This is a genomic window from Bradyrhizobium sp. HKCCYLS3070, assembly GCF_051167575.1.
Taxonomy (GTDB): domain Bacteria; phylum Pseudomonadota; class Alphaproteobacteria; order Rhizobiales; family Xanthobacteraceae; genus Bradyrhizobium.
Genome location: NZ_JBNPTI010000004.1, coordinates 56863 through 114533 on the forward strand (window position 1 = coordinate 56863; position 57671 = coordinate 114533).

Consider the following 57671-nt stretch of genomic DNA (forward strand, 5'->3'; position numbering starts at 1 on the left):
GACAATCACCCCTCGGCCGCGATCGCGCTCGGCCTCAGCCTGCTCGGCTTCACCCTGCCGCTGGTCAGCGCCATCGCCCATTCCGCCAACGTGCTGGACTGCCTGGTCTGGGCGCTGGTCGCGCTGATCGTCCAGGTGATCGTCTATTACCTCGTCCGCATCCCGGTGCCGGATCTCGCCCAGCGCATCGTCGCCGGCGAGCTGGCTTCGGCGATCTGGCTCGGTCTCGCGTCGCTCTCGGCCGGCGCGCTGAACGCCGCCTCGATGATCATCTGACCATGGCCGAGCAACGCCGCGAATTCGGCAAGCGCCGGCCGATGCCGCCCCCGCCCGCGACGCCGCCGGTGAAGCGCTCCGGCCATGTCGCGCTGCTCTTGATGGGCACGCTCGCCGTCGGCAGCACTGCCTATGCGCTGATGCCGCGGCAGCAGAGCTGCCCGCAGCCAGGCGCCGAGACGCCGACCATGGCCGGCCAGCCGCAGACGGGCGAATGCACGACGCGCCGCTCGAGCGGCGGTGGCGGCGGCAGCGGCTCCGGCCGCTGGGGATTTTCCAGCGGCGACAGCGATTCCAGAAGCAGCGGATCGAGCCATGTCGCCGAGGCCTCCTCCGCACATGTCTCGCGCGGCGGCTTTGGCTCGTTCGGACACGGCTTCGGAGGCGGCGGCTGATTTTCGTCGCGCCGGCGCCGTGAAAACACCGCGTTCATGCTGTTATCTCGGATTCGGATCTTTGACACAGACTCAAAATCATAAAAAACTGGCCTACCTACTGATCGGAAGCGATCCGATGCAATGTCGGCACCTGATGGTGCCGGCGACGATGAGGGCTGCGGCGACCGCCGCCGCCTCGCAGCAATCTGCTGGCAGGCGATCGCGTGGTCGCCGGCGCGGGATGGCGCCGGGACCGCGCGGACGTGATCATGGCCGCATCATTGATGGCGGCCGCGGTCGTGCTGCGCCCTGTTGCCACGGGCACGGCTTGTTCGCTGCTGCCTTGGGCTGACGCCGATGCAGCGCATCCCCTGTCCCGAACGTGACGACTGGCGCGAGACCGCGGCACGATGCGGATTCGACTTCTACGAACTCGACGGCGAGCGCTATTGGGACGAGCGCGCCTACTACGCATTCACGATCGCCGAGATCGAGCTCGGCATCGAGGAGCCGACGGCCGAGCTCGAGCAGATGTGCCTCGCGCTGGTCGCGCGCGTCGTCGGTGACGAGGCGCTGCTGCGCCGGCTGAAGATCCCGCAAGCGGTCTGGCCGCTGCTGGCGGAGAGCTGGCGCCGGAGGGACGGCAGCCTCTATGGGCGGTTCGACCTCAGCTATCAGGGCGGCCGTACGCCAGCGAAGCTGCTCGAATACAACGCCGACACGCCGACGTCGATCTTCGAGGCCGCGGTCTTCCAATGGACGTGGCTCGAGCAGGCGATCGAGCGCCGCATTCTGCCGGGGCGCGCGGACCAGTACAACTCGATCCATGAGCGCCTGATCGAACGCTGGCGCGCCCTCGGCAAGCGGCGCCGCGTGCATCTGGCCGGGCTGACCGCCAACGCCGAGGACGCCACGACCCTGGCCTATCTGGCCGACACGGCTGCCCAAGCGGGCCTGTCGACAACCATCCTTGACGTCGCCGACATCGGCTGGCGCGAGAGCGGCGGCGGCTTCGTCGATCTCGAGGACGGCGACATCGCGCTCGCCTTCAAGTTGTATCCCTGGGAATGGATGTTTCGCGATGCGTTCGGCGTCAAGCTCGCGCAGGCGCCGACGCAATGGATCGAGCCGCCGTGGAAGGCCATCCTGTCCAACAAGGGCATCCTGCCGCTGCTCTGGCAGATGCACGAAGGCCATCCGAACCTGCTGCCGGCCTATTTCGAGGACGATCCGAAGGCCGCCGGCCTCGGCCCGAGCTTCGTGCGCAAGCCGATCTACTCGCGCGAGGGCGCCAATGTCAGCCTGGTGTCCGACGGCGTCGCCGTCTCTACGCAGGAGGGTCCCTACGGCGCCGAAGGCTTCATCCGCCAGGCGCCGGCGCCGCTGCCGGATTTCGGCGGTGTGTTCCCGGTGATCGGCAGCTGGCTCGTCGACCATCAGCCCTGCGGCCTGTCGATCCGCGAAGACACGAGCCCGATCACGGGCAACCGCTCGCGCTTTTTGCCGCACGCAATCCTGTAGGATATTAACGACCGCCGACGAAAACGCCTCGACACGCCGGTCGAGAGGATTAGATAGGACCGAGGGTGAACTCCCTGCGCGATGGGCGCGCATGACCGGGACATGACCGGGACGAGGCATGGCGACGGACAAACCCGAACTCGAAGGCTTGCGTATCCTGGTCGCCGAGGACGAGGGCCTGATCGCGCTCGAGCTGGAAACGGTGTTGCAGGGATTCGGCTGCGAGGTGGTTGGTCCCGTCTCGCGCGTCGGCGACGTGCTGCGCGAGGCCGAGCGCGGCGGCCTGGACGGCGCGCTGCTCGACGTCAACCTGCGCGGCGAGCAGATCTTCGCCGTCCTGCCGCAGCTGATCGCGCGCGAGCTCAAGATCGTCATCACCTCCGGCTATGACGATGCGACGCTGTTTCCGCCGGAGTTCCGCAGCCTGGCCCGGCTCGCCAAGCCGTTCGACGAGCGCGCGCTGCGCGCGATGTGCGAGGCCACGTTCGTTCGGCGTCAACGCAACTCATAACGCTTCGCTCACGCCCGGCGCATCGGGAGGCATCGCGTGTCCATCATCGAAGATACCGCGGCCTACGAGGCCTGGCTTCGCAGCCAATGCAAAGTGGTCGAGGACGACCTTCTCGCCAAGCACCAGCGGATGCGAAAGTCTCCGTTCGCCCTGCTGCGCGCCACCTGCTATCGCTGGGCGCGGCGCATCGAGGAGATCTGCCCGGAGCTGGCCGAGGCGCCGGTCGCGCTGTGCGTCGGCGACATTCATCTGGAGAATTTCGGCACGTGGCGTGATGCCGACGGGCGCTGGGTGTGGGGCGTCAACGATTTCGACGAGGCCGCGAGGATGCCCTACGCCTTCGATCTGGTCCGGCTCACGACCAGCATCGAGCTCGCGCCCGACATGGCAATCGACAGCCGCGACGCCGCAGACGCGATCCTCCAAGGCTATCGCGACGGTCTCAAACACCCGCGGCCGGCGCTGCTCGACGAACACGAGATCTGGATCAGGCCCTACGTCAAATGCTCGGATGATTGCCGCCGCGCGTTCTGGGAGGAGATCGACGGCCTCGCGGCCGCCGATGCGATTCCGTCCGCGGTGCGGAAGCTGCTCACCGCCAGCCTTCCGGAGCAGGCGAAGAATGCCGCATTCTTCCATCGCTTCGCCGGCGGCGGCAGCCGCGGACGTCCGCGCTACGTCGTCGTCGCGACATGGCGCGGCGGCCGCGTCGTCCGCGAGGCCAAGGCGCTGGTCCCGTCGGCCTGGACCTGGGCCAAGAACAGGACGAAGGGCAGGATGCAGCCAAAGCCGGCGCCGCCGCACCGATTCGTCGAGCTGTCGACCGGGACCTATCGCGCGCCCGATCCATTCCTGCACGTTCACCGAACCAATGACGGGGACTACGTGGTCCGACGCCTGTCCGCGGACTCGCGCAAGATCGATCTCGGCAAGGAAGCCGGCGCCGATCTCAAGCTGGAGCTTCTGCGCGGCATGGGCACCGACCTCGCCTCCATCCATGCCGCCGACCGCCGCGCCGGCGCCGGGATCGCGGCGGACCTGAAGCAGCGCGGTTCAGGCTGGCTGCGCCGAGCAGCGCGCGCCGCGCGTGAGGCGACGGAAAGGGACCACGACGTCTGGCGCCGCAAGGTGGCACGCTCCGTTCCGATCGCGCGCTGAGGCGTGCATCCGATCAGTCCGGCTGCACGGCCGATGCCGGCAGATGCTCGGGGGTCGTCTCCGCGGTCAGCGCAAAGGTCAGCGAGCAGCGAATGCCCGCGGGCTCGAAGTCGAGCAGGGCTTCGCCATCGAGATCGAAGCGGACGACGCGGTCGATCAGCGTGGTGCCGAAGCCGCGCCCGCCGCCGCCTTCGATCAGCGGTCCGCCGCGCTCGAGCCAGACCAGCTCCAGCCGGCGGCCATCGTCGCGCAGGCGCCAGGAGATCGTGACCTGGCCGTGGGAGGCGGACAACGCGCCATATTTGGAGGCGTTGGTCGCAAGCTCGTGCAGCACCATCGAAAGCGGCAGCACCAGCCGTGCCTCCAGCAGAACCGGCGGGCCGTCGATGGCGATCCGCCCTTCGCCGATGCCGTAGGGCGCCAGCACGGTGGTGAGCAGTTCGTTCAGTCCGATGCCGATCCAACGGGTCTGCGTCAGGATGTCATGCGCGATCGAGACCGCCTGGATGCGCCCGGAGAACGCCTTGTTGAAGGCCGGCAGCGACGGTGAGGTCCGCAAGGTCTGCCCCGCCACCGACTGCACGATCGCCAGGATGTTCTTCACCCGGTGATTGAGCTCGGCGACCAGCACGGTCTGCTGCTCTTCCGCGCGCTTGCGTTCGGTGATGTCGGTCAGGGTGACGATCGAGCCGACCGTCTCCTTGAGATCGTTCACCAGGGGCCCACCGGACAGCAGGAACGACCGCCCCGACGCCTGCGCGTTGCGCAAGGCGACCTCGACGCCATGGAAGGGCTTGGTCGCCAGCGCCTGATCAAGGCTCTCGCGCGAGAAGCGCGTCAACGTGCCTCGCTGGCTGGCGCTCTGCCCATCGAGCGGGAACGCCTCAGAAAACAACTGGCCGACCGGCGGTCGTTCCGCGAGCTGCTCGGCGACCCAGCTCGCATGGGTGATCCGGCCGTCGAGCGCCAGCACCACGACCGCATCGGTCGCCTGCTCCAGGATCGAGCGCGCAAAGCGCTCGGCATTGGCGACCTCCTCGGCGCGCCGCTGAATCGACATGTCGGTCAGCGTCACGAGCGTGGCCACCACGCCGCCCATCGCCATCTGGCGCATCCACACCGACACTGGCAGTTGGCCGCCGTCAGCGCGGCACAGTTGAGCGTCGGTTGCCGCATCGTCGGCGCGCTGCTCGGGCACCGCTCCCGCAAACAGCGAGGCAAAGCTGCGTCCCACCAATTGCTGTACGCCGAGGCCGGTCAGCGCGCACAGCCTGGAATTGACATAGACGATGCAGCCGTCGGCATCGAGCGTCAGCGCGCCGTCGCTCATGCGCTCGACCAGAACATGATAGGGCGCGTCCGCGCCCTGCAGCATGATGACCTGGGGTCCGGTCGGGCCCTGCACCACCACGGCATCGACGTTGCCGCGATGAATGGCCTCGACCGTCTCCTCCGCCTCGTTACGCGGCCGTCCCGCCTGCATCGCGTCTGTTGATGCCACGCGTCCTCCGTTCAGCTCGGTGCGATGTCCAGACCGACCAGCACCTTCTCCGCATTGGAGAGATCGCCGATGATTCGCTTGAGGGGCTCGGGCAGTTGACGGATCAAGGTCGGGATTGCGACGATCTGATCTCGTTGTGCGAGGGCCGGATCCTTCATCAGGTCGATCACCTCGATCGTGTAGCGGCCCGGCAGATGCGTCTCGCACAGCTTCTTGAGGTTGGCGAGCGCCGCCAGCGATTTCGGCGTCTGACCGGCGACATAGAGCCGGAGATTGTAGCCATCCTGTTCCATCGGAGCCGCCGTCACTTTCTGGATGTCAGCGGGTTGGCTGGGGAGCTCGGACGAGGCCTGGACGAGCGGCTCTCGATCTGCGCGAGGCGAGCGGCTGCGCGCTGATCCTCGCGGGCAGCGCCTTCCAGATTGATGAGCTCCATCTCGCTCTCCTCGTTGGCCAGCTGAGCCTTGAGCGTTTCGATCTGAGCCGCGAGGTCGCGGCGGCGACGTTCGATCTCGCGCGCGCGTCGTTCCGTATCCTGCGTGCGCAGCAGGCGCTCGACGCGATCTCTCGCCTCCTGCGCCACCCTGGCCGATCCCGTGAGCACGCCCTCCGGGCCGACATAGACCTCGCGCAGCGAGATGCCGTCGGCACTCATCAGGAATTCGCGGACCTGGTTGGAATGCGCCATGCCGCGCGACTTCAGCAGATAGAGCTGGCGGTTGTGCTCGCCGTTGCTCTCGCGATTGTAGAGCAGCAGCCAGGTGTCGGTGAGCGACGAGATCTGCATCTCCGTGGTCGCCGTCTCCGCGCTGCCGGCGCCGAGATTGGTGAACAGCGCCGTGACGCCGCGCGCCTTCAGGAAATCGATGAGGCGCAACGTCATCGAATGCACGTCGCCGGCAATGCCGGCGCCCATGAGCGCCGAGATGGGATCGACCACGACGGCGGCGGGATCGAACTCCTTGACCTCGCGATGCATGGCGGCGAGATGCGTTTCCAGTCCGTACAGATTGGGGCGCCGGGCCGAGAACCGCAGCAGGCCGCGATCAACCCATTGCTGCAGGTCGAGACCGACCGACTTCATGTTGCGGATGATCTGCTGCGGGGATTCCTCCAGCGCGAAATAGATGCAGCGTTGCCCGCTCTTGCAGATCGAATTGGCGAAGTGTGCCGACACCGTCGACTTGCCCGAGCCGGCCATCCCCGAGATCAGGATACTCGACCCTTTGTAGTAGCCCTGGCCTTCGAGCATGTCGTCGAGATCGGCAATGCCGGTGGAGACCCGCTCCGTCCACGCATCATGCGCGAGCCCCGACGAGGTGATCGGCATCACCGTGATGCCTTCCTGGTCGATGATGAAGGGGTATTCGTTGGTGCCATGCGCCGTGCCGCGATACTTCACGACGCGCAGCCGGCGGGTCGAGAGCTGATCGTGCACGCGGTTGTCGAGCAGGATGACGCAGTCGGCGACGTATTCCTCGAGGCCGTAGCGCGTCAGCGTACCATCACCGCGCTCGCCGGTGATGATGGCGGTGACGCCCTTGCTCTTCAGCCATTCGAACAGCCGGCGCAACTCGGAGCGCAGCACCGCCTGATTGTCGAGGCCGCCGAACAGGGTCTCGATCGTATCGATCACGACGCGCTTGGCGCCGATCGAATCGATCGCGAAGCCGATGCGGATGAACAGGCCGTCGAGATCGTAGTCGCCGGCCTCCTCGATCTCGTTGCGATCGAGATGGATGTGATCGACCACGATCTTCTTCTGCTCGATCAGCCTATCGATGTCGTAGCTGAGCGAGCCGACGTTTTTGATCAGGTCCTCGGGCTGCTCCTCGAACGCGATGAACACGCCCGGCTCGTCGTAGGCGACCGCGCCATTGTAGAGAAACGTCATCGCAAACAACGTCTTGCCGCAACCGGCCGCGCCGCACAGCAGCGTCGGCCGCCCTTGCGGCAGGCCACCGAAGGTGACCTCGTCGAGGCCGTCGATCCCGGTCGGCGATTTGGCGATGACAGGGAGATCCCGCGTCACGATTCGAGGACGCACACTCGTTTTCATCCAATCCCCCGCCACCAATTCAACACGCGTGAGTCCACACCAAGGCGTGAATAGACGCGTCAGGAACCGAAAAGTTCCATGGGTCGGCGAGATTTGCTTCGGAAGGAGGCCTGCGGGCGCAGAAAGGACCGGCCGCCCGCGCGGGACGGACGCACGCGGGACGGAACGGCCGACCGCCCGACCGGTCGAAGCGCCCCCCGGTCACAGACGGCTCCGGCCGGCGTCAGCGCGCCGCGACCACCTTGAGGCCGGGCAGCAGCGCCGCGCCGCCGCGCGGGCTGCGCACCGGATTGATCTGGTACAGACCCCGCCGCTCCTGGTTGGGCCGGAACGCGTCGGTGATGCCGACGACCGATTCGGCGGCTCCCAGCAACAGCGTGCCGTCCGGCTCCATCACCTTGGCCATTCGCTCGAAGATCGAGGCCTTGGTCTCCTGATCGAAATAGATCAGCACGTTGCGGCAGAAGATGATGTCGAACTTGCCGAGATGCGAGAAGTCCTGCAGCAGATTGAGCTGGCGATGCTGGACCATGCCGCGGATGTCGGCGCTGAGCTGCCAGAGCTCGCCGAGCTGCGTGAAATATTTCACCAGCAGCTGGATCGGCAATCCACGCTGCACCTCGAACTGGCTGTAGAGGCCGGCCTTCGATTTCTCCAGCACCTCCTGCGACAGGTCGGTGGCAACGATCTCGATGCGCCAGCCCGCCAGAGCGGGACCGAATTCGCGCAGGCACATCGCGATCGAATACGGCTCCTGTCCGGTCGAGCAGGCGGCCGACCAGATGCGCAGGGAACGACGATTGGCGCGCGACTGGATCAGCGCCGGCAGGATGCCCTCACGGAGATGATCGAACGGAATCTTGTCGCGGAAGAAGAACGTCTCGTTGGTGGTCATCGCCTCGACCACCTGCGTCGTGAGCTGCTCCGCGCCGCTCTTGATCTTCTGCACCAGCTCCGTGATGCCCGGCAGGTTGGAGCGGCGGGCCAGCGGCAGCAACCGGCTTTCGACCAGGTACTGCTTATCGGCCGACAGATCGAGGCCGGAGCGATCCTTCAGGACCTTACGCAAGAACTCATAGTCCAGGGGTGTCACGAACGGTCTCCAGCAAACAGACGAACCAGCTTCGGTCCAATCTGATTCAAGGGAAGGACGGCCGCGCAGATGCCGGCATTGGCTGCTGCGCCCGGCATGCCCCAGACCACGCTGGTCGCCTCGTCCTGCGCGATCACGCTGCCGCCGGCGGCGACGATGTCCTTGCCGCCGCGCATGCCGTCGGATCCCATGCCGGTCAGGATCACGGCCAGGGTCGAGCCCTGCCAGACCTCGATCGCCGACATGAACAAGGGATCGACGGCGGGCTTGCAGAAATTGACCGGAGGACCGTTGTCCAGCGCGATCACCACATCGGCGCCATGGCGCGCCACACGCATGTGGCGGCCGCCGGGGGCAAGGTAGATCTGACCCGGCTTCACCACTTCACCGTCGACGGCCTCATGGGCCGGCCTGCGGCTCGAGCGCGCCAGATGCTCGGCGAGGATGGTGGTGAAGGTCGGCGGCATATGCTGGGTGATCAGCACCGGAAAGCGGTCGATCACGGGACCGAGCTCGGTCACCAGCGACATCAGCGCCTGCGGGCCGCCGGTCGACGATCCGATCAGCAGCACCTTCGGCATCTGCGTGCTGAAGGAGCGGCGCGCCAGCTGGGTCGGCGCGGCGGGCGCCACGGGAGCGACCATCGGCCGCGCCGTTGACGCAGGCCGGAGCCCCTGGACTTGCGGGACGATCGGCGAGGCGGCCGGCGCATGCGGGGCGGGAGCGGCGCGGCGCGCCTTGGCGCCGAGATTGCGGATCTTCTGAATCAAATCGTAGTGGAAATTGTCGGCCGCCGAGGCCTCGCGCGTGCTCTCGGGTTTCGGAATGTAGTCGGCCGCGCCGAGCGACAGCGCCTTGAAGCTGATCTCCGCGTTGCGGCGGGTCAGCGTCGACGCCATGATGACGGCGAGGTTCTTCTTCTTGGCAAGCAGCTTCGGCAGGGCGGCGATGCCGTCGAGCTCGGGCATCTCGATGTCGAGCACGGCGACGTCGGGATTGACGCGATCGATCTGGTTCACGGCCTCGAGGCCCGTGCGCAGCGACGCCGCCACGACCATGTCGGGCTCAGACGCGATCCAGCGCGAGATCATGCCGCGAATGACCACGGAATCGTCCACGACCATCACGCGGAGAGGTTCCTGCCTGGTCGAACTTGGGATCGAAGAACTGGCCAACGCGACGCTCATAGTTCACCAACAGGACAGAGGCACGGGGTGACGGCAAGCCCGGACGACCACGGGACCGACGCACGCGACGGAGATCAGATCAGCCCGACTTCCTGAAACTTCGCCGTCACGATGTCCTTGTCGAAGGGCTTCATGATGTACTCGTTGGCGCCGGCGTGCAGCGCGCGCGCGATGTGCGCGACATCGTTCTCGGTCGTGCAGAACACCACCTTCGGCGCGTCGCCGCCGGGCATACGCCGGAGATTGCCGAGGAACTCGTAGCCGTCCATGACGGGCATGTTCCAGTCGAGCAGCACCGCATCCGGGAGGCCCCGCTTGCAGATCTCCAGCGCCTGCTCGCCGTCCTCCGCTTCCACGATCTGGAAATCCAGACCTTCCAGAATGCGTCGCGCCACCTTTCGAATGACGCTGGAATCGTCAACTACCAGACACGTTCTCATATCAGCCTCACGAGATCAGGATCCAATGCAACGACGCATGATGCGCCGCTGCCCGCACGTTGCAGTGTTCAGGCCGCCATCTTGTCGGCGGCGAGCTCGAGCACGCGATCGACGTCGAGAATGACCATCAGCTGGCCGTCGAGGCGGTGCACGCCGCCGGCAAGCTTCGCCATGCGCGGGTCGAGATTGACGGGGTTCTCCTCCCGGCCCTCCTCGGGCAGCCGCAGCACCTCGCCGATCTGGTCGATCAGGAGACCGTAGGACTCGCCGCGCAGATCGACGCCGACCGCCATCGGCGGCTTGCCGTCCTCGGCGCGGGCAAGGCCGAGCCGCGCCCGCATGTCGACGACGGTCACGATGCGGCCGCGCAGGTTCAGGACCCCGGCGATCTCCGCCGATGACAGCGGCACCCGCGTCACCCGCTCCGGCATGAACACGTCCTGCACCCGGGAGATCGGCAGGCCGAACAGCTGGCCGCCGATCATCGCAGTGACGTATTCGACGGCGGCGCCCTCGGTGGTTTCGATCTTGCTGCTCATCGCACGCTACTCCTGTCCGCTTGCTGTCACGCGGCCCGCCGGTTGGCTTCGGCGCGGGCCCGTTCCTCGATCTGTTCCTTCAGCGCCGCGATCAGGCCGGGCCGGTCGAACTTGGCGATGTAGTCGTAGAGACCCGCCTGGCGGCCGCGCTCGATCGCCGCCGGCGACACCAGCGACGACACCGCGATGACCGGCATCTGGCTCAGGTTCTGGTCGGCGCGGATCGCCTCGGTGAACTCGAAGCCGTTCATCTCCGGCATCTCGATGTCGGTGACGACGATGTCGAAGCTGTGCCCGGAGCGCAGCGTGGCCAGGCCCTCGATCGCCGAGGCCGCCGTGCGCACCTTGTAGCCGGCCGACTTCAACACCGGCGCCAGCATGTTGCGGAAGAACGGCGAGTCGTCGACCAGCAGCACCGACTGCGTCTGCGCGTCGGTGTGCATCTCCTTGCGGATGAACCAGTCGGCGAAGGCCATCGGCAGGAAGTGGCCGACGTCGATCACCTCGGTCGCCTGGCCCTTGATCACCGCCGAGCCGAGGATGCCATCCTTGGCGCCGGAGACCTGGATGTTGAGCCGCTCCTCGACGATGTCGATGATCTCGTCGACCACGAGGCCCATCGCGCGGGTCTCGTCGGCGAACACCAGGATCGGCTGCGAGCCCGACGTCTGCACCGACACGCCTTCCATCTGCACCAGGGGCATCAGCTGGTCGCGGTACTGCACCATGTAGCGGCCGTTGGAGATCTCGATCTTGTCGGCCGCGATCTCCTCCAGGCGCGTGACCAGCGCCAGCGGCACCGCCTTGGGCTGCGCCGTGCCGGCGCGGAACACCAGCAGCGAGGTGAGCTGCTCGCCGCCGATGGCGTGATGCGCGGCGTGCTCGTCCGACACCGCCTGCGAGGCCGAGCCGGCGGCGCCGAGCGCTTTCGCAATGCCGTTCGGATCGATGATCATGATCACGGCGCCGTCGCCCAGGATGGTGTTGCCCGAGAACATGTCGATGTGACGCAGCTTGGTCGACATCGGCTTGACCACGATTTCCTCGGTGTGGAACACGCAGTCGACCACGATGCCGAAGGTCTGGTTGCCGACCTGCGTCACCACGATGAAGCCATTCTCCGGATCGGTCGACGAGCCGTCGTCGATCTTCAGGAGCTTCTTCAGATGCATCAGCGGCAGCAGCTTGTTGCGCAAGCGCAGCACCGCGGTGTCCTTGATGCGCTCGATGCGGTGCTCGGAGTTGGCGCGCGCACGCACCAGCTCGACGACCGACAATTGCGGGATCGCGAAGCGGTCGCCGCCGGCTTCGACGATCAGCGCCGAGACGATCGCGAGCGTCAGCGGGATCTTGATGGTGACCGAGGTGCCCTCGCCGAGCACCGACTTGATGTCGATGGTGCCGCCGATCTGGTCGATGTTGGTGCGCACCACGTCCATGCCGACGCCGCGGCCCGAGACCGAGGTGACGGCGGCCGCGGTCGAGAAGCCCGGCTCGAAGATGAACTTGTGGATCTGCGCTTCCGTCATCTTCTCGAGCTCGGCCTCGGTGACGAGGCCGTTCGCCAAGGCCTTGGCCTTGATGCGCTCGGTGTTGAGGCCGCGGCCGTTGTCGGCGATGCAGATGATGATATGGCCGCCTTCGTGATAGGCGGACAGCCGGATGGTGCCCTGCTCGGCCTTGCCGGCCGCGGCGCGCTCGGCCATCGTCTCCAGGCCGTGATCGGCGGAGTTGCGCACCATGTGGGTGAGCGGGTCCTTGATCAGGTCGAGCACCTGGCGGTCGAGCTCGGTGTCGGCGCCGTGCATCTCGAGCTCGATCTGCTTGCCGAGTTCGGTGGCGAGGTCGCGGACGATGCGCGGCAGCTTCTGCCAGGCATTGCCGATCGGCTGCATGCGCGTCTTCATGACGCCCTCCTGCAGCTCGGCGGTGACGTTGGACAGCCGCTGCAGCGGCACCTTGAACTCGGTGTCCTCGTTGCGGCGGGCGATCTCCAGGAGCTGGTTGCGCGTCAGCACCAGCTCCGAGACCATCGTCATCAGATGTTCGAGCGTGTCGACGTTGACGCGGATCGACTGGTTGGCGACCTTGTCGTTCTCGTGCACCTCGCCGTCGGCATTGACCTTCGGCCGCGCCGCCTTCTTCGGCTCGGCCTTGGCCTCTGCTTCCGCCTTGGCAGGCCCGGCCTTGGCGACCGGCGCCGGGGCAGCGGCCTTGGGCTCAGGCGCCTTCTCATGCGCGGGCGGCAACTCGATCGCGGTCTCGCGGAAGGCCCGCTCGAGCTCGTCGAGCGACACTTCGCCCGGACGCAGCGGACGCTCCAGCGTCTGGTCGATCAGCGAGCCGTGCGTCACCGCGGGGGCGGGCGGCGCGGCCGGCACCAGCGGCGGGGCCGCCTCGCCGGCGGCCATCGCCGCCATGCCGCGCTCGACCATGGCCTCGAGCTCGCTGATGAGGTCGCGGTCCTCGCCCTCGGGCTCGGCCTCGTTGGCCTCGAGCTGTCCCAGGATGTCCTTGATGCGGTCGATCGTGGTCAGGATCAGCGTCACGGCCTCGCCGGTCACCGGCATGCCGTCGCGGAATTTGCCCATCAATGTTTCGGCGGCGTGCGCCAGCGCCTCGAGCCGCGGCAGGCCGAGGAAACCGCAGGTCCCCTTGATCGTGTGCACCAGCCGGAAGATGTTATCGAGGATCTTGGCGTTGTTCGGCTCCTGCTCGAACCGCACCAATTGATTGTCGACGGTGTCCAGGCTCTCGCTGGTCTCCGTCAGGAACTCACGCAACAGGTCATCCATGAAACTGGCCTTCGCACGCAACGGAACGCGACATGACGCGCCCTTCAAACCGTGGCCAGTTTCGGTGCAAAGCGTTTAATATTAGTTGAGTAAGCGCAAATGAACGGACTCAACAAAGAGATAAGATGCATCCGGACAAGTTCGGACACATCGGCAAGGCTTGATTAACCATGGTGAATGGATTGTTGCGTCTGTCCCACGACACGAGGTCGCAGGACTGACGCGGCAGGACGTCCGCCCGATCAGGCCGCCTGCACGACCATCGCATTGCCGTCGGCGGTGAGCGTCACCTTGAGGCCGCAGGCATCGGCGAGCAGACGGGTGTAGTAGGGCTGCACCGCGTGGGCATCGATGGTCGATTGCAAGTCGCCACCGAGCAGATTGACGATGTTCTGCGGCAGCCGGGCATTGAGCCCGGTGGCGGCGACACGGAAGCTCATGGTCTCGCCATCGCCGATCGGGTCGACGGTCAGCATGCCGCCGCGCGGGATCGTCTGCTGCGCCACCACCATCATGTTGAGCAGCAGCTTGACCCGGTTCTTGGGCAACAGCAGCCGCGGCAGATTCCAGGTGATCGAGGTCTTGGCGTCCTCGATGTGGCCGCGCGCCATGGTCTGGGCGTCGCCGAGATCGATCTGCGCGCCCGCAGAGCCGGCCGCACCAAAGGCGAGGCGGCAGAATTGCAGCCGGGCCGACGCCGTCTTGGCGCTCTTGCGGATCAGCTCCAGCGCGAAGTCGCGATCCTCCGGCTTCGGATTGTCGTCGAGCACCTCGAGCCCATTGACGATGGCCCCGACCGGACTAATCAGGTCGTGGCAGACCTTCGAGCAGAGCAGAGCGGCAAGTTCGAGCGTATCGGGAGCGGGTATCGGATTGGCGATCTCGGGAGAGGACGTGCCGGACATTCGATGTTCCTGAAATCCGCGAACCTGGGCGAATCATGCTTGCGTTAACGCTTGATACACTGCGAAAGCATGGACCGCCACCGAACTGAGAGCGGCACACGGGAAAGTACGTAGCGGTTTTCCCGGCAGCCGCAATGAACGTGCGAACGGCCGTACCCGGATGCGCCGGGCGCCAGAACAGGGATACGATGATGCCAGCTGCGTACGGAACGGCCGGAAGGAGCACCGCGCAATGACGACGGCACCGACTGCAGGAACCGTCGGGGTCGAGGCCGCCGCGGCGCTGATGACGCCCCTGACGGAGCTCGTCGTCGAGGCGGCCTACGCGATCCTCGCCGTCAACCGCCGCGCCATGGCCGTTACCGACAAATCCGACGGCTCGCCGGTCACCGAGGCCGATCTTGCCGCCGACCGGGTCATTGCCGAGGGGCTGGCGCGGCTGGCGCCCGCGATTCCCGCGCTGTCGGAGGAGCGGGTCGGAACGAGCGCAGGACCGTTCGAGGGCAGCTTCTTCCTGATCGATCCGCTCGACGGCACCAAGGAGTTCGTCGCCGGGCGCGGCGAGTTCACGGTCAATCTGGCGCTGGTTACCGACGGCAGCCCGCTGCTCGGCATCGTCTGCGCGCCGGCGATCGGCCAGATCTGGCGCGGCCTGGTCGGCCGTGGCGCCGAGCGGCTGTCGTTCACGGAGGCGGGTCTGGCGGCCGCCGAGCCGATCCGCACCCGGCCGATGCCGCCGCAAGGCGCGGCATGGGTCGCCGCGGTCAGCCGGTCGCATGGCGATGCCCGCACCGAAGCCTTCATTGCGGCGCGTCCGGGCGCGGTGCGCCTGCCGCTCGGCTCGGCCGTGAAGTTCGGCCGGCTCGCCGAAGGTCTGGCCGACATCTATCCCCGGCTCGGCCCGACCTCGGAATGGGACGTGGCGGCAGGCCACGCCGTGGTCTCAGCCGCCGGCGGCACCGTCACCAGCGAGACCGGCGCGCCGTTGCGCTATGGCGAGCGCCCCGACGGCTTCATCGTGCCGTCCTTCATCGCCTGGGGCGACCCGGCTGCGGTGAAGGTTTGAGACAGCCCTGCCGCGCTATTGCGGCAGGTCGCCCTCGAGCGCCGGCCAACGGGCCTCCGCACCCGGCAGATAGCGGCTCGGGTCGGCCGCGAAAGCGTCGCGGCTCTCTTCGCGGTTGAACAGGAACAGCCGTTCCTCGACCACGACGAAAAAGCGCGGGTTGCCGGCCACCGTTACGCCGCGAGCCACATCGGTCGGGTCGTAGCCGCCGAATTGCGGGCCGTAGACCTCCGGATGGGCCAGGAACGAGGCGCGATTGCCCTCGTTGCGAAACCGCCAGACCACTCCACCCTGGGACGCCTCGAAATCCGGCAGCCCCGGCATGGCCCTGCCATCCACGAAATAGGAAACAGGGTCGAAGCCGTCGATCGCCAGCCCGCTGAAGCGGTCGGAGATGATGCGCTGCGTCGTGGCCGCCGGCGCGCCGACCGGCGGCAGCGCAGCGAGCGCGATAGCGGCAATTACAAGGCGAAACAGCGACTTTGACCCGGTCTGGGGCGGTTGTTGCCGTTGTGCGGTCATAGTTGGTGCCGATAACATGGGAGTCGCAGGGGCATCGCCCCTCGCCCGACAATCGGCCGATGTGATTGGCGTCAGGTTAAGGCGAGGCTCGGGCAGCCGATAGCAGGGGATTTCCATCGATGAGTTTCGCATCCCGCCTTGCCGCCACGACGTTCGCGGCCGTGCTGGCCATGACCGCGTCGGTCGCCGCGCAGCAGGCGCCCCCGCCTGCCGCGCCGCCGTATCAGCAGCCCGCCCCCCCGCCGCGCCCTGCGCCGAGCCCGGACAGCTTCAACCCGGACGAGCTCGTCAATGCCGGCCACCGCTTCTTCGGCAACGTCTCGCGCGGCCTCGCCTCGGTGATCGAGCGCGCCGTCAGCCAATGGGGCCTGCCGAATGGCTACATCCTGGGTGAGGAAGGCGCCGGTGCCTTCGTCGCCGGTCTCCGTTACGGCGAAGGCACGCTCTACACCAAGAACGCCGGCGACCTCCGCGTCTATTGGCAGGGCCCCTCGCTCGGCTTCGACTGGGGCGGCGACGGCGCCCGCACCATGACGCTGGTCTACAACCTGCCGGCCACCAGCGCGATCTACCAGCGCTTCGTCGGCATCGACGGCTCGGCCTATATCGTCGGCGGCTTCGGCATGACGGCGCTCACCGCCAACAACATCGTGCTGGTCCCGATCAGGTCCGGCATCGGCCTGCGGCTCGGCGCCAATGTCGGCTACCTCAAGTTCACGCCGAGCGCGACCTGGAACCCGTTCTGAGGCCGCCGCCGATACCGCCAATTGATGCCGCGAGGACACGTTCTCCCGTGACGGATCAAGGTTAACACGGCATTGGGCTGGCGTTGAATCAGCCCGCCGTGCATTGTGATTCCGTTAATCATTTCTGACCGGGAGTTGTGCGTCATGGTCGAGCCGATCATGTATTTTGCGATCGGTTTTCTGATCGCCATGCTCTGTGCGCTGATGATCGTGCCGCTGGTGCACAATCGTGCGGTGCGGCTGACGACGCGCCGGCTCGAGGCGGCGACGCCGCTGTCGATGGCCGAGATCCAGGCCGACAAGGACCAGCTGCGCGCGGAGTTCGCGATGTCGGCGCGGCGGCTGGAGATGAGCGTCGACGCGCTCAAGAACAAGGCCACCGGCCAGCTCGCCGACCTCGGCAAGAAGACCGACGCCATCAACCGCATGAAGATCGAGCTCGGCGAGAAGAACGCCGCGATCTTTGCGCTGGAGGCGCGCGAGAAGGCGCTGAAGGATCAGCTGCGCGCCACCGAGGAAGAATTCGCCGCCAAGACGGAGGCGCTGCGCGCCGCCGAGCAGGCGCTGAAGGAGAAGCAGGCCGAGCAGGTGCGCCTGACTGCCGAGCTCAACGACAAGGCTTTGCTGGCCGACAGCCGGCAGGTCGAGCTGGTGTCGGTCAGGACCCAGGTCGAGGAGCTGCGCAGCCGCGTGGCCGACGCCGAGAAGGAATTCTCCGCGACCCAGACGCGGCTCGCGCTGGAGCGCGACGAATCCGACACCGCGACCAAGGCGCTCAACGACGCCCGCGCGCGGGTCGAGAATCTCAGCCAGCGCGTCACCGAGCTCGACCGCCAGCTGATCGTCCAGGTCAAGGAAGCCGAGATGCTGGCGAGCCGCGTCGCCGACCTCGAGGGCCGGCTGTCGACCCAGGGCAAGCTGCTTGCCGAACGTGATTTCGAGAACAACCAGCTGCGCGAGGCCAACGTGGCCGCCGACCGCGCCTTGAAGGAGCTGCGCGAGGAGCTGGCCGGCATGGGCAGCGGCAAGTCGGCCGCGTTCGAGCGGCTCAAATCCGAGAAGGCCGCCCTCGAACAGCAGCTGCAGGCCGCCCGCGACGAGCGCACCAAGCTGCAGCGCGAGATGAACGCCATCCAGCAGCAGGCCGAGAGCACCTGGGCCCAGGAGCGGATGGAGAACGCGCTGTTGCGCGAACGTATCAACGACATCGCCGCCGAGGTCGCCAAGCTCGCGATGCAGATCGAGGGCCCGAACTCGACGATCGAGGCCATGCTGGCCGCCGAGCCGGCCCCCGCCAAGCCTGCCAACGCCAATGGCGTTGCCGCGGCGCCGGCTGCTGCGGCCGGCGGTGCGCCCCAGGGCGGTACCCTGGCCGACCGCATCCGCGCGCTGCAGTCTCATGCCTCGCGAGCACGGCAGCTCGGGGCCTGAGGCCGCCGGATCGGAGCCGAGTGCGGCGGATATCTGCCCGTCGCTTCAGTATGGAGGCCGGCCCGCGAGAGGGCCGGTTTCGGCCCCGATCGAGGACGGGCCACCGCACCCCGGCAGTTTTCCTCGCCATCTCCGCCGCAAATCCTTGACACCCCCTGCCCGCGCTTCGTAAATCGCGGGCTCCGACGGACTGCTTCGGCGGCTCGCTGGCTCACAGCCACGACCGCCACCGGCAACCGGGCGCATAGCTCAGCGGGAGAGCGTTCCCTTCACACGGGAGAGGTCCAAGGTTCGATCCCTTGTGCGCCCACCATTTGCCGTCGCCATCCTTTTCCTTTCATGCGATCGCTTGTGCTGGTCTGGCCCGTCGTCATGCCTCCGGCGACGCGATGGTCACGCAGGATTGAGCGGGATCAACGACTGCGTCGGCGCCTGGCTTATGTTAGCTGTCTTGCTCTGCGACCGGAAAGGTAACTCCATCTCGATGCGGCTCGTCCGTACCATCCTGGCGTTCGCGATTGCCCTGTCCGTGGCGATGCTGCCGATCGGCGCATCAGCGGCTGTGATGGCGTCGTCGAACGAGATGCAGACGAGCATGCAGATGGACGACGGGGCCGGCATGTCGATGGACGAATGCTGCCCCGACGACATGAAGGGCACCGGCTCCCCGTCGCACAACACCAAATGCAGCATGGGTTTCTGCTGCGCGGGAGGGACGGTTGCGCTCGGCGATGTCAGGGCCGTTGCCTTCGCGCCCCTCGCCGTGAGCGCGACCAGGATCGCCATTCCCGCCGATCAGGTCGCTTCTCTTCACAGCGGCAGTCCTCCGTTCCGACCTCCTCGAGTCTGATCTCGCACGAGCCGACGCGCACAATGTCTGCGCGCCGATGACTGACGTGCGCGCCGCGGGCGCCACGGCCGAGATCCATTCATGAGGACAGGACCATGCTTTCCAGAATCAGCACCGCGGCCCTCGCCGCCACCCTTTCGCTCGCCGCACCGGCCGCCATCGCCGGCGCCGCCGACTACAGCTTCGAGCCCGTCACGGCCGAGATGAAGAAGGGCGACGACGTCACGGTCGCCGTTCGTCTCACCCATAAGCAGACCGGCAAGGCCGTAACTGACGCGGTCATTTTCAAGACACGCGTCGACATGGCGCCGGATGGGATGGCCGACATGGTGTCGGAGGTGGCGCCGCTGCCGTCCAAGGAGCCCGGCGTCTACGCCTTCAAGACCGACCTGCCGATGGCCGGGCGCTACCAGGTCACACTCTCCGCGAAGGTGCAGGGCGAGCCGGAGACGGTCACCGGCAAGGTCGTCGTCAAGGCGACGAAGTGAGCCTGCGGGGCGCTCCCCGACGAGCGCCCCGCCCTTCCCAACGGATCGCGCGCGTCGCGCGCCTCACGGTGATGTCATGAACACATTGCGTCTGCTCGCGGCCGTTACGCTCGGCGCCGGCCTTGGTTTGGGTGGTCTCTGGTCGATCCAGACATCGCCGCCGTCGCTCCGCCCCCATCTTGCCGCCACGGCGGCGGAGCGGATGCCGCTGTATTATCGCGATCCCAGCGGCGCCCCTGCCTGGTCGGCAGGCCCCAGGAAGGACGAGCGCGGGCGGGACTACCTGCCGGTCTACGACGACGATCAAGCCGCGCCCGCCCCCGCCAAGCCGAAGCAGCAGGCGGACTCCTCGCGCCGGATTCTCTACTACCGCAATCCCATGGGCCTGCCTGACACGTCGCCTTCTCCGAAGAAGGACCCGATGGGAATGGACTACGTTCCCGTCTACGAGGGCGACGATGCCGAGGATGGCGCGGTGAAGCTGTCGCCCGGCAAGATCCAGCGGACGGGCGTGAGATCCACGCCGGTCGAGCGGCGCACGCTCCGCATCGCCGTCAAGGCACCGGGAACGATCCAGCTCGACGAGCGCCGAGTCTCCGTGATCGCGATGCGGGCCGAGAGCTTCGTGCAGAAGGTCGCCGACGTGACCACGGGCACGCGCGTGAAGGCGGGCCAGCCGCTGATGGAGATCTACAGCTCTGCGATGGCCGCGGCCGCAGCCGAGTATCTCTCCACCATCAATTCCAGCATCGTCGGCGGCAACGCAACCTACGGCCGCGGCGCGCGCCAGCGCTTGACCAATCTGGACGTCCCGGAGCCGGTGATCATGGCGATGGAGAGGTCGCGCGTCGCACCGATCACGGTTCAATGGTCGGCGCCGCGCGATGGCGTCGTGCTGGAGCGCAATGCGACCGAAGGCATGCGCGCCAATCCGGGCGACGTGCTGTTCCGGATCGCCGACATCTCGACGGTCTGGGCCTTGGTCGATGTCGCCGAACGCGACCTCGGCAGCATCGCCGTCGGACAGCCCGTGACGATCCATGCGCGCAGCTTCGCGGGCCGAACCTTCGCCGGCTCGATCGCAGTCGTCTATCCCCAGGTGAACAAGGACACGCGGACGGCGCGCCTACGGATCGAGCTCGCCAATCCGGACCTCGCGCTGCTCCCCGACATGTATGTCGATGCCGAGATCGACACCGCGGACCCGGCGCCGCTCTTGGCCGTGCCCGCTGATGCCGTGCTCGACACCGGCAGGCGCCAGGCGGTCCTCATCGACAAGGGCGGCGGCCGCTACGAGCCGCGCGCCGTGACGCTCGGCCGCCGCGGCGCCGGCTATGTCGAGGTGCGCGATGGCCTGTCGGATGGCGAGGCGGTCGTCATCTCGGCCAACTTCCTGATCGACGCCGAAAGCAACCTGAAGGCCGCGCTGAAGAGCTTCGCGGACTCCGACGAAGCGCAATCCGCCGGCAGCGACCACGCCGGCATGGGAGACCACAAATGATCGCCCGCATCATTGCCTGGTCGGCGCGCAACCTGCTGCTGGTCCTGTTCGGGACCGGCTTCGCCGCCGCAGCCGGGCTCTACGCACTCATTCACCTGCCGCTCGACGCGATTCCCGATCTGTCGGACACCCAGGTGATCGTCTACACCGAGTATCCCGGTCAGGCGCCTGAGGTCATCGAAGACCAGGTCACCTATCCCCTGACGACCGCCATGCTCACGGTGCCGAAGTCGAAGGTCGTGCGCGGCTTCTCGTTCTTCGGCGTGTCGTTCGTCTACGTCATCTTCGAGGACGGCACCGACATCTACTGGGCGCGCTCGCGCGTGATGGAGTTCCTGAACAGCGCGGCCTCGCGGCTTCCGGCGGGGATCACGCCGACGATCGGCCCGGACGCGACCGGCGTCGGCTGGGTCTACCAATACGCCGTCATGTCGAAGGAGCTGAATCTCGCCGACACCCGCACGATCCAGGACTGGAACCTGAAGTTCGCGCTCGCCAAGGCCGAGGGTGTCGCCGAGGTCGCGAGCATCGGCGGCTTCGTCAAGCAGTACAACGTCGTGCTCGACCCGCAGCGCATGCGCGACCGCGGCATCAGCCTGCAGAAGATCCGCGACGCGATCCGCGCCAGCAATGCCGATGTCGGCGGCCGGACGGTCGAGCTGTCCGAGTTCGAATACGTCATCCGCGGCAAGGGCTATCTGAAGAGCATCAACGATCTCGGCAACATCGTGCTCAAGAGCTCAGGCGGCACGCCCGTGCTGCTGCGCGACGTCGCCAATGTCGAGCTTGGCCCCGACGAACGGCGCGGCATCGCCGAGCTCAATGGCGAGGGCGAGGTCGCCAGCGGCATCGTACTACAGCGCTTCGGCGTCAACGCGCTCGACGTGATCGAGAACGTCAAGAAGCGCCTGCATGAGATCGCGAGCAGCCTGCCCAAATCGGTCGAGATCGTTCCGGTCTACGACCGCTCGAACCTGATCTATGCCGCCATCGACACGCTGAAGCACACGCTGCTCGAGGAGAGCATCGTCGTCGCCTTCGTCTGCATCGTGTTCCTGCTGCACGTCCGCAGCGCCCTGGTCGCCATCCTGATGTTGCCGGTCGGCGTGCTGATGGCGTTCGGCGCGATGAAGCTGCTCGGACTCGGCTCGAACATCATGAGCCTGGGGGGCATCGCGATTGCGATCGGCGCCATGGTGGATGCCGCGATCGTCATGATCGAGAACGCCCACAAGCATCTGGAGCGTGCCGAGCCCGACGCATCACGCGTCCAGATCCTGATCGACGCGGCCGCGGAGGTCGGTCCCGCCCTGTTCTTCAGCCTGCTGATCATCACCGTGTCGTTCATGCCGATCTTCACGTTGGAATCGCAGGAAGGCCGGCTGTTCAGCCCGCTCGCCTTCACCAAGACGTTCTCGATGGCGGCAGCGGCGCTACTCTCGGTGACGCTGGTGCCGGCGCTGATGGTGATCTTCGTGCGCGGCAGGATCGTTCCCGAGCATCGCAATCCGATCAACCGCTTGCTGATCTGGATCTACCGGCCGGTCATCAAGGGTGTGCTGCGGGCCAAGACGCTCGTGATCCTCGCCGCGGCCGCCGTGCTCGCCATCACCGTCTGGCCGGCACGCCAGCTCGGCACCGAATTCATGCCGAGCCTGAACGAGGGCACGCTGCTCTACATGCCGACCACCCTGCCCGGCATCTCCGTCACCAAGGCCGCCGAGCTGATGCAGATGCAGGATCGGATCATCAAGTCGTTCCCCGAGGTCGCCTCTGTCTACGGCAAGGCCGGGCGGGCGGCGACCGCCACCGACCCCGCGCCGACCGAGATGTTCGAGACGGTCGTCAACCTCAAGCCCAGGGAGCAGTGGCGTCCCGGCGTCACGATCGACAGCCTCGTTGCCGAGATGGACAAGGCGCTGCAATTCCCCGGCGTCTCCAACGCCTGGACCATGCCGATCAAGGCGCGCATCGACATGCTCTCGACCGGCATCCGCACGCCGATCGGCGTCAAGGTAATAGGCACGGACCTGACCGAGATCGATCGTCTGGCCAAGCAGATCGAGCGGGTGATCAAGACCGTCCCCGGAACCTCCTCGGCCTATGCCGAGCGCGGCATCGGCGGCTATTACCTTGAGATCACGCCCGACCGCGAGGCCCTCGCCCGCTACGGACTCCTGGTCCAGGACGTCCAGGATACGATCGCGGCCGCGCTCGGCGGCCAGACGGTCACCACGACGGTGGAGGGCCGGCAGCGCTTCAGCGTGAACATGCGCTATCCGCGCGATCTCCGCGACAATCCGAAGGCCATCGCCAGCGATGTCCTGGTGCCGATGCCCTCAGGCGGCGCCGTGCCGCTCGGCGAGGTCGCGAAGGTCGAGCCGGCACGTGGCCCCACCTCGATCCGCACCGAGAACGGCCAGCTCGCGACCTACATCTATGTCGACATCCGCGACCGCGACATCGGCAGCTACGTCGCGGACGCGCAGCGCGCCGTCACCGAGAGCATCCAGTTTCCGGCCGGCACCTATGTACTCTGGAGCGGCCAGTATGAGTATCTGCAACGCGCGACTGCCCGGCTCAAGATCGTCATTCCCGTGACGCTCACCATCATCTTCCTGCTGCTGTATCTGAACTTCAGGGCCATGACCGAAACCCTGATCGTGATGCTGTCGCTGCCGTTCGCGCTGGTGGGCGGCATCTGGATGATGTGGTGGCTCGGCTTCAATCTGTCGGTCGCCGTCGCCGTCGGCTTCATTGCGCTTGCCGGCGTCGCCGCAGAGACCGGCGTCGTGATGCTGATCTATCTCGATCACGCGCTGGCCGCGGTGAAGGCGAGGCGCAGCGTCGAAGGCTGTCCGGTGAATCGGCAGGATCTCCAGGACGCGATCATGGAAGGCGCGGTCGAGCGCGTGCGCCCGAAGATGATGACCGTTGTCGCGATCATGGCGGGCCTGCTGCCGATCATGTGGAGTACGGGCACAGGGTCAGAGATCATGCAGCGCATCGCCGTGCCGATGATCGGCGGCATGATTTCGTCGACCCTGCTCACCCTCATCGTGATTCCGGCCATCTTCGGTCTGGTCAAGGGACGCAGCCTGTCGACCAGAACCGGGACGGCGGCAAGCGCCTCGAGCGGGTCGCAGGACGTGCAAAGGGCAGCTTGATCCACCGACAGCGAGAGGAGAGACGATGAGAAATTTCGCGACAGGAGCTCCGGTGGTCGCGGCGGCGCGGCTAAGGCGCCCGATCACGGTCAGCGACTAGCCGTACCGGCGCTGACAACGAACGATCGTCACCCCTGAGCCCGCCGACCGTTGATGTGGATCAACCTGAATGGCCCACGTCTGGCCATTGTTGATCGCCCCCTGAAGGAGGACTTGGTCATGCAAAAATTGCCCCTGGCTTTTCTGTTGGCGTTTTCTGCTTTGGCGCATCCCGCCTTTGCTCAATCCTCTAGTGACCATTCGGCCCATCATCCTGATCAGAAGGAAGCGCCAGCAACTGATGCCGGCAAATCGACCAGCGGGGCGAGTTCGTCACAGACCATGATGGGCGGCGGCATGATGAAGATGATGGACGGCATGCCGATGTCCAACATGATGCCGATGATGTCCGGCATGACGCGGCCGTCCGACGATTGTATGGGCGGCATGGAGGTGCTCGATCATGTGGAGGGACGGATCGCGTTCCTGCGGGCGGAGCTCAAGATCACGGACGCCCAGATGCCGGCATGGAACGGCTTCGCCGACGCGTTTCGCGCGCGTGCGAAGACGCTCGGCGATCTGCGGACTGCGATGATGTCGCAGGCCGGCTCGGAGACGGTGCTCGACCAGCTGACCGCACAGGAAAAATCGCTATCGGCTCGCCTCGACGCCACGCGAGCGATCAAGACCGCCCTGAGCGACCTCGTCGCAACCTTTTCCGACGAGCAGCGAAAGGTGGCCGACGAACTGCTCGCGCCCAATCTCGGCATGCCGCCGATGGGGATGCGGGGCGGCCGAATGAGCTCCATGCGGATGCAGCGGGGCCATTAGGAGAGGACCTGCTCCATGAAGCCGTCGACTCCGCCTCCGCCTGGCGGTCGTCAATCCGAACGGGGGATCCGCGGCGCTCGTCGGTTTCGTGCAATGACCGGTACGACGGGGTTGCCTGGGGCCGATCGGCAAGCGGATACGCCGCGAGCGTCGCATTCGACGTCTGCGGTCGACATGGGAAGTTGGCCTATATAGGGTACCCCCCTATATTATCCCGATGTCGCACACCATCAAACACAAGTCCAAGCTCCTCGCACGGGTCCGGCGCATCAAGGGCCAGATCGATGCGGTGGAGCGCGCGCTCGAAGCGGAGTTGGGCTGCGCCGACGTGCTCATGCTCGTCGCGTCGGTCAGGGGCGCAATCGGAGGCCTGACCACCGAGCTGCTGGAAGATCACATCCGGCACCATGTCGTGGACCCCGCGCACGAAAGCGATCCCGACAAGGCCAAGGGCGCCGCCGACCTGATCGAAGTGGTCCGGACCTATCTGAAGTGAGACTGGCATTGACCGATCTGTCTCAACTGCTCCAGCAAGGCAGCGCGCATGCGTGGCTGTTCGTGCCCAGCGCGATTGCCCTGGGTGCGCTGCATGGCCTGGAGCCCGGTCATTCCAAGACCATGATGGCCGCCTTCATCGTCGCAATCCGCGGCACCGTCCTGCAGGCCGTGCTGCTCGGCCTCTCGGCGACCATCTCCCACACCGCGATCGTATGGGTGATCGCACTCGCCGGTCTTCACTTCGGTCAGGAGCTTTCGGGCGAGCGCAGCGAAGCCCTTCTGCAACTGATCTCGGCCGTCGTCATCATCGGCATCGCGGCCTGGATGGTCTGGCGCACCTGGCGGGACCAGAGTGGACACCATGACCATGACCATGACCATCATCACCATCACGACGCGCTGCGATCGGTCGCGCTTGCCGGCCACGCGCTGTCGGTGGAGATCTTCGAAGATGGCGTGCCGCCGCGTTGGCGGATCCGGAACGACACCGGCGCACTCCCACCCGCCGACACGCTCCACGTCACGACCGTTCGTGGAGACGGCCGCGAGCAGCAGTTCAGTTTCCGGGCCAGCGGCGACGCCTTGGAGAGCATCGAGGAGATCCCGGAGCCGCACGCGTTCAAGGCGCGGATCACGCTTGCTGGCGCCTCCGTCGAGATCCTGTTCGAGGAGCATACCCACGATCACATGGACCTCGGCGACGAGGACGATGCCCATGCGCGCGCCCACGCCGACGACATTCGACGGCGCTTCGCCGGCCGTACGGTCACGACCGCACAGATCGTCCTCTTCGGACTGAGCGGCGGTCTGATCCCTTGCCCCGCCGCCATCACGGTCCTGCTGTTGTGCCTTCAACTGAAGCAGTTCAGCCTGGGCTTCATCCTGGTGCTCTGCTTCGGCATCGGCCTGGCCATCACCATGGTGTCCGTCGGCGTTCTGGCCGCACTCAGCCTTCGGCATGTCGAGCGCCACTGGTCCGGCTTCAGCCGCCTCGCGCACCAGGCGCCCTATCTCTCGGCTGCTCTGATCGTACTGGTCGGGACCTATACGGGTTGGCTGGGACTGCACCAACTGATGACTTGAGGCGAAAGCGCGACCTAAGCCGATCCGGCGCCACAGAGGATCCATGGGCGAATTCGTCCGTGAATGTCGGCCGGACTAGCCTCTCATCGGCAGATCGAACCGCCGCCGATCGATCGCCTCGCGCTCCAACAGTCCCGCCGCCCGCGCAGAGATCCGGCGTAGATCTGACGGCGGCGCTCCTGGCTCTCCGTAGCGGCGTCGATGCGAGATCATCGATGTCGCGCGCAGCTTCCAGGCAGCGCCCGAGCTTGGCGGGCATGCCGAGGTCCTGGTCGTGGGCTCGAGCGACCTCCGCCAGGATCTCGGCACCGCGCTGAGGCCGATTGGCATGCCATTCATTCCCATGACGCCGCGAGCCCACCGCACCGCGATGAGAGCCCGAAGCTCGCAGCCGCAGTTGGAGGCTGCTGTGTCGATGCACTGGGCCAAATTGGCCTCGCTCACCCGCGCATGGGCTCCCTGCGTCCGGCACAATCGTCACAGAATGCCCTCGCCGCTGCCCGTGCCGCCGGTGCAAGTCGGCTTTTGCGGGGCGGAACTCTCACGTTTTCCTGATTCCTGCGTCAGAACGCCGCTGGTCGAATTCGCCTATGGTCCGGCGCGTTTCCAACCCACGGAGGTTTTCCGCATGCGTAAACTGATCATCGCTACCGCCGCCCTCGCGTTCGTCTCGTCGGCCGCTCTTGCCCAGTCCACCGAGAAGCCGATGACGACCACCGGCCAGTCGGCGAAGAGCGGCGACGCCATGGGCGGGGGCGACGACATGAAGATGAGCAAGACGAAGAAGAAGTCGGCGAAGAAGTCGTCCGGCGACGCCATGTCGAAGTAAGGCGTGGGAGCGCCTGTCCGCAGGCTCCACATGCGCGACGAGATCGGGCCGCTCCTCTCAGGGGCGGCCCTTGTTCATTCGCGTCGACCGGCGATCGCGCACCTCTTCTGCGAGATGTCTCAGCCGGCGGCGAGTCCCATCTGCTGCAATCGCCCCGCGAACCAGGCCGACAAGACCGGATCGATCCGGGCGCCGACATAGACCTCGGGTGTGATCACGCTCCGGCGGTCGAGAATCACCAGCACGCCGATCCAATACGCAAACCACAGATGCGGGTCGGTCAGCGCCATCAGCTTGTGGCGGTCGTGCGCCAACGGCTGGTGGTTGCCGGCCTTGCGGACCTCGATCGCCAGCAGATTGTCGGGCACGGCGCGCTTGTGGACGACGATGTCCGGGTAGATCGATTTTCCCAGCTCGTCATCGGTCGAGACGATGGTCCCGCGCGGCAGCAGCATGGCGCGGTCGCCGAGCCGGTTGTAGTCGCAATCGACGTCCCAGCCGAGGAAGTTGCGCTCCAGATGCACCGCGAGCCGGTGCGTCAAAGCGCGCTCACCGAGATCGCGGTCGAGGATGAAGCGCTCGCGCGCATAGAACTCCTGCAACGCGGAGATCAGCCGGTTCAATTCGCTGTGCATGCCGCCCAAACAAAACAAACGGTGGAGACGTCACCATCAACACGCGATCGTGCTGAGTCGCCAACCACATAAATGCGGCGATGACGCTGCCATCAACCGGCGGCCGATTTACGGCCGCCGGGTTGCGGGCGGAGGAACCTACATCTGCACTTCGATCAGGCGCGGACCGTATTCGGCGTTCGCCTCGGCCAGCGCGGCATTGAACTCGTCGGCCGAGGTGACGGCGCGGCCGGGGACGCCCATGCCCTTGGCCATGGCGACGAAGTCGAGCGTCGGGCGGTCGATCTTGAGCATGTCCTGGGCGCGCTGGCCGGGCTCGCCGGCGCCGACGCCGTCGAACTCGCCGCGCAGGATCTGGTAGATCCTGTTGGCGAACACCACCGTGACGACGTTGAGGTTCTCGCGCGCCTGGGTCCACAGCGACTGGATCGTGTACATCGCGCTGCCGTCGCCCACGAGGCACATGACCTTGCGGTCCGGGCAGGCCACCGCGGCGCCGGTCGCGACCGGGGTCGAGAAGCCGATCGAGCCGCCCATGTTCTGCAGCCAGTCATGCGGCTTGGCGGCCGCTGTCGGCGGGAAGAAGCCGCGGCCCGTGGTGATGGATTCGTCGACGACGATCGCGTTCTCGGGGATCGCGTAGGCGATCGCCTGGGCGATGGTGGTGTGGTTGAGCGCCCCTAGCGGCTTGATCAGCTCGGCGAGCGGCTGCGGCTTCACGTCGGCCGGCTTGGCGCCGAGATGGCCGGCCAGCGCCTCGAGCGCCGCGGCCGAGTTCTCGCCCCAGGCGGTCATGCGGTGCACCTCGGTGCCCTCGGCCTTGAGCATGCTCGGCTTGTTCGGATAGGCGAAGAAGGCGACGGGGTCGTTGGCCTCGACCAGCACGATGTGCTTGTAGTTCTTCAGGATCGGCAGCGCCTGCTCGATCACGTAAGGGATGCGGTCGATCGAGAAGCGGCCGGCGCCGCGCGCCATGCGCGGGTGATAGGTCTGCCCCATCACGCGGCAGCCGGTCTTGCCGGCGATCTGCTGGGCGAAGGTCAGCGCCTGCTCGGTCAACGCGCCCGCGGTCATCAGCACCAGGGTTTCTGGGCCGTGGGCGTGCAGGATCTTGGCCGCCTTCTCCACCGCGTCAGCCGAATAGCTCGGGCGCTGCGCCTCTCCCGGAACCTGGGCAATGCCGTCGGCCTCGTTCCAGGCGGTGTCGGCGGGTAGGATCAGGGTGGCGATCTGCGGCGGCGCGCTCTTGGCGGCGGCGATCGCGGCGGCGCCGTCGGCGGCCACGGCCTTGGCGCTCGGCGAGGTCCGCACCCAGTCCGACATCGGCCGCGCCAGGCCCTCGATGTCCGAGGTCAGCGGCGCGTTGAAGCCGATGTGGTAGGTGGCGTGCTGGCCGACGATGTTGACGATGCCCGAGCGGGCCTTCTTGGCGTTGTGCAAATTGGCAAGGCCGTTGGCGAGGCCGGGGCCGAGATGGAGAAGCGTCGAGGCCGGCGTGCCCTTCATGCGGAAATAGCCGTCGGCGGCGCCGGTCACCACGCCTTCGAACAGGCCGAGCACGCAGCGCATGCCCTCGACACGGTCGAGCGCGGCGACGAAGTGCATCTCGGAGGTGCCCGGATTGGTAAAGCAGACGTCAACGCCGCCCGCGACCAGGGTCCGCACCAGGCTTTCCGCACCGTTCATCCTATTCTCCTGCTGATTCCGCGCGCCATTTGCAATGCTGGGCAGATCAATCATTGTTCGCCCGCGGCGTCAAAGGGGCTGGCCGCATTGCTGCCATCGCCGCGGTGCTCATGCGCGGGCTTGGCTAACAGGATGTTGGTCCAGGACGCGCGCGATTTTCCGTGGGATTTGGGTCACGGACCGTCGCCACATACCGGCCTCACGCCGCCGTGGGTTGCGAAGTGCAACCGTTTATGGCCTGTCTGCGAACGGAATTTGATGTTTGCCAGGGGATGGAAATGAAGCGCTGTTTGGCTTTGGGAATTGCTGCGGTCGCGTCGGTGGCAAGCGCCGGGATGGCGCGGGCGGAAATGTTCGACACCAGGGACCTCTTCGGCGGCGGGCCGAACTTCTACCAGAGCGGCGTGAGCCCGATTCCGCGCCAGACCGTGATGTTCCAGAGCCAGTATGCGCCCGGCACGATCATCGTGAACACCAGCGAGCGCCGGCTCTATCTGGTCCTGCCCGGCGGCCAGGCGTTGCGCTACGGCATCGGTGTCGGCCGTGACGGGTTCCGCTGGAGCGGAGTGCACCGCATCACCGCGAAGAAGGAATGGCCGGCCTGGACCCCGCCGTCGCAGATGCTGCGGCGCCGGCCCGACCTGCCGCGCCACATGGCCGGCGGCATCGAGAACCCGCTCGGCGCCCGCGCGATGTATCTCGGCTCCACGCTGTACCGCATCCACGGCTCGAACGAGCCCGAGACGATCGGCCAGGCGGTATCGTCGGGCTGCTTCCGCATGACCAATGACGACGTCGCCGACCTCTACGACCGCGTCTCGGTCGGCGCCACCGTGATCGTCAAGAACTGAGAGCCGCACGCGACCACGACGATGAGGCAATGTCACAGCGCGCATCCTCGCCGGCAGCACCGGTGCTCCGGGCGTCCCCTGCGGAGCGCGGTGGCTGCCGCGCTGGCTGCGCTCGTGACCGTGGTGGTCCCGCTGCCGGCGTCGGCCGCCGAAATTCCGGCGATCGCCGCCCGCCAGCGCATCGAGAAGAAGAGCTTCACCGACGCCGAGATCACCGACGGCTTCTTCAAGACCGCCTTCGGCGCCGAGTATCACCTGGCGGGCCGGGTTGACCGCATCCGGAAATACAGCGCGCCGGTGCGGGTGTTTGCCGACGGCCGCCGCGCCGACCGCAAGGCGCAGCTCGCCAAGGTCGTCAAAGATATCGCCGCCCGCATCCGCAACCTCGACATTGCGATGACCGAGACCGACGGCGACGCCAATGTCCGCGTCAAGCTGGTGCGCGACCGCGACCTCTACCACACCATCAGCCAAGCCTATGGCAGCGAGCGCGCGCGCGAGATCAAGACCTCGCTGGATCCGCAATGCCTGTCCGGCTTCCGCAAGAACGAGGCGTTCGAGATCGAGCGCTCCGACGTCATCCTCACCGTCGACAACGGCGATTTCGTCTTCCTCGATTGCGCCTATGAGGAGCTGCTGCAGTCGCTCGGGCCGATCAACGACACCTCGAGCGTGCCCTGGACGATGTTCAACGACAACGTCTCGATGGGCTATTTCGACGTCTACGACCAGTACATCCTCAACCTGCTGTACGACCCGCGCGTCAAGGCCGGCATGACGCTCGCCGACGTCAAGGCGGTGCTGCCGGACGTGCTGGCCGATGTGCGGGCCTGGGTGAGGAAGACCAACAATCTGGCGGAGTGAGCGGTCGGTTGATCCGAACGCGCTTTTGATCGCCTCATTGAGAGCCCGGACGCCGCCTCAGCCTCCGCTGTCGTCCCTGCGAACGCAGGGACCCATACGCCGCGGCCTCTGCAAGTGGCAAGCTGAGCGACGCCCGCTTCCAACAACAAGGTTCGGTGGTTATGGGTCCCTGCGTTCGCAGGGACGACACCGAATGTATGGCAACGCTGTCGGCACAAATCGACGCCAAGCGCAGCCGTCGCCCGAACGCCAAACGCGTCCCAATGCCTAGCGACAAATCCCCTTCAGCGCCCGCCACTCCTCCGCACTGAGCAGCGGCGGGCCGCTCGGCGGCCGGTCCTCGGCGCGCATGCGGGCGAGACGGTCCTCGCTGAGCGGATGACTGGCCCACAGCGACGGGCGCTTGCCGTCCTCCTTGCCGGTGATGCGGAACAGCAATTCGCCCATCGGGCGCGTCGGCCGTCCGAGCTTGTGCATCACCTCGATCGCGAAGCCGTCCGCGGCCGCCTCCGCCTCGCGCGAATAGGACGCGTTGATCATGGCCCGCGAGGCGAAGATCGCCGCACCCGCGCCGGTGACGTCGCCGAACAGCAGGCCGATCAGGAACGAGCTGCCGCCATTGTGGATCATCTGCCGCAGGTTGTCGCGGTGCTTGAGGTGGCCGAGCTCATGCGCCAGCACGCCGGCGACCTCGTCGGGGTCATTGGCCTTGTCGAGCAGCCCCCTGAACAGGAAGAATCGCCCGCCCGGCAGCGCGAAGGCGTTGGGGATCGGCGTGTCCAGCACCTGCGACGCGATGCTGTCGTCGAGGCCGGCGGGGCGGCGCAGCGCCGTGACTAGCTTGGCGAACGCGGCCTGCCCCGCCGCCTCGCTGCAGAGCTTGTCGCCGAACACGGTCTGGATCTGCACCACGGCGGCCTCGCCGAGATGCCGCTCCATGGTCGGCGGCACCAGGGGCGTCAGCCGGTCGGAGGCGAACGGAATCACCACCAGCACGACGGCGACGATCGAGGCGGCGGCGGCCAGCGACCAGCCGACGATGCGCGTGATGGCGCCGCGGGTCATCCTGTTCTGGTCGATGTGGCTGCAGCGCGCGATCAGCTCGGCCGACAGCGCTGCGTCGCGGATCTCCAGCCGCGCCAGCGGCGACGCCGACAGGCAGCTCACGCGCAGCGTGCCGCTCGGCCCATCGACGCGGCGGATGTCGGCATAGGGCCAGGAGACGAAATTGTCGGCGCTGCGCATCACCAGCTGATTGGCAAAGCCGATCGTGACCACCTGCCGCCGGTTGGACAGGCCGTCGAAATAGACCGCAGGGCCGCCGAGCGGAGCGGCAAGCTCGACCGGCGTGGCGGCGGCCGGCGCAGCAGCGCCCGCCGGCCCGGAATCAGAATCCGGCGACGTCGAGTCCATCGGCAAATCCTTCGCCGAGCGCGCTGGCCAGATCGCCCTTGGCGGCGACATTGGCCATGGCCTCGATGCCATGCACTTGAACCGACTGCAGCACGGTCGCCCACATGTCGCGCACCAGATAGAGCCGCATCACGACGTTGAGCGCCAGGATCCAGGCGACGTAGCCCAATCCGACCAGCACCAGCATCGGTATGTTGTCAGACAGCGCCTGCACCTGAGGCAGGCCGTCGCTTCCCGGCCCCAGCAGTTTGATCATCAGCGCGGCGACGCCACTGAAATAGGCGCCGGAGGCGACCGACAGCAGAAACCACCAGCCGATCACCTTCCAATACAGACCATAGAACGCGTTGCCGGGCAGGTCCGATTCCAGACGCACGCCGCCGAAGCGGATGCCCGACAGCCACCAGCGCCACTCGATCGCTTTGAACTGCGCATAGACGAACGGAAACAACGGAAACAGCAGCAGCGCAAACGGCGCGATGACCCACAGATACCAGGCGCGCTTGAAGAACTCCCAGCCGCGTCCCTCGAAGTCGCCGCTGAGATCGCCATAGTGCGAATGCCGCATCTTGTAGCGCTCGAGCGCGGCGGCGCGCCACGGCCAGGCCAGCCCCAGCGTGACCACCGTCAACAAGGTCCACAGCATGGCGCGCCCGGCATAGGCCCAGCCCGAGCCGGTCATCCAGAATCGGATGCCGCGCCAGACCGTGCGCGTCAGGCGGTAGCGGCGCGCGCGGAAGATCGCGAACTGGCCGAAGGCGTAGAAGGCGATCACCAGCGGCACGCTGGCGAAGGCCTTGAAGCGCTCGGCCTCGACGCCGACGAGGAAGTAGGCAAGGTAGATCGGGACCAGGATCGCCATCGCGAACAGGAAGCCAATCAGGAGCTCCTTGCCGCGGCCGGTATATTCGGCGGCATCACCGTCGACGGCCGTGTTGACCCAGAGATGACGGCGGATGTCGGTCGCAAGCCAGAACCGGTAGAAGCCCAGCGTGATCAGTTCGATGGCCGCCCCGCGGCTGACCAGCCGGAAGAACTCGCCACGCGCACCCGAGAAGGTGGCGGTGAGAGGCGGAAGCGGCGGCGGCTGCTCCGGAACGTAGCTCATCTGGTTCACGGCTCAAGCCTCCGACACCCGCAAAAGATCTACAATATACCTCGATGGTTCGTCGCCGGGACGACTTCGAGGTTCGACGTATTTTCTACGCAAGTCGGCCGGAAAAAAACACCGGCCTCGACGAGGATGACTAAAATATCTGCATCCGGCCGGTTGGCGAACGCATGTCCCGCATACGCCAACCGCTTGGTCTGCGCCTCAAGACGTCTTCTCGAACAATTCCCGCCCGATCAGCATGCGGCGGATCTCGCTGGTGCCGGCGCCGATCTCGTAGAGCTTGGCGTCGCGCAGCAGCCGCCCGGTCGCATAGTCGTTGATATAGCCGTTGCCGCCGAGCAGCTGGATCGCATCGAGCGCACATTGCGTCGCCTTTTCGGCGGCGAACAGAATCGCGCCGGCGGCGTCCTCACGCGTCGTCTCGCCCCGATCGCAGGCCTTGGCCACGGCATAGACATAGGCGCGCGCGGCATTCATCGTCGTGTACATGTCGGCAACCTTGCCCTGCACGAGCTGGAAGGTGCCGATCGGCTGGCCGAACTGCTTGCGCTCGTGCACGTAGGGTAGCACCGCGTCCATGCAGGCCTGCATGATGCCGAGCGGACCTGCCGCGAGCACCGCGCGCTCGTAATCGAGGCCACTCATCAGCACGTTGACGCCGCGGCCGACCTGCCCCAGCACGTTCTCCTCCGGTACCTCGCAATCCTCGAACACCAGCTCGCAGGTGTCGGAGCCGCGCATGCCGAGCTTGTCGAGCTTCTGCGCGGTCGAGAAGCCCTTCATGCCCTTCTCGATGATGAACGCGGTGATGCCGCGCGGGCCTCCTTGCGGATCGGTCTTGGCATAGACCACCAGCGTCTCGGCGATCGGACCATTGGTGATCCACATCTTGTTGCCGTTGAGGACGAAGCGGTCTCCCTTCTTGTCGGCGCGGGTCTTCATCGACACCACGTCGGAGCCGGCCTGCGGCTCGGACATCGCCAGCGAGCCGACATGCTCGCCCGAGATCAGCTTCGGCAGATATTTGCGCTTCTGCGCCTCGTTGCCGTTGCGGCGGATCTGGTTGACGCAGAGGTTGGAGTGGGCGCCGTAGGACAGGCCCACCGAGGCCGAGGCGCGCGAGATCTCTTCCATGGCGATGCAGTGCTCGAGATAGCCGAGGCCGGAACCGCCATACTCTTCCTCCACCGTGATGCCGTGCAGGCCGAGCTCGCCGATCCTGGGCCAGAGATCGCGCGGAAACTGGTTGGAGCGGTCGATCTCGGCAGCGCGCGGCGCGATCTGCTCTTGCGAAAAGCTCGCCACCGTCTCGCGAATCGCGTCTGCGGTCTCGCCGAGATCGAAATTGAACATGCGCTGCGCGTTGGCGATCATGGGGCGGCCTCCTGCTAGTCTTCTGCTTTGCAACAATCGCCCAAAGCCATATTCCGTGACGTGGCGCTTGTCACGCCCGACGTCCGGACAAATACCAGCGTTGCGACGCAAGACCGGCCCGGCGGCCCCACTCCGCGCTTGCCCCGCGCTCCCGGGCAGGATGTAATCGCACCCAACATCGCCGGACAGCTCAAATCCGGCCATCAGGGAGACGTCCATGCACGGGACCACCACGACGGCCGAGGCACAGCGACACGCCGCAGCAGGCGAGCGCGTCGACGACGCGGCCGCCCGCCGCGCCGCATCGTTGCCGCTCGCCGAATTCGACCCCGGTCATCCGGAGTTGTTCCGTACCGACACGCACTGGCCCTATTTCGACCGGCTGCGTCGCGAGGATCCGGTGCACTACTGCAAGGAGTCGATGTTCGGCCCCTACTGGTCGATCACCCGATACGACGACATCATGGAGATCGAGACCAACCACGCGGTGTTCTCCTCGGCGTCCGCCCTCGGCGGCATCACCATTCGCGACGTCGATCCTGACCTGCGCCGCGAGAGCTTCATCGCGATGGATCCGCCGCGCCATGCCGCGCAGCGCAAGACCGTGGCACCGATGTTCACGCCGACACATCTCGACGAGCTCGCGATCAACATCCGCAAGCGCTCCGCCGAATGCCTGGACAATCTGCCTGTCGGCGAGGTGTTCGACTGGGTCGATCGCGTCTCGATCGAGCTGACCACGCAGATGCTGGCGGTGCTGTTCGACTTCCCCTGGGAAGACCGCCGCAAGCTGACGCGCTGGTCGGATATCGCGACCACGATCCCCGGCCCCGATGGGCTTGTCGCGACCGAGGACGAACGGCAGGCCGAACTGATGGACTGTGCGCGCTATTTCGCCCGGCTCTGGCAGGAGCGCGTCAACCAGCCGCCGAAGAGCGACCTGCTGTCGATGATGGCCCACAGCGAGGCGACCCGGAACATGGACCCGAAGAACTTCCTCGGCAATCTCGTGCTCCTGATCGTCGGCGGCAACGACACCACGCGCAATACCATGTCCGGCAGCATCTATGCGCTCAGTCAGAACCCTGATCAGTACCGCAAGCTCAAGGACAACCCCGCGCTGATCGACAGCTTCGTCCCCGAGGTCATCCGCTGGCAGACCCCGCTCGCCCACATGCGCCGCACCGCGCTGGAAGACATCGAGTTCCGCGGCAAGCAGATCAAGAAAGGCGACAAGGTCGTGATGTGGTACGTCTCGGGCAACCGCGACGAGGCCGCCATCGAGCGTCCCTACGACTTCATCATCGACCGTGTCAGGCCGCGCCAGCATCTGTCATTTGGCTTCGGCATCCACCGCTGCGTCGGCTTGCGATTGGCCGAACTGCAACTCAAGATCATCTGGGAGGAGATCCTGAAACGATTCGATCATATCGACGTGATGGACGAGCCGAAGCGGGTCTATTCGAGCTTCGTGAAGGGATATGAGACGTTGCCGGTACGGATTGCAGTGTGAACTGATTGCGGTGCAGATCAACTTTGCCGTCATGCCCCGCGCAGGCGGGGCATCCCGTATTCCGGAGAACGATATTGCAATATGATTGACGTCTCGACGTACTGGATCGTCCGCCTTTGCGGAGGATGACGTGAGTACGATCGGTACGGCAGCAAGAAACAGCAGCAAGAAAAGGACCACCCCATGACCGTCCAGGCCGCGCTTCGCTCCGATAAGGCCGATCTGCTGCGCGACGCGCGCCTCGAGGCCTACTCGACGCCGATCGAGGACTTCCATCCCGGCGCGCCCCGGCTGTTCCAGAACGACACGATCTGGCCGTGGTTCGAGCGGCTGCGCAAGGAGGCGCCCGTGCACTACTGCACCAAGGCGCCGATCGAGCCCTATTGGTCGGTGACGCGCTATCACGACATCATGCATGTCGATACCAACCACGCGGTCTTCTCGTCGGACGTCAGCAATGGCGGAATCATGATCCGCGACGTGCCGCCGGGCTATGAGTGGCCGAGCTTCATCGCGATGGACGAGCCCCGCCATGGCGAGCAGCGCAAGACCGTGCAGCCGATGTTCACGCCGGACCATCTCGACGAGATGGCGGTGCTGATCCGGCAGCGCTCGGCCAAGGTGCTGGATTCGCTGCCGCGCAACGAGACCTTCAACTGGGTCGAGAAGGTCTCGATCGAGCTGACGACACAGATGCTGGCGACCCTGTTCGACTTCCCGTTCGAGGAGCGCCGCAAGCTGACGCGCTGGTCGGATGTCTCCACCGCCCTGCCCAAGAGCGGCATCGTTTCGTCGGAGGAGGAGCGCCGCCGCGAGCTCGGCGAATGCGCCGAGACCTTCGGCCGGATGTGGAAGGCGCGTCAGGCCGAGCCCGGCCGCGACCTGATCTCGATGATGGCGCACAGCGAGGCGACGCGGCACATGACGCCGGACAATCTGATGGGCAACCTGATCCTGCTCATCGTCGGCGGCAACGACACCACCCGCAATACGATGACGGCATCGGTGCTGGCGTTGAACGAGAACCCGGCCGAGTATCAGAAGCTGCGCGACAATCCGGCGCTGATCGAGACCATGGTGCCCGAGGTGATCCGCTGGCAGACGCCGCTCGCCCACATGCGCCGCACCGCGCTGGTCGATACCGAGCTCGGCGGGAAGACGATCAAGAAGGGGGACCGCGTCGTGATGTGGTACGTCTCGGGCAACCGCGACGGGGAGGTGATCGAGAACCCCGACGCCTTCATCATCGACCGCAAGCGGCCGCGCATTCATCTCTCATTCGGCTTCGGCATCCACCGCTGCGTCGGCATGCGACTCGCCGAGTTGCAGCTGCGCATCGTCTGGCAAGAGATCCTCAAGCGCTTCGACCGCATCGAGGTCGTGGGCGAGCCGAAGCGGGTCTATTCCAGCTTCGTCCGCGGCTATGAATCGCTGCCGGTGCGGATCCCGGGGTGAGTTCCTGTTGCTCCCGCCACTCCACATGACGATCGCGTGGTCGGCCGCATGGGGCCTCATGGTTCGAGACGCGCCGCGAGCGGCGCTCCTCACCATGAGGGTGAGGAGCCGCGCACCGGCGTCTCGAACCATGAGGCCTCCCCAGCCGGACCACGAGGCCCTAGGCTGCCTATGAGAATCCGGCATGGCGGGTTGAACGAGATTCAATGGGCTTCGACGGTCGTTTCTGGCTAAATCATCCGCTGCACCATCGGTGCTCATGAACCTCAGGACGCCATGGCCGCTTCCGACACGCCCACCACCGACTGGCCGCTCGCCATCTACGAGACGCTGAAGGCGGCCGACGTCCGTCAGCTGTGCTACGTCCCCGACGCCGGCCATTCCCGCCTGATCGGCCTCGCCCATGACGATCCCACGATCGCCACCACGGTCCTGACCACCGAAGAGGAAGGTGTCGCGCTCTCCGCCGGCGCCTGGCTCGGCGGGCAGCGCGCAGTGCTGCTGATGCAGTCGAGCGGCGTCGGCAATTGCGTCAACATGCTGTCGTTGCTTCAGAGCTGCCGCTTCCCGTTCCTCGCCTTCGTGACGATGCGCGGCGAGTGGGCCGAGTTCAATCCGTGGCAGGTGCCGATGGGCAAGGCGACGCAGGCGGCCTTCGAGATCATGGGCGTCACGGTGTTCCGGCTGGAACGTCCCGAAGACGCCGGCGAGATGGCGGCCGCTGCAGCGAGGCTCGCGTTCGACAGCGATCAGCCGATCGCGGTGCTGATCTCCCAGCGCATGATCGGCGCCAAGAAGTGGACGGAGGCGAAGTGATGGGAGCACCGCTCGACCGCCGCACCGCCGTCAAGGCGCTGCTGCAGAACCGTGGCGACCTGCTGGTCGTCAGCGGCCTCGGCTCATCGTCCTACGACGTGTTCGCCGCGGGCGATCACGACGCCAACTTCTATCTCTGGGGCGCGATGGGCGGCGCGGCCATGATCGGCCTGGGTCTCGCACTGGCGCAGCCATCGCGCCCGGTCGTCGTCGTCACCGGCGACGGCGAACAACTGATGGGGCTCGGCAGCCTCGCGACTGCAGCCGCGAAGAAGCCCAAGAATCTCTCGATCGTCGTGCTCGACAACGCCCATTTCGGCGAGACCGGGATGCAGATGAGCCATTCCGGGCTCGGCGCAAATCTCGAGCTGATCGCGACCGGAGCCGGCTTTCCCTCCGTCAGCACGCTCGAGGACAGCGCGGCGCTCGACGCCTTCCGGCCAAAGCTGCACGCGTTCTCCGGGCCGCACTTCGCCCGCGTCGCGATCTCGACCGATCACGTTGACCGCGCGCTGCCCGCACGCGACGGTGTCTTCCTCAAAAACCGTTTCCGCGGTCATCTCGGATTTCCCGTCAGCTAGAACGTCGCCGCAGGCGGCCTGCTCTGTCGCTCCGGCAAGGCTGCTCGGCTGCAACGCTGGCATTCCAAGCTTGCCAAGCGTGACCCGCTTGGTCATAGGCTATCAGGAAACAAGTCCAGGGAGAGAGCCCAGGCCGCGTCACGGCGGCCGGCGGAGCAACACATGACAGACCAGCATCAGCACGACGATTACGCCGATATCCGCGACGCGGTGGCCAAGCTGTGCGCGCAGTTCCCTGGTGAATATTGGCGCAAGCTCGATCGCGAGATGGCCTATCCCTCGGCCTTCGTCGATGCGCTGACCGAGGCGGGCTATCTCTCCGTGCTGATTCCCGAGGAATATGGCGGCGCGGGATTGAAGCTGTCGGCCGCTGCGGCAATCCTCGAGGAGATCCAGCGTGCCGGCTGCAATGGCGGCGGTTGTCACGCCCAGATGTACACGATGGGCACGGTGCTGCGCCACGGCTCCGCCGAGCAGAAGGCGAAGTGGCTGCCTAAGGTCGCCAGCGGCGAGTTGCGGCTGCAGGCTTTCGGCGTCACCGAACCCACTTCGGGCACCGACACGACGTCGCTGAAGACGGTCGCGAAGCGCGACGGCGACAGCTATGTCGTCAACGGCCAGAAGATCTGGACCAGCCGCGCGGAGCATTCCGACCTGATGATCCTGCTCGCGCGCACCACGCCGAAAGAGCAGGCGCAGAAGCGCACCGATGGTCTGTCCGTCTTCATCGTCGACATGCGCGAGGCCAAGAAGGCCGGGCTCACCATCCGCCCGATCCGGACGATGATGAACCACGCCACGACGGAAGTGTTCTTCACCGACATGCGGGTGCCGGCGGAGAACCTGATCGGCGAGGAAGGCAAGGGCTTCCGCTACATCCTCTCCGGCATGAACGCCGAGCGCATCCTGATCGCGGCCGAATGCGTCGGCGACGCCAAATGGTTCATCGCGAAAGCCACCGCCTATGCCAAGGAGCGCGTCGTGTTCGGCCGGCCGATCGGCCAGAATCAAGGCATCCAGTTCCCGATCGCCAAGGCCTATGCGTCGATGCGCGCGGCCGAGCTGATGGTCAAGGAGGCCACGCGCAAATACGAGGCCGGGCTCGACTGCGGCGCCGAGGCCAATATGGCCAAGATGCTCGCGGCCGATGCGTCGTTCGAGGCGGCCAATGCCTGCATCCAGACCCATGGCGGCTTCGGCTTCGCCGAGGAGTACGACGTGGAGCGCAAATTCCGCGAGACGCGGCTGTATCAGGTGGCGCCGATCTCGACCAACCTCATTCTCTCCTACGTCGCCGAGCACGTGCTCGGCATGCCGCGCTCGTATTGAGGTCGGGCCATGCTGCCGCTTGAAGGGATCATTGTCGTCGCCGTCGAGCAGGCGGTGGCCGCACCGTTCTGCTCGTCGCGTCTCGCCGATGCCGGCGCTCACGTGATCAAGATCGAGCGGCCCGAGGGCGATTTCGCCCGCGGCTACGACGCCGCCGCCAAGGGTCAGAGCAGCTATTTCGTGTGGCTCAACCGCGGCAAGGATTCCGTCGTCGTCGACCTCTCAAGGCCGGAAGGTCGCGCCGAACTGGAGAAGCTGATCGCCGGCGCCGACGTGCTGCTGCAGAACCTGAAACCCGGCTCGATGGACAGAATGGGCTTTGCCCGTGAGCGGCTGCGCAAGGACTATCCGAAGCTGATCTGCTGCACCATCACCGGCTATGGCGACTCCGGTCCCTACGCCGATCGCAAGGCCTATGACCTGCTGATCCAGGCCGAGAGCGGGCTGGCCTCGATCACCGGCGGGCCGGACGGCCCCTCCCGCGTCGGCATGTCGATCGTCGACGTCGCGACCGGCGCGACGGCGCATGCCGCGATCCTGGAGGCGCTGATCAGGCGCGGCCGCACTGGCGAAGGCGCCGACATCAGGATCTCGATGTTCGACGTGATGGCCGACTGGCTCACCGTGCCGCTGCTCAACGCGGAAGCCGGCAATGCGCCGAAGCGCATCGGCCTCGCCCACCCCTCGATCGCGCCCTATGGCGTGTTCACCTCGAAGGACGGCAAGGACATCCTGATCTCGATCCAGAGCGAGCGCGAGTGGAAGACGCTGTGCGCCAAGGTGCTGGACCAGCCCACATTGCCGGACGATCCGCGCTTCGCCAACATGGTCGCGCGCGTGCGCAACCGCGCGCTGACCGACGGGATCGTTGCGGAGCGCTTCGCGGCGCTGTCGCGCGATGAGCTGCTGGCGAAGCTCGCCGCCGCCGATATCGCCTTTGCCGAGGTCAACAGCATGGCCGACCTGTCCGTTCATCCGCATCTGCGGCGCATCGAGGTCGACACGCCGAACGGCGTCGTCAGCTATCCCGCGCCGGCGGCGATCGTGGTCGGCGACGACAGGCATTACGGCGCCGTGCCCGCGATCGGCGAGGCCGCCTCGCCGCATCAGCGAAAGGGATGATCATGACGGACACGCTCGATCTCGATCACCTCCGGCAATGGGTCGGCCGCAGCGCCGAGGCCACCGACCTCGTCACCCCGCAGCTCACCAAGGGGCTGCGCGCGACGCTGTTCCAGGAGATCGGCGAACCGACAACCGGCGACATCGCGCCCTACACCGTGCACTGGTGTTTGGGCCAGCCGGTGTTTCCACACGATCAGCTCGGCCCCGACGGCCATCCGACCCGCGGCGGCTTCCTGCCGCCGGTGCCGCTGCCGCGCCGCATGTGGGCGGGCGGCGAGGTGCAGTTCATCGATCCCTTGCGCGTCGGCGATGTCGCGACGCGCCTTTCGACCATCACCGACGTCACCCTGAAGAGCGGCTCGACCGGCCAGCTCTGCTTCGTGTCGGTGGAGCATGTCGTATCGACGCCGCGCGGCGTCGCGATCCGCGAGCGCCAGGACATCGTCTATCGCGACATGGGTGGCGCCCAGGCTGCGCCGGCGAAGGCGCCGCCGCCTCCGCCGGTCGCGCAGCACAGCGAGACGCGCGTCTCCGATGCCGTGCTGCTGTTTCGCTATTCCGCCCTGACCTTCAACGGCCATCGCATCCATTACGACCGCGACTACGTCACCAGGGTCGAAGGCTATCCGGGCCTGATCTTCCACGGACCTTTGCAGGCCGCGCTGCTGGTCGAGTTCGCCGCCAGACTCAAGGGCAAACCGCCGGCCAAGTTCGCCTATCGCGGCGTGCAGCCCTTGTTCGAGGGCAGCGCGTTCTCGGTGAATGCGAATGACAAGGATGGCGGCCTGGAGCTGTGGACCGCCAACGCCGAGCGACAGCCGACGATGAAGGGCACCGCGAGTTGGTGACATAGACTCTGTCGTTCCGGGGCGGTGCGTCGCGACAGAATGGCGAAGCCATTTTGGCGCAGAGCATCGAACCCGGAACCTCGAGGTGAGGGAGAAGAACCGCTCGAGATTCCGGGTTCGATGCTTCGCATCGCCCCGGAATGACGACCCACAAAAAGCACCCGAGGGAACGCCTTTGGCCAAAACAACGAAAACAACAACCAAACCCGTCACCGTCAAGCAGGCCACCTTCGAGCTGCTGCGCGCCTTCGGCATCAAGAAGGTGTTCGGCAATCCCGGCTCGACCGAGCTGCCGTTCCTCAGCGACTGGCCCGAGGACATCGACTACGTGCTCGGCCTGCAGGAGGCTTCCGTCGTCGGCATGGCCGACGGCTATGCCCAGGCGACGCGCAATGCCGGCTTCGTCAATCTGCATTCGGCGGCCGGCGTCGGCAACGCGCTCGGCAACATCTACACCGCGCACCGCAACCAGACGCCGCTGGTCATCACCGCCGGCCAGCAGGCGCGCTCGATCCTGCCGCTGCAGGCCTTTCTCTATGCCGAACGCCCGTCCGAATTCCCGCGCCCTTACGTCAAATACAGCGTCGAGCCGGCGCGGCCCGAGGACGTGCCGGGCGCGATCGCCCGCGCCTACTACACCGCGATGCAGCCGCCTTGCGGGCCGACCTTCGTCTCGATCCCGATCGACGACTGGATGCATCCGGCGCAACCGATCACCGCGCGCAAGGTGAGCCGCGAGCTCGGCCCCGATCGCGCCGCCATGGACGAACTGGTGAGCGCACTTGCCGCCGCGAAGAATCCCGCGCTCGTGGTCGGCCCCGGCATCGACCGCGCCGGCTGCGTCGAACTGATGGTCGAGGTCGCCGAGAAGGCCAAGGCCGCGGTCTGGGTCAGCCCGTTCTCGGCGCGCTGCTCATTTCCCGAGCGCCATCCGCAATTCCAGGGCTTTCTGCACGCCTCGCCCGGACAATTGTCCGACGCCCTGAAACCGCACGACCTCGTCGTCGTGATCGGCGCGCCGGTGTTCACCTTCCATGTCGAGGGCCACGCCGCGATCTTCGACGGCGCCACCACGCTTTATCAGATCACCGACGACGCAGAAGGCGCCGCGGTGCCGCCGGTCGGCACCAGCATCATCGCCACGATGCGGCCGGCGCTGTCGCTGCTGCTGGAGCTGCTGCCGGAGACCAGGCGCGCGGCGCCGAAGGGCCGCGTGCTACCCGACGCGCCGAAGCCATCCGATCCGATTCCGGTCGACTATCTCCTGCACACGCTGGCGCAGGCGCTTCCGGCGGGCAGCGCCGTGGTCGAGGAGATCCCCTCGCACCGGCCGGTGATGCACAAGTACATGCCAATGCCCGGCGCGGAGTCGTTCTATACGATGGCGAGCGGCGGGCTCGGCTACAGCCTGCCGGCGGCGGTCGGCATGGCGCTGGGCCGTAACACCGGCCGCACGGTGTGCCTGATCGGCGACGGCTCGGCGATGTATTCGCTGCAGGCGCTGTGGACCGCCACGCAGCGCAGGCTGCCGCTGACGGTCGTCGTCATCAACAATTCCGGCTATGGCGCGATGCGCTCGTTCAGCCAGGTCATGCAGGTGCGCAACGTGCCCGGGCTCGAGCTGCCCGGCCTCGATTTCGTCAAGCTCGCGGAAGGCATGGGCTGCGACGCAGTGCGCGTGAACCATGCCGCCGATCTCGCCGGTGCGCTGACGCGAGCCCTCGCCCATGCCGGCACGAGCCTCGTTGAGGTGATGGTCGACGCCGCGGTCCCGCTGCTCTACGCCCAGAAGGGCTGAGCCGCCGTTCGCACAGCGGACGACTTTCACGACATATGCGACAATGCGTCGCATCTTCAATGGCGGCGGCATGGCTCGCCGCGAAATGCTCATCGGCCCGCCGCAACCGTGCAACCGGCGTTCCGACTGCAACCGTTTGTTTCAAAAGCTTTCTGTTCCCCTGCGCCATCTCGTCGCGGCCGGCTTGCCGCAAACATCGCGAAATCCTGCCGTCAGCTTGCAGGCAGACGCCTTGCTGCTTGCAAGGTCCGACCATTCTGCAAGCCAAAATCATTTTCAAAAGGTTCCATCATCCAATCCAGCGTACCAAGGGAGTTGAGCTGATGGCGGATAAGAAGAATCTTCAAACCGCGGCGTCGAGGACCGATCTCTATCGCCATGTCAGCGTGCTGGCCCTGATGTCCGCTCTGGCGGTGACGGCGCTGCCGCATCAGGCCAATGCGCAGGCCATGACCACCGCCCTTGCCACTTCGGCCACCACCAACGCCGCCGCGAAGGCGGCGCAGGAGGCGGCGGCGAAGGCCGCAGCCCAGGCAGCCGCCAAGGCGGCCCAGGATGCCGCTGCCAAGGCTGCAGCCGCTGCCGCCGCCAAGGCCGCGCAGGACGCCGCCGCCAAGGCTGCGGCAAACGCTGCGGCCAAGGCTGCAGCGAATGCTGCCGCGAAGGCGGCGACCGACGCGGCAGCGAAGGCCGCAGCCAGCGCCGCTGCGAAGGCCGCGGCCGGCGCCGCCGCCAAGGCTGCGAACACCGCTGCGACCACGGCCGCCACCACCGCCGCGGCGACCGCGGCGAGCACCGCCGCCAAGACGGCGGCCGTAACGACCGGCACGGCTGCGGCCAAGCCCGTCGCTGCCGTCGCCACGGCCGCGACGACCGCCGCCAAGCCCGCCGCTGCCGCCACCGCCGCAACGACGACGACCGGTGCGGCCAAGACCGCAGCCGCGACCAGCACCACGACGAGCGCGGCGAAGCCGGCCGCTGCGGCCGCCGCGGCAGCGACCACCACCGTCGCGGTCGCCAAGGCCACCGCGACACCCGCAGCCGCAGCGACGCCGGCCAAGGCGGCTGCCGCGGCGTCGAGCAGCACCGATGCCGTCGCCAAGGCCAACGCAGCGGCCGCGGCCGCCGCGCAGACCGCCGCCGCCGCCGAGGCGCAGGTCGCTGCCGACCGCAAGGCAATCGACGTCGCGCGTCAGGCCGAGCAGAACGCACGCGGCGCCGCGATCGAGGCCCAGGAGCAGGCCGAGAAGAACCCGACCGCCGCCAACCAGGCCGCGGCGACCGCGAACGCTGCGAAGCTGACGGCAGCCTCGGCCGCGCTGCAGGCCGCGTTCCAGAAGCTCGACAAGGACATCGACGTCTCCAACGAGGCCAAGGAAGCCGCCAACGCCGCCAAGGACACCGCGCGCGAGACGGCCGAGGCCGCCGGCAAGGCGGCCCAGCAGGCCGGCCAGGCGGCCGGCAACGCCAACAATGGCGGCAATGCCAACAATGGTGGTGCGGCGGCCGGCAACGGCAACAACAACAATAACAACAACCAGCAGAACCAGGCGGCCCAGGAAGCCGCCGAGCAGGCCGCGCTGCAGGCGGCGTTGAAGACCGGCGAGCAGGCACGCGCGGTCGCCCAGCAGAAGACCCAGGCCGCGCAGGCGGCTGCGACCCAGAACCAGAAGACGGTCGAGGCCGCGCTGAACCAGAAGATCGGCACGATCGATGCGACGGTGGAAGCGGCCGAGCAGAAGGTGAACGCCGACCGGCAGGCGCTGGAGCAGGCGCGTCAGGCCGCGCAGCAGGCCAAGCAGGACGCACAGGAGGCCGCCGAGGTCCTCGAACGCGCCAACAATGCGGCCAACCAGGCCGCACTGGCGGCGGCCCAGGCCAAGGCGCAGACCACCGCCAACGCCTTCAACCAGGCCAATGCGACGCTGAATGCCGACAATCAGGCCCTGACCCAGGCCCGCGAGACCGGCGAGCAGCAGGAGCAGGCGCTGCGGGCCGCGGCTCAGCAGCAGATCCAGGCCGGCTACACCGCCGCCCAGCAGGCCACCCAGGCCGCCTGGGCCGAGGCGCAGCAGATCGGCAACGCTGCCCTGGCCGCGCTCGAACAGTGAGACCGCTGCGCTCCGCGCCGCCTGTCGGCTTACGCCGGGCGGCGCGGACACGGATAACGATAACAAGACCATCACCAGCCGCATGCCGAACCAATCCGGGACGACCCACGCGTCGGCGACCTGACCTCATCCCGCCGCGTGAGACGCCCGGGTCCCCCCCCCACCCGACCGGCATGCATTGCCTTCAAGCCCCGTCCCCTGCGGGGCTTTTCTTTTGAGCGCGACCAGCCGCTTGTGGTCGATGCAGACCAGCCGCGTCGTTCGCAATCCGGTCAGACATCCGTCGCGGCGTCTGGGTCCCCGTCGGCGTCGCACCCGCGCTGTCGCGCGGCTTGCCCGGGACGACGGCGGAGATGCAGGGCGGCGAAGGTGCGCCACCGGACCCGGCCGCTGCTCAATATTGGAATCGCACGCCGACGACGCCGACCACCGTCATGAAGTTGTTGAGAGCGATGTTGGAGCGGGTCCATTCGGTCCGGACCTCGCTCTTGAGCTGAACGTTGCGGTTCATCTTGTAGGTGCCGCCGGCGGCGACGAACATGCGCTGGTCGACGCGGCCGATGCCGACGAACTGATCCTGGCCGTAGCCGCCGCGCAGCGTTCCGATCAGCCACGGCTCGAACTGATGGTCCATCTGCAGGATCACGTCGCGCGACAGGATGCCCGAGACGTTCATCGCCGGCGTCTCCGAGGCCTGCGAGCGCGCCACCAGCACGAACGTCGTGGCGTCGGTCGCGGCCCAAGCGAGCGTCGCATCCGCGATCACGCCGTTGATGTTCGGCATCAGCGGCGAGTCCATGCGGCGCGAGAGATAGCCGACCGAGGCCTCGCCGGTCAGCGATCCCATGTTGACGACGGCGCCGCCGCGCGCGGTGATGCCGCTGGAATCGCGGCGCTGGCCGTTGAAGTCGACCTGCAGATCGTGGTTGCGCCGATCGAAGCTCATGTCGACGAACGGCGAGATGTTCGGCGTGAGCACATAGGTGACGCGGACCTGCGCGCCCGGCTGGGTGTAGTTGCGGTCCTGCGTCCGCAACGGCACGTTGGCCAAGATCAGCGCGTCGTTGAACATGACGCGGTCGGCCGATCCCTTGAATGCGATCTCGGCGGGACCGATCTTCTGCAGCACGCCGGCGCTGCCGCCGAACGTCGTGGCGCGCGGCAGCTTGAGCGCGCCCGGAAGCGCCAATGCATCGTTGACGAAACGCGCCTCGCCGGTGATCGCGGTGCCCTCGGTGACGTCGTAGCGTCCTTGCGCCCGCGCCTCGAACGTCGGATGACTGAGCGAGCGGACGTTGCTGTCCTCGGTGTAGGCGCCGCGGAAATCGGCGTTGAGCTGATGCCGCTCCCATTGCGAGCGGACCGCGACCTCCGTCGCCACGATGGCGACCGGTGAGCCCTGCCCGCCGTTGCGCCGCGTGGGATTGGTGTCATAACCGGCCTGGATCTCGACGGCCGGTTTCACCAGGAACGCCCCGACCGTCACGCCCGTCGGATCATAGGGCTTCGCGTCGGCGGTCACCGGCTGCGGCTTCACCGTATTCAGGTTGCGATCGGGAAGAACGTCACGGTTGCGCAGCACGGCCGCGGGCTGGGCGGTTGCCACGGTCTCGTCTGGCTTGGCCGGCGGCGCCTCGGCGGCTGCCGCGGGCTTTGCCGCGATCTGCCGCGCAGCCGGTTGCGGCGCGGCGCGTTGAGCGTCTCCCGCCGGCTCGGCCGTGGCCACGCGCGCGCCACGGGCGGGCTGAAACGCGGAGAATCCGAAGCTGCCGACCGGCGCGCCGGGCCTGCCCGGCGCGGCCAGCGACGGCGCACCGGCCTCGCGCACCGGACGCAGCAATGCGCTCACGCCACGCGGGTCCTGGCGCATCATCAGCGTCCGGCTGTCGTTGGTGATCCGCGGAACGTTGTAGTAGATGCTGCGCGCCGTCACGTGACGAAAGAACAGCCGGTCGGCGCGTCCCGGGACGACGTCCGTCGGCTTGGCCTTGATGGTCTGCTGCGCGGACGCGCCGTCCACCACCATCACGGTCAGCAGCAGCACCTCGACGAGCGCGAGCGTGACCCCGCGGTGGGATCGCGTCACCATGAGCCGCTTGGTCCGCACCGCGAACGCGCCGGTCTTGTGTGGTGAATGAGCCTGCAAAGCAAATGCCGGGGTATGCCAATATCACGCGACGAGGTCGGGTCAGGGCGCCGTCGCGATGAATACGCAGCGCATGCACGCGAAGCCCCTTGCCTTGGAGATAGCCGGCAAACGTCGGCGGAAGTTTTGCCGAGCTGGGAACATTTCAGGCGAGATTGAGAGCTGTTCGCAACGAGCCGCCGCGGAGCGGCGCCTAAGCATCTTCGCGTTCGTAGAAAGCACTAATTAGTTGAAACGGTGACGATCGCTGCGCGGCTTCGCGGAAGCTGGCGAAATTCCGACTTCAGCATGAAGCTGTTTCGACCACGATCGCTCGCGTCCGAGACCGCTCGGCGATCGCGGGCCTTGCGCCATCGGCGACAGCCGACGCCTTTCAGATTCAGACCGCGAGGAAGCCGCCGTCGGCCGCCAGGACGTGGCCGACGACGTAGGGCGACGCGTCTCACCGCGATGCAGCTCGGCGCGGTCCTGCACCTGGAAAAATCCGGCGTCAGCCGCATGGTCCGCAAGCTGATCGACAGCGGCGAGTTGCAGGAGACAATCGATTCCGGCGACGCCCGCATCAAGCCGCTCTGCCTCACCGCGAAGGGACGGAAGAGGGTGGCCACGCTGCACGCCTTCGGCCGCCAGCAGGTCCGCGGCGCCCTGTCGGCCCTGTCGAAGACCGAGCGGCGCACGGTGCGCGAGGGCCTGTTGCTGTACGCCCGCGCGCTCGAAGCCTGGCGCGCGGCAGAGCAGGACATGCAACCGTCGGAGCCATGAGGGCGCCCGACGGGCAGATTGCGCATACACACCATGACGAAACTGCCCGTCGTGTTGAAATGCCGCAGCATGCGGCCTTGCGCCGTCGGGCAAATCAGGACGATCTTTCCGCGCATCCCGCCTCACCACGGAGGGGCGTTGCGCGCGATCGTCACGACACGCGAGGCGGGATGCGATGGCCGTGGCCATGCCGCAGCGTAGCTTGCTACGCGGACGAACGGCGTGGCCGCGGACGTGAAGTCGCAGCGTCCTGACACCCCGATGCTGGTGTTACGTTCGCGATGGCGCTGATGCACCGCGCGGACAATGGTGGCCAACAGCCCGGCGCACCAGGGAGACTGCGTATAAGCGTGAAGACCATCGCGCAGGGAATGCCGGTGATCGGCTGCACCTGTGGTACCTGCCGCCTGCATTTTTTGCTGCAGGCGGGCCATGGGTGAGGCCTTCACCCGGCATTCCCTGCGCCCTTCGAATCTTGAAGGGACAAGTCAACTGTACAGCTCGGGCATGATGTGCCGCGAGAAGGCGCAATGATGTCTATCGACGTCGGATCAAGTCCGCTGCCCATGATGTCCGCACGATCTCTCCTTAGCGTCATTCCGGCGAACGCCGGATCCATACGCCGCGGTCGAAAACCTCGGGCGAGATGGTCGACGCGCGTGGCTCGAACTGCACCCTGGGACTATGGGTCTCCGTGGTCGCGGGGACGACCGCGGAGGGCGTTGAGGCCGGGCGCCGTCACGTCGACCGACGATGGTCGCAGACCTACTTCCCGAACTCCTCGCGCATCTTTGCCTGGATCTTCGCCATGCCGCCGAGCCAGCGGTCGTAATTCTCGGTCTTCTTGCGCATGTAGCCGAGGACCTGCGGATGCGGCAGGATCAGGAAGCTCTCCTCGGCAAGGCCTTTCAGCACGTCCTGCGCGACCTGCTCCGGTGTCAGATCGCCGTCGCCGGATTGCGGGCCCTTCGGAATCGATCGCAGCATGTCGGTGTCGACGCCCTGCGGGCACAGGATCGAGACCTTGATGTTGTCGGCCTTGTGCGAGATCGCGAGATTCTCCGCAAATCCCACCGCGGCATGCTTGGTGGTGGAGTAAGGCGCGCTGCCGACCTGCGACAGCAGGCCGGCCGCCGAGATCGTGTTGAGGAAATAGCCGCCGCCGCGCGCCTTGTAGCGCGGGATCAGATGCCGCGCCGCGTAGACATGCGCCATCACGTGAATGGCCCAACTGCGCGCCCACGGCTCGTCGGAGGTGCCGCCGACATTGACCGACAGCGGGTCAAAGCCGCCGCCGATGCCGGCATTGGAGCAGAACAGCGCAATGGGCCCGAACTGCCGCTCGGTTTCCTCGATCACGTGCCGGATGTCGGCTTCCTGGGAGACGTCGCATCTGAAGGCGGCGGCGCCGATGCCATCAGCGACGGCCTTGGCGCCGGCTTCGTCGAGATCGGCTACGATCACCTTGGCCGCACCGGCGGCCGCGAAGGCCTCGCACAGCGCCTTGCCGATGCCGCGGGCTCCGCCGGTGACCACAACAATCTTGCCGGTCACCTGCATGCAAAGCCCTCCTCGTGGAATTTTCTAGGTCAAGACCAGGTCGAGCACTGCGGTATAATGAAAGCCGGCGCCCAGCAACACGAAACCATGCCAGATCGCGTTCTGGAAGCGCAAGCGCCGCCACGAGTGGAAGATGACGCCGAGGCTGTAGAGGATGCCGCCTGTGAGCACGCAGGCCAGGACCGAGGGCGGCATCACCGAGATCACCCGGTCGTACATCATGACGCCGCTCCAGCCGAGCGCGAGATACAGCCCGATCGAGAGCGCATCGAAGCGGCCCGGCCAGCGCAGCTTCAGCACGATGCCGAAGATGGCGACGCCCCAGACCCCGAGCAGCAGCGCGGCCGAGAACACCGTATCCTTCAGGGCGGCGATGAACGGCGTATAGGTGGCTGCGATCAGCACGTAGATGGCGGAGTGGTCGAAGCGGCGCAGCACCCATTTGGTCGGCGACACCGGCCACAGATTATAGGTTGCCGACAGCGTCAGCATCGAGAGCAGTCCCGCGACGTAGATCGACACCACCACGATGTCGACGGCGCTGGCATAGATCGAGGTCAGCACGACGAGCACGGTTGCGGCGACCAGGCCGGCGGCGATGCCGACGACGTGGACGACGCCGTCCGCGATCATCTCGACCTTGTCGTAGTTCCAACGCATCGCGCCGGTGGCGGCATGGACGGAGGTCGAGGCGAACTGCTTCAGTTGAAATACGGTCATGTCAGAACCTGGTGCCGGTTTTCCGGGACAATTGTGCCGGAAGGATTATGGTTTCCAGTGGTCAACGTTCCGTTCAAAGTCTGGTTCTATCCGGAAACGGGCCGGAATTGTGAGCTTGAATCCGGCGTTTTGCATCGCCACCTGTCAAAAATCGCTCACGCCCTTTTCAACTGGCGAATTCCCCTCCTCCCATGGTGACCTTTTCCGAACTCGTCGAGGAAGCGCGGCTGTCGGCCCGTGCCCTGCTCGATTATGGCGAGAGCTTCCTCAACCCGACCGTCCGCCTTGGCGTCACCGGGCTGTCGCGGGCCGGTAAGACCGTGTTCATCACGGCGCTGATCCACGACCTCGTTCGCGGCGGGCGCATGCCGGTGTTCGAGGCCTTGGCATCGGGCCGCATCGCCCGCGCATATCTGACGCCGCAACCCGACGACGGCGTGCCGCGCTTTGCCTATGAGAGCCATATGCGGGCGCTGGTCACCGAGCGACGCTGGCCGAGCTCGACCGTCGACATCAGCGAGCTCAGACTGGTGATCGAATTCCAGCGCGCCAATGGCGCCGAGCGGACGCTCACGCTCGACATCGTCGACTATCCCGGCGAATGGCTGCTCGACCTGCCGCTGCTGAACAAGAGCTATGAGCAGTGGGCGCGGGAAAGCCTCGCGCTGTCGCGCAGCGAGCCGCGCGCGCATGTCGCCAAGGACTGGCACGCGCATCTGGCGACGCTCGCCCCCGAAGGCCGCGAGGACGAGTCGGCGACACTTGAGGCCGCACGGCTGTTCACCGACTACTTGCGTGCCTGCCGCGACGAGCGCTTCGCCATGAGCCTGCTGCCGCCCGGCCGCTTCCTGATGCCGGGGAATCTCGCGGGCTCGCCGGCGCTGACCTTCGCGCCGCTCGATGTCCCGGCCGACGGCCAGGCGCCGGCCGGCTCGCTATGGGCGATGATGGCGCGCCGCTACGAGTCCTACAAGGACATCGTTGTCAGGCCGTTCTTTCGCGACCATTTCGCCCGGCTCGATCGCCAGATCGTGCTGGTCGACGCGCTGGCGGCGTTCAATGCGGGCCCCGAGGCGCTGCACGATCTCGAGGCCGCGCTGACCGGCATTCTCGATTGCTTCCGCGTCGGACGCGGAAACATGCTGACGGCGCTGTTTCGGCCGCGCATCGACCGCATCCTGTTCGCGGCGACCAAGGCCGACCATCTGCATCACACCAGCCACGACCGGCTCGAAGCTGTGCTGCGGCGCGCGGTCAACCGCGCGGTGGCCCGAGCCGAGAGCACGGGCGCCGCAATCGACGTGGTGGCGCTGGCCGCCGTCAGGGCGACGCGCGAGGCGCTGGTCGCCCGCGGCCGCGACAAGCTGCCGTCGCTGCTCGGCACGCCGGCGGCCGGCGAAAGCGCCAATGGCGAGATCTTCGACGGCGACACCGAGGTGGCAACCTTTCCGGGCGAGCTGCCGGCCGATGCGGAGGAGCTGTTCAAGGGCGGCGCCTATCGCGGCCTGTCGAGCGCCGCCGCCGACGGCACCGACTTCCGCTTTCTTCGCTTCCGTCCGCCTTTGCTGGCCCCCGATCCTGGCGGCGAGCCCGCTTTGCCCCATATCCGCATGGACCGCGCCCTTCAGTTCCTGATCGGAGACCGGCTGCAATGAGCGAACGCGCCAAGCATCGTCGTCCCCAGACCTTCCGGCTCGATGATCCCGACGTCGTCGTGGTCGATGCCGAAGAGGCCGCCCGGCCGGGCCGCGGCACCATCCAGGTCACGCCAGAGGCTGATCCGGCGCAATTGCCGGTGCCGGTCGAGACCGTCCTGCCGGCGCGGCGCAGCTTCGGCTGGGGCGCACTTTTTTGGGGCTCGGTCGCAGGCCTCGTCCTGCTCGGCCTCGGCCTCGGCGTCGTCAGACTGATCGAGGATCTGTTCGCACGCAGCGAGGCCCTCGGCTATGTCGGCGCGGGGTTCGCGGCCGCAGCCGCGATCGCATTGGCGGCCGTCATTGCCCGAGAGACTTACGGGCTGGTGCGTCTCGCCACCATCGAGAAGCTGCACCAGCGCGCGGCCGCGGTGCTGCTGTCCGACGATCGCGCCGAGAGCCGCGAAGTGGTCGCCGAGCTGTTGCGGATCGCACATGCCAATCCCCGCCTGGCGCGTCCGCGTGCCGCGCTCGCCGGCCACGCCGACGACATCATCGACGGCGGCGACATGATCAAGCTTGCCGAGCGCGAGCTGATGGCGCCGCTCGACAGCGAGGCGCGGCGTCTGGTGTCGGTTGCGGCGCAACGGGTTTCCGTGGTCACGGCCGTGAGCCCGCGCGCGCTGATCGACGTGCTGTTCGTCTTCGTGGCAAGCTTGCGGATGATCCGGCAGCTCGCGCGGCTCTATGGCGGACGTCCCGGCGCGCTTGGCATGATCAGCCTGTTGCGCCACGTCGTCGCGCATCTCGCCATCACCGGCGGCATGGCCGCGAGCGACAGCCTGATCCAGCAGGTGCTGGGCCATGGCATCGCGGCAAAACTGTCGCAGCGGCTCGGCGAAGGCGTGCTCAACGGACTGCTCACGGCGCGGCTCGGCCTCGCGGCCATCGACGTGACGCGGCCGATGCCGTTCGCCGCGCTGCCGCGGCCGGCGCTGGCGGATCTCGCCAAGGATCTGCTGCGCAAGCAGGACGACCAGTAATGAGGCTCAGGCCCGCGGCGTGGAATCGAGGACGCCGGCGAGCCAGCGCCATTGGTACAATGGCGAGTCCGGTGGCGGCGCCAGTTCGGGAGTCCAGCCCGTCAGCCTGCCGAACGCGTAACTGTCCATGACGCGGCCGCGCCAGCTCCGCTCGACGTGTCCGAGCGGCTCGCGGTGCGCGGTCGTGTCCGCCAGCAGCGGGCCGGTATTGTCCGGCTCGCGCACGACATAGAGGCCGGCATGTCCTGCGATCAGGTCCATGCCAGGATCACGGAAGCCGATGAAGCGGGCCCGCTCGTTGATCTGGAGCACCGGCACGCGGCCGCGAAAGAACCACCGCATCATCGCATAGGTGCGATAGTCGGAGGTCGCGATCCAGGTCGCGCCGGTCTTTTGCAGCTCCTGCTCGACCCGCGACGCCACCTGCTGATAGCCCGCCTCGGCGCCGATCGGATCGGCCCGCCCGAGAAAATTCCACGGCGCGACGACATAGTAGAGAAAGATCAGGACCACCATGGCAATGCCGCTGACGACGGCGATCCGCGCCCAGCGCACGGTCGATCGGACGAACCAGGCGGACGCGCCGTCCTGCGGCAGCTTGACGATGTTGATCGCGACCGCCGCAAACCCGATCGGCCACATGAACATCGGCCAGGTGTCGCCGATCCGCAAGGTAAACGATTTCCAGAGGAAGTAGAGAAACGGCACCAGCACCGCCGTCGACAGCAGGATGGCGACCGGCTCACGCGTGCGGTAGCCGCGCCAGGCCGTGAAACTCAGCGCCGACAATGTGACCGGCAGCAGGACGAAGCCGACCTGTCCGAACTGCAATCCGAGATAATCGCCAAGCGTCCGCAACGAAAACTCATGCGGCGCGGTGGCGCGAACGAACTGGAAGCGGAACGAGGCCCAGTCGTGCTGTACGTTCCAGATCAGCACCGGCGAGAACACCGCCAGCGCAATCAATGCTCCGCACCATGGATAGGGACTGAGAAGCCAGCGGCTGCGCCAGGCCGGAACGAGCAGGAACGCCGCCACGCCCGGCAGCAGCATGACCACCGTGAATTTGGACAACAACGCCAGTCCGCCGAACAGTCCGGCGGCGAGCCACCAGCGTTCATCGCCGCTCTCGGCGAGGCGCACCAGCGCCCAGATCACCGCGAGTGCAAACGGGATCGCCGCGACGTCCGGCGCCACCTTGGCCATCAGCAGGCCATAGTAGAGCGCGGCCTCGGGCAGCAGCACCGCGAGGATCACGGCCCGCATATCGTGAGTGGTACGGCGAACGATGTCGGCGAGCAGGAGCTGCGTCACCCCCATCGCGAGGATGCCGGCAAAGCGAACGCCGAGATTGGTATCGCCGAACAGGGCAGTGCCCAGCCGGATGAACCAGGCGATCATGGGCGGATGATCGAGGAAGCAGAGCTGCAGCTCCTTCGACCAGGTCCAGTAATAGGCCTCGTCGGTGCGCAGATCGAGCGTCCCGGCATAGACGATGCGGATGATCGTCATGCTTGCGATCACGGCCGCAGCCATCAGCCACGCAGCGCGCGTGGATCGAGAATTTGGGCTGTCGATGCCTGGGGAAATGGCCGTCACGCGGTGCTTTTCCCCGACTCCGGCGGGCGAGTCAACGTTCGCGCGCAGCTCGCGCCGCCGGATGACCACCGCCACCAGCCCTCTAGGACAACAGGGAATAAATCTCTAGCATTGCGGCTCCAGATCATACGGACCACATGACCATTTCGATTTACCATCGTTTGCGGTCGACCTGTCGCGGCATCGGTGTGCGGCAGGTGCGGCTGATCTGCGGCTTCATACTCTTCAGCTACCTGCTCAGTCATTTTTTCAACCATGCGCTCGGCAACATCTCGCTGCAGGCGCTCGCCGAGGGCGTGTCCTATCATGTGGCGTTCTGGCAGTTTCTTCCGATCGCCGTGCTGTTCTATGCGGCCGCTCTTACCCATGGCGGGCTCGGCGTGTGGGCGCTTTATCAGCGCCGGCAATTCAGCCGCAACACGATGGAGCCGCTGCAACTTCTGCTCGGCCTGAGCATTCCGGCGCTGATCTTCAGCCACATCGCCGGCGTCCGCATCGGACAGACCCTGTACGGACAGGAGAAGCTGTACCCGCAGGTTCTGTACTCGTATTGGACCGGCCCGTCCTGGCGGATCTGGTTGATGTCGGCAGCCCTGCTGACGTCATGGACGCATGGCTGCATCGGGCTGCACTTCTGGCTGCGGCTCAAGCCGTTCTACAAGCGCGCGGCGCCGTGGCTGCTCGCCTGCGCCGTGCTGCTCCCGGCGCTGGCGCTGCTCGGCTTCTACCGTGGAGGCCGAGACGTCATCGCCGCCAACGCAACACCGCAGTGGCGCGCCGAAAATCTTTCGTTGAGGCAGACCGGTACGCCATCTGAACAGGCGGTGCTGGAGACCATCATGAACGGCTTCCTGATCGGCTATGGCGGCCTGATCGGCTTGGCGCTCGCCGCGCGCGGCGTGCGAGCAGTCCATGAGCGACGTGGCGGCATGGTCACGCTGTCCTACAACAATGGCCGCTCCATCCGGGTGCCAAAGGGTTTGTCCGTGCTTGAGGCCAGTCTGCGCAACAACGTACCGCATGCCAGCATGTGTGGCGGCCGCGCGCGCTGCTCGACCTGCCGCATCAGGGTGATCGGAGATCCCGGCGCGCTGCCGCCGCCCTCGCCTCGCGAGGCCTTCGTGCTCGCGCAGATCGGCGCGGCGGACCCGTCGGTCAGGCTGGCCTGCCAGTTGCGCCCCACCGGCGATCTTTCATTCTTCCAGCTGTTCATGCCGAATCCGACACCCGGCGAGCGCGGCAGCTCGCGCGCCGGAATCGGGCAGGAGCGCTACCTCGTCA

General features: G+C 66.7%; 51 protein-coding genes and 1 tRNA gene (2 of these 52 only partly in view). 33 read left to right on the forward strand and 19 right to left on the reverse strand.

Translation table 11 applies throughout. From position 1 onward, the window contains the following. From ACQR03_RS15370 to ACQR03_RS15390, 5 genes are all read left to right on the forward strand, one after another. Positions 1 to 276, forward strand: the 3' portion of a protein-coding gene (locus ACQR03_RS15370) for a DUF350 domain-containing protein (RefSeq protein ID WP_315714024.1). Its footprint begins 129 nt before the window's first position; only the last 276 of its 405 coding nucleotides appear in the window; its start codon lies beyond the left edge, outside the window; it ends in the stop codon at positions 274 to 276. 2 nt (positions 277 to 278) lie between these two features. Then, a complete protein-coding gene (locus ACQR03_RS15375) occupies positions 279 to 671 on the forward strand; it encodes a hypothetical protein (protein WP_315714023.1) in 393 nt (130 codons plus the stop codon). Positions 672 to 1010: 339 nt separating this feature from the next. After that, entirely contained in the window at positions 1011 to 2174 is a 1164-nt protein-coding gene (locus tag ACQR03_RS15380) for a glutathionylspermidine synthase family protein (RefSeq protein ID WP_316166475.1), read from the forward strand. Positions 2175 to 2292: 118 nt separating this feature from the next. Continuing rightward, positions 2293 to 2685 (forward strand): hypothetical protein, encoded by a 393-nt coding sequence (locus ACQR03_RS15385; RefSeq protein ID WP_315714020.1) that lies wholly within the window; start codon positions 2293 to 2295, stop codon positions 2683 to 2685. A 36-nt stretch (positions 2686 to 2721) separates the two neighbouring features. Continuing rightward, the gene (locus ACQR03_RS15390; protein WP_434842324.1) at positions 2722 to 3843 is read left to right on the forward strand and encodes a DUF2252 family protein; all 1122 of its coding nucleotides are present in this window, start codon (positions 2722 to 2724) and stop codon (positions 3841 to 3843) included. 13 nt (positions 3844 to 3856) lie between these two features. Here ACQR03_RS15390 and ACQR03_RS15395 read toward each other — a convergent pair whose 3' ends face one another. The 9 genes from ACQR03_RS15395 to chpT all read right to left on the reverse strand — a co-directional run bounded on the left by ACQR03_RS15395 (position 3857) and on the right by chpT (position 14362). Continuing rightward, complete coding sequence (locus tag ACQR03_RS15395; protein ID WP_316169366.1) at positions 3857 to 5344, reverse strand: HWE histidine kinase domain-containing protein; 1488 nt, start codon at positions 5342 to 5344, stop codon at positions 3857 to 3859. Positions 5345 to 5355: 11 nt separating this feature from the next. Further along, on the reverse strand, positions 5356 to 5652 hold the full coding sequence (locus ACQR03_RS15400; protein ID WP_012046401.1) for a circadian clock KaiB family protein: 297 nt from the start codon (positions 5650 to 5652) through the stop codon (positions 5356 to 5358). Further along, positions 5649 to 7403 (reverse strand): circadian clock protein KaiC, encoded by a 1755-nt coding sequence (kaiC, locus tag ACQR03_RS15405; RefSeq protein WP_315826144.1) that lies wholly within the window; start codon positions 7401 to 7403, stop codon positions 5649 to 5651. Before kaiC ends, ACQR03_RS15400 begins: the two co-directional genes overlap by 4 nt. A gap of 223 nt (positions 7404 to 7626) precedes the next feature. Further along, on the reverse strand, positions 7627 to 8496 hold the full coding sequence (locus ACQR03_RS15410) for a CheR family methyltransferase (RefSeq protein ID WP_315752677.1): 870 nt from the start codon (positions 8494 to 8496) through the stop codon (positions 7627 to 7629). Then, positions 8493 to 9683 (reverse strand): protein-glutamate methylesterase/protein-glutamine glutaminase, encoded by a 1191-nt coding sequence (locus tag ACQR03_RS15415; RefSeq protein WP_315714015.1) that lies wholly within the window; start codon positions 9681 to 9683, stop codon positions 8493 to 8495. Before ACQR03_RS15415 ends, ACQR03_RS15410 begins: the two co-directional genes overlap by 4 nt. A gap of 74 nt (positions 9684 to 9757) precedes the next feature. After that, entirely contained in the window at positions 9758 to 10123 is a 366-nt protein-coding gene (locus ACQR03_RS15420) for a response regulator (protein ID WP_006613312.1), read from the reverse strand. Between the two features lie 68 nt (positions 10124 to 10191). Beyond that, entirely contained in the window at positions 10192 to 10662 is a 471-nt protein-coding gene (locus tag ACQR03_RS15425) for a chemotaxis protein CheW (RefSeq protein WP_315714012.1), read from the reverse strand. A 26-nt stretch (positions 10663 to 10688) separates the two neighbouring features. Continuing rightward, positions 10689 to 13457, reverse strand: coding sequence for a hybrid sensor histidine kinase/response regulator (locus ACQR03_RS15430; protein WP_315714011.1), 2769 nt, complete (start codon positions 13455 to 13457; stop codon positions 10689 to 10691). 242 nt (positions 13458 to 13699) lie between these two features. Beyond that, complete coding sequence (gene chpT / locus ACQR03_RS15435; RefSeq protein WP_315752676.1) at positions 13700 to 14362, reverse strand: histidine phosphotransferase ChpT; 663 nt, start codon at positions 14360 to 14362, stop codon at positions 13700 to 13702. A 232-nt stretch (positions 14363 to 14594) separates the two neighbouring features. On the opposite strand from chpT, the gene cysQ reads away from it, so the two are divergent. Then, on the forward strand, positions 14595 to 15428 hold the full coding sequence (gene cysQ, locus ACQR03_RS15440; RefSeq protein WP_316201363.1) for a 3'(2'),5'-bisphosphate nucleotidase CysQ: 834 nt from the start codon (positions 14595 to 14597) through the stop codon (positions 15426 to 15428). Positions 15429 to 15443: 15 nt separating this feature from the next. Here the strand turns inward: cysQ and ACQR03_RS15445 are convergent, their stop codons facing one another. Then, complete coding sequence (locus ACQR03_RS15445; protein WP_315752674.1) at positions 15444 to 15950, reverse strand: YHS domain-containing (seleno)protein; 507 nt, start codon at positions 15948 to 15950, stop codon at positions 15444 to 15446. A 119-nt stretch (positions 15951 to 16069) separates the two neighbouring features. Here ACQR03_RS15445 and ACQR03_RS15450 point away from each other — a divergent pair, with 119 nt between their 5' ends. From ACQR03_RS15450 to ACQR03_RS15500, 11 genes are all read left to right on the forward strand, one after another. Beyond that, complete coding sequence (locus ACQR03_RS15450) at positions 16070 to 16696, forward strand: DUF1134 domain-containing protein (RefSeq protein ID WP_315714007.1); 627 nt, start codon at positions 16070 to 16072, stop codon at positions 16694 to 16696. 144 nt (positions 16697 to 16840) lie between these two features. Beyond that, positions 16841 to 18127 (forward strand): hypothetical protein, encoded by a 1287-nt coding sequence (locus ACQR03_RS15455; protein WP_315714006.1) that lies wholly within the window; start codon positions 16841 to 16843, stop codon positions 18125 to 18127. A gap of 238 nt (positions 18128 to 18365) precedes the next feature. Then, positions 18366 to 18440, forward strand: a tRNA-Val gene (locus ACQR03_RS15460). Between the two features lie 171 nt (positions 18441 to 18611). Beyond that, positions 18612 to 18977 (forward strand): hypothetical protein, encoded by a 366-nt coding sequence (locus ACQR03_RS15465; protein ID WP_434841781.1) that lies wholly within the window; start codon positions 18612 to 18614, stop codon positions 18975 to 18977. A 95-nt stretch (positions 18978 to 19072) separates the two neighbouring features. After that, positions 19073 to 19465: a FixH family protein gene (locus ACQR03_RS15470; protein ID WP_315714005.1), complete on the forward strand. Its 393-nt coding sequence runs from the start codon at positions 19073 to 19075 to the stop codon at positions 19463 to 19465. A 76-nt stretch (positions 19466 to 19541) separates the two neighbouring features. Next, complete coding sequence (locus tag ACQR03_RS15475) at positions 19542 to 20966, forward strand: efflux RND transporter periplasmic adaptor subunit (RefSeq protein ID WP_316201365.1); 1425 nt, start codon at positions 19542 to 19544, stop codon at positions 20964 to 20966. Continuing rightward, positions 20963 to 24133: an efflux RND transporter permease subunit gene (locus ACQR03_RS15480; RefSeq protein WP_316169439.1), complete on the forward strand. Its 3171-nt coding sequence runs from the start codon at positions 20963 to 20965 to the stop codon at positions 24131 to 24133. The genes ACQR03_RS15475 and ACQR03_RS15480 overlap by 4 nt, the downstream gene beginning before the upstream one ends. A gap of 153 nt (positions 24134 to 24286) precedes the next feature. Then, positions 24287 to 25003: a Spy/CpxP family protein refolding chaperone gene (locus ACQR03_RS15485; protein WP_434841690.1), complete on the forward strand. Its 717-nt coding sequence runs from the start codon at positions 24287 to 24289 to the stop codon at positions 25001 to 25003. 217 nt (positions 25004 to 25220) lie between these two features. Continuing rightward, positions 25221 to 25499 carry a metal/formaldehyde-sensitive transcriptional repressor gene (locus tag ACQR03_RS15490; protein WP_315714001.1) on the forward strand — a complete coding sequence of 93 codons (279 nt, stop codon included), beginning with the start codon at positions 25221 to 25223 and terminating at the stop codon, positions 25497 to 25499. Positions 25500 to 25507: 8 nt separating this feature from the next. After that, on the forward strand, positions 25508 to 26584 hold the full coding sequence (locus tag ACQR03_RS15495; RefSeq protein ID WP_315752670.1) for a nickel/cobalt efflux transporter: 1077 nt from the start codon (positions 25508 to 25510) through the stop codon (positions 26582 to 26584). A 628-nt stretch (positions 26585 to 27212) separates the two neighbouring features. Continuing rightward, positions 27213 to 27413 (forward strand): hypothetical protein, encoded by a 201-nt coding sequence (locus ACQR03_RS15500; protein ID WP_315734232.1) that lies wholly within the window; start codon positions 27213 to 27215, stop codon positions 27411 to 27413. 119 nt (positions 27414 to 27532) lie between these two features. Here ACQR03_RS15500 and ACQR03_RS15505 read toward each other — a convergent pair whose 3' ends face one another. Together ACQR03_RS15505 and ACQR03_RS15510 are read right to left on the reverse strand one after the other, a co-directional pair. Continuing rightward, positions 27533 to 28048, reverse strand: coding sequence for a hypothetical protein (locus tag ACQR03_RS15505; protein WP_315752668.1), 516 nt, complete (start codon positions 28046 to 28048; stop codon positions 27533 to 27535). A 138-nt stretch (positions 28049 to 28186) separates the two neighbouring features. Further along, on the reverse strand, positions 28187 to 29734 hold the full coding sequence (locus tag ACQR03_RS15510; protein WP_315752667.1) for an acetolactate synthase large subunit: 1548 nt from the start codon (positions 29732 to 29734) through the stop codon (positions 28187 to 28189). Between the two features lie 278 nt (positions 29735 to 30012). Here ACQR03_RS15510 and ACQR03_RS15515 point away from each other — a divergent pair, with 278 nt between their 5' ends. After that, complete coding sequence (locus ACQR03_RS15515; RefSeq protein WP_315713996.1) at positions 30013 to 30585, forward strand: L,D-transpeptidase; 573 nt, start codon at positions 30013 to 30015, stop codon at positions 30583 to 30585. A gap of 21 nt (positions 30586 to 30606) precedes the next feature. Next, positions 30607 to 31449, forward strand: coding sequence for a DUF2927 domain-containing protein (locus ACQR03_RS15520; protein ID WP_409998669.1), 843 nt, complete (start codon positions 30607 to 30609; stop codon positions 31447 to 31449). Positions 31450 to 31716: 267 nt separating this feature from the next. Here the strand turns inward: ACQR03_RS15520 and ACQR03_RS15525 are convergent, their stop codons facing one another. The 3 genes from ACQR03_RS15525 to ACQR03_RS15535 form a co-directional block, all read right to left on the reverse strand. Then, on the reverse strand, positions 31717 to 32862 hold the full coding sequence (locus tag ACQR03_RS15525; protein ID WP_315752666.1) for a M48 family metallopeptidase: 1146 nt from the start codon (positions 32860 to 32862) through the stop codon (positions 31717 to 31719). Further along, complete coding sequence (locus ACQR03_RS15530) at positions 32837 to 33970, reverse strand: DUF898 family protein (protein ID WP_315714374.1); 1134 nt, start codon at positions 33968 to 33970, stop codon at positions 32837 to 32839. The genes ACQR03_RS15525 and ACQR03_RS15530 overlap by 26 nt, the downstream gene beginning before the upstream one ends. A gap of 207 nt (positions 33971 to 34177) precedes the next feature. After that, entirely contained in the window at positions 34178 to 35350 is a 1173-nt protein-coding gene (locus ACQR03_RS15535) for an isovaleryl-CoA dehydrogenase (protein WP_315752665.1), read from the reverse strand. Between the two features lie 217 nt (positions 35351 to 35567). Between ACQR03_RS15535 and ACQR03_RS15540 the strand changes: the two genes are divergently transcribed. The 10 genes from ACQR03_RS15540 (at position 35568) to ACQR03_RS15585 (ending at position 46926) form a co-directional block, all read left to right on the forward strand. Beyond that, on the forward strand, positions 35568 to 36863 hold the full coding sequence (locus ACQR03_RS15540) for a cytochrome P450 (RefSeq protein ID WP_315752664.1): 1296 nt from the start codon (positions 35568 to 35570) through the stop codon (positions 36861 to 36863). Between the two features lie 183 nt (positions 36864 to 37046). Then, positions 37047 to 38318: a cytochrome P450 gene (locus ACQR03_RS15545; protein WP_315713991.1), complete on the forward strand. Its 1272-nt coding sequence runs from the start codon at positions 37047 to 37049 to the stop codon at positions 38316 to 38318. Positions 38319 to 38594: 276 nt separating this feature from the next. Then, complete coding sequence (locus ACQR03_RS15550) at positions 38595 to 39134, forward strand: thiamine pyrophosphate-binding protein (RefSeq protein WP_316191658.1); 540 nt, start codon at positions 38595 to 38597, stop codon at positions 39132 to 39134. After that, positions 39134 to 39715, forward strand: coding sequence for a thiamine pyrophosphate-dependent enzyme (locus tag ACQR03_RS15555; RefSeq protein WP_434841691.1), 582 nt, complete (start codon positions 39134 to 39136; stop codon positions 39713 to 39715). The genes ACQR03_RS15550 and ACQR03_RS15555 overlap by 1 nt, the downstream gene beginning before the upstream one ends. A 162-nt stretch (positions 39716 to 39877) precedes the next feature. Then, a complete protein-coding gene (locus ACQR03_RS15560; RefSeq protein WP_315713988.1) occupies positions 39878 to 41044 on the forward strand; it encodes an acyl-CoA dehydrogenase family protein in 1167 nt (388 codons plus the stop codon). 9 nt (positions 41045 to 41053) lie between these two features. Then, complete coding sequence (locus ACQR03_RS15565) at positions 41054 to 42166, forward strand: CaiB/BaiF CoA transferase family protein (RefSeq protein ID WP_434841692.1); 1113 nt, start codon at positions 41054 to 41056, stop codon at positions 42164 to 42166. A gap of 2 nt (positions 42167 to 42168) precedes the next feature. Further along, complete coding sequence (locus ACQR03_RS15570; protein ID WP_316169443.1) at positions 42169 to 43017, forward strand: FAS1-like dehydratase domain-containing protein; 849 nt, start codon at positions 42169 to 42171, stop codon at positions 43015 to 43017. A gap of 175 nt (positions 43018 to 43192) precedes the next feature. Further along, positions 43193 to 44815 (forward strand): benzoylformate decarboxylase, encoded by a 1623-nt coding sequence (gene mdlC / locus ACQR03_RS15575; RefSeq protein ID WP_434841693.1) that lies wholly within the window; start codon positions 43193 to 43195, stop codon positions 44813 to 44815. 43 nt (positions 44816 to 44858) lie between these two features. Further along, entirely contained in the window at positions 44859 to 45134 is a 276-nt protein-coding gene (locus ACQR03_RS15580) for a hypothetical protein (protein ID WP_315713984.1), read from the forward strand. Positions 45135 to 45138: 4 nt separating this feature from the next. Continuing rightward, positions 45139 to 46926: a hypothetical protein gene (locus ACQR03_RS15585; protein WP_434841694.1), complete on the forward strand. Its 1788-nt coding sequence runs from the start codon at positions 45139 to 45141 to the stop codon at positions 46924 to 46926. A 394-nt stretch (positions 46927 to 47320) separates the two neighbouring features. Here ACQR03_RS15585 and ACQR03_RS15590 read toward each other — a convergent pair whose 3' ends face one another. Then, positions 47321 to 49015 carry an outer membrane beta-barrel protein gene (locus ACQR03_RS15590; RefSeq protein ID WP_316193542.1) on the reverse strand — a complete coding sequence of 565 codons (1695 nt, stop codon included), beginning with the start codon at positions 49013 to 49015 and terminating at the stop codon, positions 47321 to 47323. Between the two features lie 507 nt (positions 49016 to 49522). Between ACQR03_RS15590 and ACQR03_RS15595 the strand changes: the two genes are divergently transcribed. Then, a complete protein-coding gene (locus tag ACQR03_RS15595) occupies positions 49523 to 49834 on the forward strand; it encodes a MarR family winged helix-turn-helix transcriptional regulator (protein ID WP_409977923.1) in 312 nt (103 codons plus the stop codon). A 765-nt stretch (positions 49835 to 50599) separates the two neighbouring features. Here the strand turns inward: ACQR03_RS15595 and ACQR03_RS15600 are convergent. Further along, positions 50600 to 51394 (reverse strand): SDR family oxidoreductase, encoded by a 795-nt coding sequence (locus ACQR03_RS15600; protein ID WP_316193541.1) that lies wholly within the window; start codon positions 51392 to 51394, stop codon positions 50600 to 50602. A gap of 24 nt (positions 51395 to 51418) precedes the next feature. Beyond that, entirely contained in the window at positions 51419 to 52114 is a 696-nt protein-coding gene (gene trhA / locus ACQR03_RS15605) for a PAQR family membrane homeostasis protein TrhA (RefSeq protein WP_315826059.1), read from the reverse strand. 191 nt (positions 52115 to 52305) lie between these two features. Here trhA and ACQR03_RS15610 point away from each other — a divergent pair, with 191 nt between their 5' ends. Next, positions 52306 to 53769 carry a YcjX family protein gene (locus tag ACQR03_RS15610; RefSeq protein ID WP_315826058.1) on the forward strand — a complete coding sequence of 488 codons (1464 nt, stop codon included), beginning with the start codon at positions 52306 to 52308 and terminating at the stop codon, positions 53767 to 53769. Then, positions 53766 to 54791, forward strand: coding sequence for a YcjF family protein (locus tag ACQR03_RS15615; protein WP_315752651.1), 1026 nt, complete (start codon positions 53766 to 53768; stop codon positions 54789 to 54791). The genes ACQR03_RS15610 and ACQR03_RS15615 overlap by 4 nt, the downstream gene beginning before the upstream one ends. A gap of 6 nt (positions 54792 to 54797) precedes the next feature. Here ACQR03_RS15615 and ACQR03_RS15620 read toward each other — a convergent pair whose 3' ends face one another. Continuing rightward, complete coding sequence (locus tag ACQR03_RS15620; RefSeq protein WP_316203696.1) at positions 54798 to 56303, reverse strand: glycosyltransferase family 39 protein; 1506 nt, start codon at positions 56301 to 56303, stop codon at positions 54798 to 54800. A 224-nt stretch (positions 56304 to 56527) separates the two neighbouring features. On the opposite strand from ACQR03_RS15620, the gene ACQR03_RS15625 reads away from it, so the two are divergent. Continuing rightward, positions 56528 to 57671, forward strand: partial view of an adenylate/guanylate cyclase domain-containing protein gene (locus ACQR03_RS15625; protein ID WP_316203697.1) — the 5' portion only. Its footprint extends 584 nt past the window's final position; only the first 1144 of its 1728 coding nucleotides appear in the window; it begins with the start codon at positions 56528 to 56530; its stop codon lies off the right edge, out of view.

Bases quoted from the DNA above. Each gene is read 5' to 3' on its own strand.
- ACQR03_RS15375 (WP_315714023.1), top strand. From the start codon at position 279: ATGGCCGAGCAACGCCGCGAATTCGGCAAGCGCCGGCCGATGCCGCCC.
- ACQR03_RS15380 (WP_316166475.1), top strand. From the start codon at position 1,011: ATGCAGCGCATCCCCTGTCCCGAACGTGACGACTGGCGCGAGACCGCG.
- ACQR03_RS15385 (WP_315714020.1), top strand. From the start codon at position 2,293: ATGGCGACGGACAAACCCGAACTCGAAGGCTTGCGTATCCTGGTCGCC.
- kaiC (WP_315826144.1), bottom strand. From the start codon at position 7,403: ATGAAAACGAGTGTGCGTCCTCGAATCGTGACGCGGGATCTCCCTGTC.
- ACQR03_RS15415 (WP_315714015.1), bottom strand. From the start codon at position 9,683: ATGAGCGTCGCGTTGGCCAGTTCTTCGATCCCAAGTTCGACCAGGCAG.
- ACQR03_RS15420 (WP_006613312.1), bottom strand. From the start codon at position 10,123: ATGAGAACGTGTCTGGTAGTTGACGATTCCAGCGTCATTCGAAAGGTG.
- ACQR03_RS15425 (WP_315714012.1), bottom strand. From the start codon at position 10,662: ATGAGCAGCAAGATCGAAACCACCGAGGGCGCCGCCGTCGAATACGTC.
- ACQR03_RS15430 (WP_315714011.1), bottom strand. From the start codon at position 13,457: ATGGATGACCTGTTGCGTGAGTTCCTGACGGAGACCAGCGAGAGCCTG.
- chpT (WP_315752676.1), bottom strand. From the start codon at position 14,362: ATGTCCGGCACGTCCTCTCCCGAGATCGCCAATCCGATACCCGCTCCC.
- cysQ (WP_316201363.1), top strand. From the start codon at position 14,595: ATGACGACGGCACCGACTGCAGGAACCGTCGGGGTCGAGGCCGCCGCG.
- ACQR03_RS15445 (WP_315752674.1), bottom strand. From the start codon at position 15,950: ATGACCGCACAACGGCAACAACCGCCCCAGACCGGGTCAAAGTCGCTG.
- ACQR03_RS15450 (WP_315714007.1), top strand. From the start codon at position 16,070: ATGAGTTTCGCATCCCGCCTTGCCGCCACGACGTTCGCGGCCGTGCTG.
- ACQR03_RS15455 (WP_315714006.1), top strand. From the start codon at position 16,841: ATGGTCGAGCCGATCATGTATTTTGCGATCGGTTTTCTGATCGCCATG.
- ACQR03_RS15465 (WP_434841781.1), top strand. From the start codon at position 18,612: ATGCGGCTCGTCCGTACCATCCTGGCGTTCGCGATTGCCCTGTCCGTG.
- ACQR03_RS15470 (WP_315714005.1), top strand. From the start codon at position 19,073: ATGCTTTCCAGAATCAGCACCGCGGCCCTCGCCGCCACCCTTTCGCTC.
- ACQR03_RS15475 (WP_316201365.1), top strand. From the start codon at position 19,542: ATGAACACATTGCGTCTGCTCGCGGCCGTTACGCTCGGCGCCGGCCTT.
- ACQR03_RS15480 (WP_316169439.1), top strand. From the start codon at position 20,963: ATGATCGCCCGCATCATTGCCTGGTCGGCGCGCAACCTGCTGCTGGTC.
- ACQR03_RS15485 (WP_434841690.1), top strand. From the start codon at position 24,287: ATGTGGATCAACCTGAATGGCCCACGTCTGGCCATTGTTGATCGCCCC.
- ACQR03_RS15490 (WP_315714001.1), top strand. From the start codon at position 25,221: ATGTCGCACACCATCAAACACAAGTCCAAGCTCCTCGCACGGGTCCGG.
- ACQR03_RS15500 (WP_315734232.1), top strand. From the start codon at position 27,213: ATGCGTAAACTGATCATCGCTACCGCCGCCCTCGCGTTCGTCTCGTCG.
- ACQR03_RS15505 (WP_315752668.1), bottom strand. From the start codon at position 28,048: ATGCACAGCGAATTGAACCGGCTGATCTCCGCGTTGCAGGAGTTCTAT.
- ACQR03_RS15510 (WP_315752667.1), bottom strand. From the start codon at position 29,734: ATGAACGGTGCGGAAAGCCTGGTGCGGACCCTGGTCGCGGGCGGCGTT.
- ACQR03_RS15515 (WP_315713996.1), top strand. From the start codon at position 30,013: ATGAAGCGCTGTTTGGCTTTGGGAATTGCTGCGGTCGCGTCGGTGGCA.
- ACQR03_RS15520 (WP_409998669.1), top strand. From the start codon at position 30,607: ATGAGGCAATGTCACAGCGCGCATCCTCGCCGGCAGCACCGGTGCTCC.
- ACQR03_RS15525 (WP_315752666.1), bottom strand. From the start codon at position 32,862: ATGGACTCGACGTCGCCGGATTCTGATTCCGGGCCGGCGGGCGCTGCT.
- ACQR03_RS15530 (WP_315714374.1), bottom strand. From the start codon at position 33,970: ATGAGCTACGTTCCGGAGCAGCCGCCGCCGCTTCCGCCTCTCACCGCC.
- ACQR03_RS15535 (WP_315752665.1), bottom strand. From the start codon at position 35,350: ATGATCGCCAACGCGCAGCGCATGTTCAATTTCGATCTCGGCGAGACC.
- ACQR03_RS15540 (WP_315752664.1), top strand. From the start codon at position 35,568: ATGCACGGGACCACCACGACGGCCGAGGCACAGCGACACGCCGCAGCA.
- ACQR03_RS15545 (WP_315713991.1), top strand. From the start codon at position 37,047: ATGACCGTCCAGGCCGCGCTTCGCTCCGATAAGGCCGATCTGCTGCGC.
- ACQR03_RS15550 (WP_316191658.1), top strand. From the start codon at position 38,595: ATGGCCGCTTCCGACACGCCCACCACCGACTGGCCGCTCGCCATCTAC.
- ACQR03_RS15555 (WP_434841691.1), top strand. From the start codon at position 39,134: ATGGGAGCACCGCTCGACCGCCGCACCGCCGTCAAGGCGCTGCTGCAG.
- ACQR03_RS15560 (WP_315713988.1), top strand. From the start codon at position 39,878: ATGACAGACCAGCATCAGCACGACGATTACGCCGATATCCGCGACGCG.
- ACQR03_RS15565 (WP_434841692.1), top strand. From the start codon at position 41,054: ATGCTGCCGCTTGAAGGGATCATTGTCGTCGCCGTCGAGCAGGCGGTG.
- ACQR03_RS15570 (WP_316169443.1), top strand. From the start codon at position 42,169: ATGACGGACACGCTCGATCTCGATCACCTCCGGCAATGGGTCGGCCGC.
- ACQR03_RS15580 (WP_315713984.1), top strand. From the start codon at position 44,859: ATGCGTCGCATCTTCAATGGCGGCGGCATGGCTCGCCGCGAAATGCTC.
- ACQR03_RS15585 (WP_434841694.1), top strand. From the start codon at position 45,139: ATGGCGGATAAGAAGAATCTTCAAACCGCGGCGTCGAGGACCGATCTC.
- ACQR03_RS15590 (WP_316193542.1), bottom strand. From the start codon at position 49,015: ATGGTGACGCGATCCCACCGCGGGGTCACGCTCGCGCTCGTCGAGGTG.
- ACQR03_RS15595 (WP_409977923.1), top strand. From the start codon at position 49,523: ATGCAGCTCGGCGCGGTCCTGCACCTGGAAAAATCCGGCGTCAGCCGC.
- ACQR03_RS15600 (WP_316193541.1), bottom strand. From the start codon at position 51,394: ATGCAGGTGACCGGCAAGATTGTTGTGGTCACCGGCGGAGCCCGCGGC.
- trhA (WP_315826059.1), bottom strand. From the start codon at position 52,114: ATGACCGTATTTCAACTGAAGCAGTTCGCCTCGACCTCCGTCCATGCC.
- ACQR03_RS15610 (WP_315826058.1), top strand. From the start codon at position 52,306: ATGGTGACCTTTTCCGAACTCGTCGAGGAAGCGCGGCTGTCGGCCCGT.
- ACQR03_RS15615 (WP_315752651.1), top strand. From the start codon at position 53,766: ATGAGCGAACGCGCCAAGCATCGTCGTCCCCAGACCTTCCGGCTCGAT.
- ACQR03_RS15620 (WP_316203696.1), bottom strand. From the start codon at position 56,303: ATGACGATCATCCGCATCGTCTATGCCGGGACGCTCGATCTGCGCACC.